This window comes from Tabrizicola sp. (genome assembly GCF_016793705.1).
Lineage (GTDB): Bacteria > Pseudomonadota > Alphaproteobacteria > Rhodobacterales > Rhodobacteraceae > Tabrizicola.
In genome coordinates this window covers 55,224-110,113 of sequence record NZ_JAEULO010000066.1, presented here as the reverse complement: position 1 = coordinate 110,113, position 54,890 = coordinate 55,224, and the positions used below count along the sequence as shown (strand labels likewise).

Here is a 54,890-nt window from a genome sequence, read left to right as displayed (position 1 = left end):
GCGGCGATGGAGGCGTTCCGGGGCCTCGCCAATGTGGATGTGTTCATCCTCTTCCCGCATGGCCGGGTCAGCGAGGTTCAGCGGCGGCAGATGACGACGCCGTCGGAAGCGAACGTGCATGCGCTGGCGATGGAAGGGGACTTCGACGACTGTCAGGCGCAGGTCAAGGCGATGTTCAACGACTTCGTCTTCCGCGACGGGGTGCGGCTGGCGGGGGTGAACAGCATCAACTGGGCGCGGGTGCTGGCGCAGGTGGTCTATTACTTCTACGCGGCGACTGCACTGGGGGCGCCACACCGGGCGGTCAGCTTCACTGTGCCGACGGGCAATTTCGGCGACATCTTCGCGGGCTATGTCGCGCGGAAGATGGGCCTTCCCATCGACCAGCTGGTGATCGCGACCAACCAGAACGATATCCTCGACCGGGCCTTGCGCTCGGGTGACTACCGGACGAACGGGGTCAAGCCCTCGATGAGCCCATCGATGGACATTCAGGTGTCCTCGAACTTCGAGCGGGCGCTTTTCGATGCCTATGGCCGCGACGGCGCGGCGGTGGCGGCCCTGATGGATGAGATGAAAACCGGCGGGTTCCGGATCAGCCAGGGGGCGATTGAGAGCCTCCGGGGGAGCTTCGTTTCGGGCCGTTGTTCCGAGGAGGAAACGCTGGAGGTGATTGCGCGGCACTGGAAGACGACGGGAGAGCTTCTGTGCCCGCACAGCGCCGTGGGGGTGAAGGTGGCGGAGGAGCATGTCGGCCTTGCGCCGATGATCACGCTGGCCACCGCGCATCCGGCGAAATTCCCCGATGCGGTGGAGCGCGCGACCGGGGTCCGGCCCGGCCTGCCGCCGCATATGGCGGACCTGTTCCAGCGCAAGGAACGGGTGACGCGGGTGCCGAACGATCTGGCGGCCTTGCAGGCGCTGGTGCGCGAGAGGATCCGTCACTGATGCAGAAGCTTCATACCCTGCCGAACGGCTTCCGCATCGTCACCGAGGCGATGCCGGGGCTGCAATCGGCCAGCGTCGGTCTCTGGGTCGAGGCCGGGGGGCGGCACGAGACGCCCCAGCAGAACGGCATCGCGCATTTTCTGGAGCACATGGCGTTCAAGGGCACGAGGCGGCGGTCGGCGCTGCGCATCGCCGAGGAAATCGAGGATGTGGGCGGCTACATCAACGCCTATACCAGCCGCGAGATGACGGCCTATTACGCACGGGTGCTGTCGGGCGATGTGCTGATGGCGCTGGACGTGATCGCCGACATCGTGCTCAACCCTCTGTTCCGCAAGGCGGATATCGAGACCGAGCGCCATGTCATCCTGCAGGAGATCGGTCAGGCACTGGACACGCCGGACGACATCATCTTCGACTGGCTGCACGAGGTGAGCTACCCGGGCCAGAGCTTCGGGCGCACCATCCTGGGGCCGGAAGAACGGGTCTCGGCCTTCCGCAAGGCGGATTTCGAGGGGTTCACCGCGAGTCACTACGGGCCGGATCAGATGATCCTGTCGGCGGCGGGCGGAGTGGACCATGCGGCGGTGGTCGCGGCGGCGGAGCGCATCTTCGGCGAGTTGAAGCCGGTGGGGGCCTCGAAGGTGGAGCCCGCGCGCTTCGTCGGCGGCGAGCGGCGCGAGGTCAAGGACCTGGAGCAGGTGCATTTCGCGCTGTCGTTCGAGGCGCCGGGCTATCGCGACGACAAGGTCTATACTGCGCAGGTCTATGCCACCGCGATGGGCGGCGGCATGTCGAGCCGCCTTTTCCAGCGCATCCGCGAGGATCGGGGCCTCTGCTATTCGATCCATGCGCAGTCGGCGGCCTATGAGGATACCGGGCAGGTGACGATCTATGCCGGAACCTCGGAGGCGGAGATCGGGGAGTTGACGCAGCTGACAGTGGACGAGCTGAAGCGGGCCGCCGAGGACATGAGCGAGGCCGAGGTCGCACGGGCGCGGGCGCAGCTGCGAGCGGGGCTGCTGATGGGGCTGGAAAGCCCGTCCTCGCGCGCCGAACGCAATGCGCGGCTGCTGTCGATCTGGGGCCGGGTGCCGGATGTGGCCGAGGCGGTCGCGAAGATCGACGCGGTGGATACCGCTGCGGTGCGCGGCTATGCGGCGGAGCTGACGGCGGCGAAGGCGGCGCTGGCGGTCTACGGGCCGGTCGCGGCAGCGCCCGGCATCGACGAGGTCCGGCGGGGGCTCACTCCCTGATGCTGGGCCTGAAGCGCCGCATCCGGGTCGAGACCGAGCGGATGACGCTGCGGCTGCCGGAACATGGCGACTGGCGGCAATGGTCCGAGGTGCGCGAGGCCTCGGCCGACTTCCTGGTGAAATGGGAGCCGGTCTGGTCGACCGACCACCTGAGCCGCCGTGCCTTCACCAACCGGGTCTACTGGGCGCAAAGGGCCGAGGCGCAGGGCCAGGCGCTGCCGATGCTCTTGATCCGGAGGGCGGACCAGCAGCTCCTGGGCGCGCTGACACTGGACAACATCCGTCGGGGGCCCGCGCAGACCGGGACCTTCGGCTACTGGATCGGCGAACCCTTCGCGCGGCAGGGCTACATGCGCGAGGCGATCCTGGCGCTGACCCACCACGCCTTCACCCGGATGGACCTGTCGCGGCTGGAAGCGGCCTGCCTGCCCGAGAACCTGCCCTCGCGCGGGGTGCTGGAGAAATGCGGCTTCAAGTATGAAGGCGTGGCGCAGAGCTATCTTCAGATCAACGGACGCTGGCGCAACCATGTGCTTTACGCCAACCTGCGGGGCGACCGGCGCGGCCGGACGGACGTGGGATAAGCGGCGCCTGTTGAATTGAGCGCTGGCGCGCGAGCCTTTTGTCTCGCGGCTTTGCGTGAAGGACGCAAAGCCGCTCGGATATGCCTCCGGCGGGGATATTTGGGGCAAATGTGAAAGAGCAAAGGAGGGGAAGAAATGGCCATTCGGATCGCCCTTCTGCGCGGGGTGAATGTCGCGGGGGCGGGCAAGCTGCCGATGGCGGAGTTCCGCGACATGCTGGCGGGGATGGGGCTGTCCGGTGTGCAGACCTATATCCAGTCGGGGAATGCCGTGTTCGACAGTGATCTGGCCGCGCCTGGACTGGAAGCGACGATCGCGGATGCGGTCGAGGCGCGGTTCGGCTTCAGGCGGGACGTCTTCGTGCTGTCGGCACGGGAGCTTGCGGAAGCGCTGACCGATCATCCCTTCGCCGGGGCCGCGCCGAAATTTGTCCATGTCTTCTTCCTTCGCGAGACGCCCGAGCCGGACGAGGCCACCTTGCGCGATCTGGCGCTGCCGGGGGATGCCTGGCACATCGGCCCCCGGCGGTTCACGCTGCACACGCCGGGGGGTGTCGGCACCTCGAAACTGGCCGAGAGGCTGCCGCGGCTGCTGCCCGCCCCGATGACGGCCCGGAACCTGAACACGCTTGCCGCGCTGCACGGGATGGCCCTCGCGCAGCCGTGATCGTCGGGCCGCGTGACGGAGGGGCAATCCGGGTTACTCTTGCAGCCAGCCCCGGAGGTGTCCCATGCGCCTGCTTGCCGCCCTTGCCCTGATCGCGACGCCTGCCCTGGGGCAGGAGCGGATCCCTTCGCATTGCATCGCGGTCGCCGCAGCGGAGCCGTCGGTAGTCCCGGCGGCCCTGCAGGACGGGCTGGAGCCGGACTCCGTCCTGATCCGCTACCTGGACCATGCAAGCTTTGCCATCGTCACGGCGGATGGCACGGTGGCGGTGACGGACTACACCGGCTACCTCGGCACGCAGGACCTCGTGCCGGATGTGGTCACGATGAACAGCGCACACAGCTCGCACTGGACCGCCGCGCCCGACCCGCGCATCCCGCATGTGCTGAAGGGCTGGCCCGACGGCGGCAGGCCCGCCGAACACCGGCTGGAGCTGGGCGCGATGCTGGTCAGGAATGTGACGACCGACACGAGGGGGCCGTTCGGGGAAGGCGCGCGGAAGGACGGCAACTCGATCTTCATCTTCGAGGCGGGCGGTCTTTGCATCGGCCATCTCGGCCACCTGCACCAGATCCCGAGCGAAGAGCAATATGCCGCCATCGGGCGGCTGGACGTGGTGATGGTGCCGGTGGATGGCGGCTACACGATGCGGCTTCAGGATATGACGGGGGTGGTGCGGCGGCTCAAGTCGTCCGTCGTCATCCCGATGCACTGGTTCAGCGGGGAAAGCTTGCGTGCCTTCCTGGCCGACATGGCGCCGGAGTTCACCGTTGTCGAGACCGGCGGGGCGCAGATCGCGCTCTCCTTGCACGACCTGCCTTCCGAGCCGACGATCATGGTGCTGGAACCGGCCTGGCTGGACTAGCCTCTCCCGCCCGCCTTGCTATGAAGGGCGGGAAGGAGACGCCGATGCTGAACCCCTGCGATCCTGCTTTCGTCTCGCGCCTTGCCGGGCAGGTGCCCGAGGGGGTGCTCTCGGCCCCCGAGCCCCGGCATCTGGAGGAACCTCGCGGCCGCTGGATCGGTCAGGCGGGGGTGCTGGCCCGGCCCCGGACCACGGCGGAGGTGGCGGCACTGGTCCGCGCCTGCGCCGAAGCGCGGGTGGGGGTGGTGCCGGTCAGCGGCGGGACGGGGCTGGTCGGCGGGCAGACCCTGACCTTTGGCCCCGCGCCGCTCTTGTTGTCGCTGGAGCGGATGGCGGCCCTGCGCGGACTCTGGCCCGAGGAGAATGCGATGGTGGTCGAGGCGGGCATGGTGCTGGCCGAGGTGCAGGCCCGTGCGGCAGAGGTCGGGCGGCTGTTCCCGCTGTCGCTCGCGTCGGAGGGGAGTTGCCGGATCGGCGGCAACCTCGCGTCCAATGCCGGGGGGACGGCGGTCCTGCGCTATGGCAATGCGCGCGACCTCTGCCTGGGGTTGGAGGCGGTCTTGCCCGATGGGACGGTGTTCAACGGCTTGACCCGGCTGCGGAAGGACAATGCGGGCTACGACCTGCGCCACCTGCTGATCGGCTCGGAAGGCACGCTGGGCGTGATCACGGCGGCGAGCCTGAAGCTGTTTCCGCTGCCTGCGGCGCGGGTGGTGGCGCTTCTGGCGGTGCCGTCTCCGGGGGCGGCGCTGGACCTGCTGGCGCTCTGCGGCGAGCGGGCGGCGGGGCTCGTCTCGGGCTTCGAGCTGATCAGTCGGATGGGCTTCGACTTCCTGGCCGAGACCGGCTTCGATCTGCGCGCGCCCTTCGATCCGGTGCCGGACTGGCTGGTGCTCGTGGAGCTGGAACTGCCCGCGGGACTGGAGCCGGAAGCGGTGATGGCGGGGCTATACGAGGCGGGGGCCGAGGCCGGGTTGGTGGCGGACGGGGTGATTGCCACCTCGGAGGCGCAGGCGGCGCAGCTCTGGGCGCTGCGCGAGACGATCCCGCTGGCGAACCGCAAGGTGGGGGCGGTGTCGAGCCATGACATCTCGCTGCCCTTGTCGGCCATCCCCGGCTTCATCGCCGAGGCGCCAGGGGCGATCGTGGGGCTGGGGGAGTTCCGGGTGAACTGCTTCGGGCATCTCGGCGACGGCAACCTGCACTGGAATGTCTTCCCGGCGCGGGGTCATGCGAAGGGCGAGCATGAGGGCGTGCGCGATGCCGTGAAGACGGCGGTGCATGATCTGGTGCATGCCCTTGGCGGGTCTGTCGCGGCAGAGCATGGGGTGGGGCGGCTGAAGGTTGGCGACCTTGCGCGCTACGGTGATCCGGGGAAACTGGCGGCGATGCGGGCGATCAAGACGGCGCTGGATCCGGCGGGGATCATGAATCCGGGGACGGTACTGGGGTGAGGGCGTGGCCTGAGTGAAACAGCCCCGCCGCAGGAAACCTGCGACGGGGTGCTTTGGGGGTGTGTGGGTCACGCTGTGGGTAGCAGCGCGGTCAGGGTGGGTAGCCCTGACAAGGACCGGTGTAGAGTGATTCTCTTACAGGACGGTTAACGGAAGCCGCCCGATGCGCGCGCGGTGCCGATTTCTTCTAAGAAATCGGTCCGGAGTTTTCGAAAACTCCGTGGGTCCAACGGGTTCAGCCTCACAGCCCCTCGAACGCGCAAAGCGCATGGACGTCCATGCCCAGTCTCTCCAGCTTCTTCCGACCGCCAAGGTCCGGCAGGTCGACCACGAAGGCGCAGCCCACCACCTCGGCGCCGAGGCGTTCGATCAACCGGATGCCCGCTTCCGCCGTGCCGCCGGTGGCGAGGAGGTCGTCGACCAGAAGCACCTTCTCGCCCGGCTGCATCGCATCGTCATGCACCTCGACCACCGCCTCGCCGTATTCCAGCTGGTAGGCCTGGGCGATGGTCTGGCCGGGCAGCTTGCCCTTCTTGCGGATCGGCACGAAGCCGGTCGACAACTGGTGCGCCACCGCCCCGCCCAGTATGAAGCCCCGCGCCTCCAGCCCCGCGACCTTGTCGATCCGCATGCCCGCATAGGGGGCGAGCAACTGGTCCACGCACATCCGGAACCCGCGCGGATCGGCGAAAAGCGTGGTCACGTCGCGGAACAGGATCCCCTCGTGCGGGAAGTCGACGATGGTGCGGATATAGTCCTTGACGGTCTTGGCCATGGGGTCCTCAGAAAAGCGCGACGGGTTTCGATACCATCAGCCAGAGGATCGCGACAAGCGCGCCGAAGCCGGGCCAGCCGAGGAGGAACCAGAGTCGGTAAAGCCTGCGGGCTTCGGCCGGCACCGGGCCGGGCGGGGCGGCGCGGCAAAGATCGCGGATGCGGTATTGCAGGGCGACGACGGGCAGCCAGGCGGCAAGGGCGATCAGGTAGAGCGCATAGGTGAGGAGGAGCCAGGGCTCGGTCAGGCTCCACCCCGTCAGGTGGGCAAGCCAGAGGCCGGTCGCAGGCTGTGCGAGCCCGGCGGGGAGGGTGAAGAGCCAGTCGGCGGCGACCACGCCCGAGCCGACGCCCGCGACCACCTCGGCCCGGTCGCCGCGCATGGCCCAGACCATCTGGAAGGCGGTGCCGATGCCGGTGCCGAAAAGGACGGTGGCGGACAGGATGTGCAGCCACTTGGCGATCAGGAAGGGATCCATCAGCGCTCCTCCACCAAGGCGAGATGGGTGAAGAGCAGCGCGAGGATCGGCAGGTTCTTCAGGAGCCCGCCGTAGGGGTCGAGCCAGAGCGCCGGGGCGAGAAGGGTGAGGCCTGCCGTGTAGGCCAGGACGAGGGCGATCTGGGCGAGCGCGATGTGCCGGGGCCGCCAGTTGCGCAGGAGGGCGAAAGCCAGGGCCAGGTCGAGCGCGCCGAACCCGCGGGCGAGGGCGATGGCGAGGGGGTCGGGCAGGGCCAGGCCGGGGGCGAAGGTAGTTGCCGGAGAGGTCAGGCCGAGGAGGCCGGAGGCGAGCCAGAGGGTGGCGAGGGTCAGGCGGATGAGGGGTTTCAGGAGGTAGAGGCGGGCCTGCCAGAGGTCTTGCGTTCCGGCGGGGCGGGCGTTGAGGAAGGCGGAGACTGGGCGCGGGCGGGTCTTCAGCCGGGCGAGGAGCGGCGCGGGGTCGGCGAGGACTCCGGCCTGAAGCTGGGCGACGGCGGTGGCCGAGACCGGGCCGATCCGCAGGGTGTCGCCCAGATGCCCAAGCGTCATGGCCGTCGGCGTGGAAAGGTGCAGGGGCGGTACCGGCGCCAGGCCCAGCCAGCTGCGGTATCGGGCCGCAAGGTCGGCTTGGGTGATGACCTCCGGCCCGCCGACATCCCAGGTGCTCCGCAAGCGGATGTCCAGGCATTCGGCCACCACCTCGGCCAGATCGGCGGCGTGGATCGGGTTGAAGGGCTGCGCTCCGTCGCCCACCACCGGAAGCCGGAAGGGCATCGCCGCGAGTGCGCGGAGGAGGGAGGAGCCGCCGTAGGAGGTCTCGCCCAGGACCAGCCCCGGGCGCAGGATGCAGTGGTCGGCGAAGAGCGCTTCGGTTTCGCGGCGCCAGCGGGCGAAGGGGGTCTCGGCCCCGGTGCCGACGGCAGAGATCAGGAGGGCGGTACCGCGCAGCGCCTGCAAGGCGGCGCGGGGCGCGTCGTGGTGGACGGCCCGGAAGGCGGGTTCGGTTCCGGCGAGGAGACCTGCGGCGTCGACGAGAGCCGTCCCCTGGGGCAGGTGCGGGGACCAGAAGGCGGGGGAATGCGTCGCCGGGTCGGTCAGGTCGGCGCGGAGGGTTTGGAAGCCCATCGCCTGCAGTCGTTTGGGATTGCGGGCCTGGGCCGTCACCGACCAGCCTTTCGCCCGCAGCCCGAAGGCGAGATGGCGTCCGATGAAGCCGTCGGCCCCGAGGATCAGGACCCGCCGCACGGGCCTACAGGACCCGGCCCGCCACGGCGTCGAGTTTGGCGAGGAGGTCCGGGTCGCGCTTGTCGGGGGCGGTCATGATCGCATGGGAGAGGGCGCGGTCGCAGCCGTGCGGGCATGGTTCGCGGTCGGGAGACAGGAGCGCGGGCAGGCGGGCGACGAGGCCGCGCGCGGCGGCGGCATTGGCGTGGACGACGGCGATGACCTGCGCCACGTCCACCGCGCCGTGGCTGTCGTGCCAGCAGTCGTAGTCCGTCACCATGGCGAGGGAGGCGTAGCACAGCTCGGCTTCGCGGGCGAGGCGGGCCTCGGAAATCCCGGTCATGCCGATCACGTCGGCGCCCCAGGCGCGGTACATCCGGCTTTCGGCGCGGGTGGAGAACTGGGGACCCTCCATCGAGAGGTAGGTGGCTCCGGTATGAACGGTCAGGCCCTCGGCACGGGCGGCCTGGGCGGCCAGCGCACCGAGGCGGGGGCAGGTCGGGTCGGCGAGGCTGACATGGGCGACGCAGCCGGGGCCGAAGAAGGAAGGCGGCCTCTGGGTGGTGCGGTCGATGTACTGGTCGACGACGACGAAATCGCCGGGGGCGAAGTCTTCGCGGAGGCTGCCGACGGCCGAGACGGCGAGAATGTCGGTGCAGCCGAGCCGCTTCAGGGCGTCGATGTTGGCCCGGTAGGGGACGCTGGCGGGGTCGTGGACATGGCCGCGTCCGTGGCGGGGGAGGAAGGCCATGGGGAGGCCGTTCAGGCGGCCCACCAGCACTTCGTCCGAGGGCTTGCCCCAGGGGGTCTTCACCCGGACCCAGCTTGCGCCTTCGAGGCCGTCGATCTGGTAGACCCCCGATCCTCCGATCACGCCGAGCATGGTCTGCATGGGGTCCCCCTGGTTGGCCGGGGAGAGGATAGCGGGGGCGTCGGACCGTGTCCACGGTGGACAAGCGCGACGATGGCAGGGATATCAAAGGCTTGCGTGCGGGCGTTAGGGAAATGTTCATCTTTGACCACAACCGGGACAGGATGGATCGTTGCGGTCGCCGGCCCTTCCGTGCTTGGATCGGCCCCGGTTTGTCCCGGAGCCTGCCCAATGCTGACCCCCTTCCATCTGGCCTATCATGTCACCAGCCTTGACAAGGCCCGCGCCTTCTATGGCGGAGTGCTGGGCTGCCGCGAGGGGCGGAGCACGGAGACTTGGGTGGATTTCGATTTCTTCGGGCACCAGATCAGCCTGCATCTCGGCGAGCCGTTCAGGACCACGAATACCGGCAAGGTGGGCGATCACATGGTGCCGATGCCGCATCTGGGGCTGGTCCTGCTGCTGCCCGACTGGCAGGCATTGGCCGACCGGCTGACGGCGGCGGGGGTGGTCTTCGTCCTGCCGCCGCAGGTGCGCTTCCAGGGCCAGCCGGGGGAGCAGTGGACGATGTTCTTCCGCGATCCGAGCGGCAACCCGATCGAGGTGAAGGGGTTCGCGGCGATGGAGAATGTGTTCGAGGGGTGAGGGATATGACTGACGCCGTGACGTACGAGCGCATTTGTGGAACCGTGGCCTCCCTTCTGTTTCTGTTTGCAAGGATTGAGAACGAAGCGCGCGAGATCATCGGTAGGGTCGGAGGCCCGGAGAGTCTGAGTAAGGTCATTGGGGCACGAGGGACGCTGCAGGTTTGGAAGAAATTGCTTCTGCAGGATCGTGAGGTGCGGCCCGAAGAAGCCTTGTTGGCAGAACGGCTTTGGACACAGATGCAGGAATCACTCGATGTCAGAAATGGCATCTGTCACGGCTTGATCGGCGCATCGGCCGAAACGGGAGGCGCTCCGGCGACGCTGAGTTGGCGCGTCGAGGACAGCATCATGAGCAGGACCTATGACGAGTTGCAGGAGATGTTTGCCTGGCTTTCAAGGATACCGCAGGCGATGGCCATGATTTCGCATGCTGTGTGTGCAGCGGACCCATCAAAACTTAGACCGCTTCCGAAGCGTGACTTCTGGGAAAGCGAGTTCGGTATTGAATTCGACAAGGAGAGCTAGCGCGATTCAAGGTCCGTTGTCGCGCACCTACATGGTTTTCCAGTTGCGCTTGCCGTCTGACCTGCCAACTCTGGCCCTCTGGCGAAGGAGTGCTGCATGGCAACGGAATCCGCGGGCGTCGATCTGGTTTCGGTGGTGACGCTTCTGGGCGCGGCAGTGGTGGCGGTGCCGGTCTTCAAGCGGATCGGGCTGGGATCGGTGCTGGGCTATCTGGCGGCTGGGCTCGTGATCGGGCCGTTCGGGTTGGGACTTTTCTCGGACCCGATGGCGATCCTGCATGTCGCCGAGCTGGGCGTCGTCATGTTCCTCTTCATCATCGGGCTGGAGATGGAGCCGTCGAAGCTTTGGGCGATGCGACGTGACATCTTCGGGTTGGGGCTGTTGCAGGTGCTGCTTTGTGTGGCGCTTCTGGGGCTGGTCGGCGTGGCGCTGGGCTATCCCTATGCGGTCTCGCTGATTGCCGGGGCCGGGTTCACCCTGACCTCGACTGCCATTGTCATGCAGATGTTGCAGGAACGGAATGACATTTCCGCCCCGAAAGGGCAACGGATCGTGTCGATCCTGCTTATGGAGGACCTGGCCATCGTGCCCCTGCTGGCGCTGGTCGCTTTCCTCGCGCCGGGGGGGGAGGACCTGACGCTGCTGGATCGGCTGCAGGGGGTGGCCATCGGTCTTGCGGCGATCGCGGCGCTGGTCGTGGCGGGGCGCTACTTGTTGAACCCGATGTTCCGGGTTCTGGCCGCCTCCCGCGCGAGGGAGGTGATGACGGCGGCGGCGCTGCTGGTGGTTCTTGGAGCCGCGCTCTGGATGCAGGTGGGCGGGCTGTCGGCGGCGATGGGGGCGTTCCTGGCGGGGGTACTCTTGTCGGAATCGAGCTTCCGCCACCAGCTTGAGGCCGATGTGGAGCCGTTCCGGGGCATCTTGCTTGGCCTCTTCTTCCTTGCGGTCGGAATGGCGCTGGACCTGTCGATCATCGCTGCGAACTGGCGGCTGATCGCGGTGAGCGTGCTGGCCCTGATGGGGCTGAAGGCCGCGATCATCTATCTGGTCGCGCGGCTGACCAAGGCGGGGCATCGCGAGGCGCTGGAGCGCACGGTGCTGATGGCGCAGGGTGGCGAGTTCGCCTTTGTCCTCTATTCCTCTGCCGTCGCCTTTGGCCTGCTGGATCTTGATGCCAACGCGATCCTGAATGCGATCGTCATCATCTCGATGGCGCTGACACCGCTGCTGGTTGTCCTGCTTGACCGCTTTCAGCCGGCGGCGGTGGTTTCGACCGAAGGGATCGAGGCACCGGACGGGTTGTCGGGACAGGTCCTGATCATCGGCTTCGGTCGTTTTGGCCAGATCGCCTGCCAGCCGCTTCTGGCGCGGAAATGCGAGATCAACATCATCGACGACGACCCCGAGATGATCCGCGCGGCGGAAACCTTCGGCTTCAAGGTCTGGTTCGGCGACGGCACCCGGCTGGACATCCTGAAGGCTGCCGGTGCGGCAACGGCGCGGGCGGTGGTGATCGCGACGGACAAGCAGGAGATCACCACGCGGATCGTGAAGCTGGTGCGCGATGAGTTCCCGAATGCGGTCATCCTGGCGCGGGCCTTCGACCGCCAGCATGTGCTGGAGCTGATCAAGGAGGGCGTCGACCACCACATGCGCGAGGTCTTCCATTCGGCGCTGGCGCTGGGCGGCGAGGCGCTGGAGGTGCTGGGGGTCGAGCCTGAGGAGATCGAGGAGATCGCCGAGGGCATCCGCAAGCGCGATGCCGAGCGGCTGGCCTTGCAGATGACGGGCGACATCTATTCGGGCCGCGGGCTGATCATCGGCAACGCGGAGCACACGGTGCGGACCTAGAGGCGCGCGTGCAGCCGGCTGGGCGCGGTGCCGAAGCGGGCGGTGAAGGCCTTGGAGAAATGCGAGCGCGTGGCGAAGCCGCAGGCGGCGGAGATTTCCGAGAGGCTGAGGTCGGTGCCCGACAAGAGGTTCCGGGCGTGGTCGAGTCGCATGTCGAGGTAGAATCGCGCAGGGGGCTGGCCGAGCGCCTTGCGGAAGATGCGTTCGACGTTGCGGCGGGAATAGCCGATGCGGGCGGAAAGGTCCTCCATCGACAGGGGCTCTTCGATGTGGCGCTTCATCAGCTCGACCATGGCCGAGAGGCCGGGATTGCGCAGCTGGGCGACGGCGGAGAGTGAGGAGCGCTGGCCGGGGTCGCGGCCGATGGCGACGCGGCGCAGGCACATGTCGAGGACCATGGTGGCGAAAGCCTCGCCCTGGTCGCGGGCGATGATGTCGATCATCAGGTCGGTCGCCGCTGCACCGCCGCCGCAGGTGAGAATGCGATCGTCGATCTCGAACTTGGTCTCGGCGGGGGTAAGGGTGGGAAACATCTCGCGGAAGGCGGGCTGGTTTTCCCAGTGCAGCGTGAAGCGGCGGTTGGTCAGGAGGCCCGCTTTCGCAAGGGCGAAGGGGCCGGTGCAGAGGCCCGCGACCGGGCCGCCATGGCGGTGGTGGCGCTGGACGGCCGCGACGAGGGGGGCGGTGATCGCCTTTTCGGGCTGGTTGCCGGCGCAGACGACGAGGGTCGCGTCGCGGGCGGGGGTGGCGAGGGGGCCGTCGACCTGGACGGTAAGGCCGCAGGACGAGGTGACGGGCTGGCCATCGGCAGTGGCGGTGCGCCAGGCGTAGAGCGGGCGTTGCGAGAGCTGGTTGGCGATGCGCAGCGGCTCGACCGCCGAGGCGAAGGCGAGGAGGGTGAAGGAGGGGCAGATCAGGAAGTCGAAGGCGCGGGTCGGCGCATCGGCGCGGGCGGGGCGGAAATAGGCGGCGCCCGCCGGGATCAGGGGGGCGCTGTCGGTCATGGCTGCGGGGCGCCGACGGCCCGGCGGTCGGGCTCGGGCGGGGCCATCAGGCTTTCGAGCTTGGCCTTCACCGCCTCGGGCCAGGGCATCGAGGTGTGCTTGTCGAGCCAGCTTGCCGCCAGCACCTGTTCGACCGACCAGCGGTGTTCTTCGCCGCAGTGGATGGTGTGGCGCAGGCGGACCGAGGATTTGCCAACCTTCAGGATCGACAGGCGGAAGGTCAGGGTGTCGCCGAAGAAGGAGGGCTTGGAGAAATCGCAGGAGAGGTGGACCGTGGGCGTGCCCCAGCGTTCGTTCCAGATGATCTCGTGCCAGGGCCAGCCGATATGGGCCCAGAATTCCTCGACCACGCCGTTCAGGATGTTCAGGTAGGCCGGGTAATAGGCGGTGCCCGAGATGTCGCAATCGCCGAAATGCAGCATCCGGTCGGTGGTGAAGCAGACGGTCATCCAATGTCCCCTTTTGCGACAGGCATGACGCGTATTGGCACCGAACGTCAAGAGTTCCGCCGCGCCGCCGATGTTGACAGCGCGAGGTGCGCCTGTTTCGTTCATCCGGGACGTGAAGATATGCGAGGAGGGCCAGAGGTGACGCTGAACTCCGATATGCTTCATCAGGCGCCGGACCTGGTCTGGGGAGCGCAGATCGGGACCTATGAATTGCGGCCTTCGGGGGAATTGATCTGGTCTCCGGGCCTCCTTCGGCTTTACGGCCTTGCCGAGGCGCCGCAGACCGGCGAGGCGTTTCAGAATCTTGTTCATCCCGAGGATCGCCAGCGGATCAGGGACGAAACACTTGAGTATCTCGCGTCGGGCAAGGCTCACTACAGCCACACCTTCCGCATCCTGCGTCGTGACGGTTCGGTTCGCGTGATCCTAGACCGCGGCGCGATCGAACGCGACGCGGCCGGCAAGGTGCTGGTGATCCGCGGCTTAAACGTCGATGTCACAGACGAGGCGCATCTGAACTATGTCTCGGAACGGCGCTGGCGCGAAAGCGAGGAGCGCTACCGCAAGCTGTTCGACGCGATCGACCAGGGGTTCTGCATCGTCGAATTCGATCTTCAGGCGGCTGAGGGGCGCGGCGACTATCGGGTGATCGAGGCGAATCCTGGCTTCTTCACCAAGACGGGGTTCCCGGAGTCCATCATGGGCCATTGGCTGCGCACGGCGGCGCCCGAGCTGGAAGAAAGCTGGTACGAAATCTATGGCGGCGTCGCACGGACGGGCGAGCCGATCCGCTTCGAGAACCATTCCGAGCTTCTGGGCCGCTGGTTCGAGGTCTATGCCTTCCGGCTGGAGTCGACCGAGCCCAAGCAGGTGGCGATCCTGTTCGAGGACGTGTCCGCGCGCAAGCAGCAGCAGGAACAGACCACGCTTCTCATCAACGAGATCAACCATCGGTCGAAGAACATGCTGGGCGTGATCCAGGCCATCGCGCGCAACACGGCGGCCAAGGATGCGACGGATTTCATTGCCCGGTTCGGCGAGCGGGTGCGCGGGCTGGCGGCGTCGAACGACCTGCTGGTGCGCAACGGCTGGCGTCCGGTCGAGCTGGAGGCCCTGATCCGGTCGCAGCTGCAGCCCTTCTGCGAGGGCGAGGACCGGCTGGCGCTCTCCGGCCCGCCGGTCGCGCTGTCGCCGGTCGCCACGCGGGCGCTGGGAATGGCGCTGCACGAGCTGGCGACGAATGCCGCGAAGTATGGCGCCCTGTCCACTCCGACCGGGCGCATCAGGCTGGATTGGTCGCTGGAGCCCGGAGAAGAGGGGGCGGAGGACCGCTTCCGCCTGTCCTGGATCGAGGAACGCGGCCCGCGGGTTTCCGAGCCGCTGCGGCGGGGCTTCGGCTGGAAGGTCATGACGATGATGGTGGAATCGACGACCTCCGGACGCGTGACCACGGAATTCGCGCCGGAGGGGCTGCGCTGGCGGCTGGATTGCCCGCAGAGCGGCGTTCTGGCCTGAGGGAGCCGGGTCAGGCGCGGTCGTCCTTGGGGCTGCCCATGACGACGAAGGTGGTGATGGCGCGGACCTGCGGCAGGGTGCCCAGCACCTCGGTATGCCAGTGCTTGAAGGCAGCGAGATCGGCGCATTCGACGCGCAACAGGTATTCCACCGTGCCGGTGATGTTGTGGCATTCCCGGACCTCGGGCGCCCGGGCGGCGGCACGCTCGAAAGCCTCTTGCGCGGCCTTGGTGTGGGCGCCGAGGCCGACGGTGACATAGGCCACGAAGCCGAGGCCGAGCTTTGCCGGGTCGAGGACCGCGCGGTAGGACTTGATGACGCCCGTGCGCTCCAACGCCTGCACCCGGCGCAGGCAGGCCGAAGGCGAGAGGCCCACCCGGTCGGCGAGAGCAAGGTTGGGCTGGCGGGCGTCGCGGGTCAGCTCGCGCAATATCCGGTGGTCGATGTCGTCCAACTTGCTCATTAACTGCGAAAATAGCGGCAACTGCGACGTATTTGCAACCCTTCTTGCCCAAGTGCGATGCAGAATTGCGTGCATGACTTACGAGCTTTTCCTCGCCCTCCTGGGCTTCGCCTTCGTCACCTCGGTCACGCCGGGGCCGAACAACATGATGCTCCTGGCCAGCGGGGTGAACTTCGGTTTCCGCCGCACCGTGCCGCACATGCTGGGGATCTCCGTCGGCCATGCGCTGATGGTCTTCCTGGTGGGGCTGGGGCTGGCAGGCGTATTCCGGGCCTGGCCGCCGGCGCTTCTGGCGCTGAAGATCGCCTCGGTCGCCTACATGCTGTGGCTGGCCTGGAAGATCGCCCATTCCGCCGCTCCGGGCGAGGGGCGGGCCAAGGCGCGGCCGATGACCTTCCTGCAAGCGGCGGCGTTCCAGTGGGTGAATCCGAAGGCCTGGGCCATGGCACTGGGCGCGGTCTCGGCCTATGTGGCCGAGCCCTCGGTCTGGGCCTATGCCGCTGTGGCGGGGGCGTTCTCGCTGGTCAACCTGCCCTCGGTCTCGGTCTGGGCCGGGGCGGGCCAGGCGGTGCGACGCTGTCTGGAGCGCCCGGGGCGGCTGCGCGCGTTCAACTGGGGGATGGCGGGGTTGCTGGTCCTGTCGCTCTGGCCGGTGGTGGTGATGGATATCTAGCTGATCGTCCCCGTCATGCTACTGGCGCTTATTGCGCGGGGCGCCCGTGGCAGTGCAACTGCACGTCCTTGGCACAGGGGCGGCGCGATGCGGGCAGGCAGGATCATGCGAGGGCTTGGGGTCGGCCTTGCCGCGGCTGTGGCGGCACTGGCGGGCTACCTGGCGTGCCTGCATCTCGGCGGCAACTTCCATGAAGTGCTGGCGGGCGAGCTTTACCGCTCGGCGCAGGTTTCTGGCGCGGATATCGGGGTCGTCCGGGAAAGCCGGGGCGTCCGGAGCATCCTGAACCTGCGCGGGGCGGCCCCCGGAGAAGGGTGGTATGACGAGGAGATCGCGCGCAGCGCCGATCACGGGATCATCCATGCGGATTTCGCGATGTCCTCCTCGCGCGCCATCGGGCCCGAGGAGGCGGCGCAACTGATCGCGCTGATGCGGGACATGCCGAAGCCGCTGCTGATCCATTGCCGCCGCGGGTCGGATCGCACCGGACTGGCGGTCGCGCTGTATCTGGCCGCGATCAGCGGGGCAGATGAGGAACAGGCCGAGCGGCAACTGTCGCTGCGATACGGGCATTTTGCCTTGCCCTGGCTGTCGGATGCATGGCCGATGGATGAAAGCTGGGAGCGGCTGGAACCGGTTCTCGGCTTTGCCGACAGCTGAGGTCAGCGGACCCAGAGCCCTTCGCGTTTGAGCGTGTTGCGGATCACCTGCTCGCGGCGGGGAAGGTTCGCGCGGTCGAAAAGCGCGCGGGCTTTCGCGCCCTCGCCCTGGATCACCATCCGCTTGAAGGCGCCCCAGTGCCGCAAGGCCGGTCGGAGGGCGGGGTCGGCGGCGATGCTCTCCAGCAGCGCGACGGCGCGGTCGCTCTCGCGGGCGTAGAGGAGGGGGAGCGTGCGATAGTGGCAGGTGGCAGAGCCGTCGAGAGGGGCGAGGCCGGGGCCGGGTCGGCCGCCGCCGAAGGAGTGGATGACGAGCGGCAGGGCGATCTGGTCGAGCCAGGGGTAAAGTTCCTGGCAGACCAGTTCGGCGGGCGGGTTGTCGCGGATGTCTTTCGCCCAGGCGAGGAAGCGATTGCCAAAGGCGCGGGGGCTTTGGTGGAAGAACCAGCCCGCGTTGAAGTAGAGGTAGCGCTGCCAGTAGTCCTCGGGGTGGGCGGGGTCGAGCGAGCTGTCGAAGTCGAGCCCGAAGCGGTCGTAGAGCGATTTCCAGGTCTGGGTCAGGGTGGGGCCGTAAAGCTCGACCTTGGGCCAGGTGTTCTCGCGCCGCATCGAGGCGGAGGGCTTGCTGAAGTCGAAGGGGATTTCGCTCAAGCGTCCGGTGATCAGCGTGTCGGTGTCGAGGAAGAGGAAGGGTTGGTCGGGCAGCGCCGCCAGCGCCTCGATCTTGTTGCCATGCGGGTAGTCCGAGCCGAAGGCGCGGGTCTCGAAGGGCAGGACCGTGGCGCCCAGGTCGGCGAGCACCTTGCGGCTGCGCTGCGACATGCGGGGGTCGTCCCGCCACTTCGGGCCCGGCTGCGGCTCGGCGATGAAGAGCATGCCGGGCAAGCCGGGGTCCGACAGGCGCAGCGAGGCGGCCAAGAGGATCGCCTCGTGCTCCAGCCGCCCCGACTGGGCAATGGCGAGGAGGTTGAAGCTCATCCGGGCGTGAAGCGCAGCGAGAGGCAGGACATCCCGCCGTCGATCTTCGCGCATTCGGTATTGCCGATCTCGCGGACCGTGAAGCCCGTTGCCGCGATGGCGTCGCGGGTCTTCGGGAAGCCCTCGGGCATCAGGACGAGGTCGTTGAAGCGGATGGTGTTGGCGGCGGCTTCCTCACCCTCGGCCACGTCGACGACCTTGTAGCCCGAAAAGCAGCCGGAGGCGGAGAGGCGTTTCGTCGACAGGATGGTATCGGCGTCGAGCAGCGAGCAGTCGGTCTTGAAATGGAGGACGCCGGGGGGTGTGATCACCTCGCGGACCCGGTGGCCCCAAGGGGCGACGAGGCGGGTGAGTTCGGCGATACCCGCGGCATTGGTGCGGGCGGAGCGGCCGACGAGGATTTCCCGCTCGGTGACGAGGATGTCGCCGCCCTCGATGAAGCTGTCCGCGCCGGTGATCTCGACCACCTGGCCGTAAAGCGCGCGCAGGTGCGGAGCCATTTCGGCGGCCTCACCCAGGCGAGAGGGCGCGCCGGGCCGCATGACGACGGCGCCCTGCGGCAGGCAAAGGGCAGTGTCCTCGACGAAGACGCTGTCTGGATAGGCGTCGAGCGGCGGCAGTTCGATGACGGTCGCGCCGGCTTCCTTCAGCGTGGCGACATAGGCCACGTGGTGGTCCAGCATCCGCGCGAGGTCTGGGGTGCCTGTGTCCACCGCGCGCAGGCCCCGGATGATGGAGACCGAGGGACGGCGGGTGATGGCATGGCTGAACTGAGTGGAAAAGGACATGGCAGGCCCTCTGGACGCGCGGTTGCAGCGGTGTCGCATTCCGACGGCGTGTTCGCAAGGGGCAAGGGTCTCGAATGACGAGCTGCCGACGCAGATCGCAGGCACGCATTGTGACCCACCCGCGGGACTTGCAGCCTAAGTCATTGATCACCATTGAAATGGTGGGCGACCCTGGAATCGAACCAGGCGTGGGTCGCCCCGGGGGAGTTACAGTCCCCTGCCGCACCTTGCAGCTCGTCGCCCGCCGGGGGTGGGTCTACTCAAGGGGGCCGGGGGCGTCAAGGGTGGATCAGGGGGTGGATCGGGGAAGTTTTCGGCTTGCATCCGGGCCCGGGGCTGCGCAAAGGTCCGGGCTGGTTTTCAAAGAGGTCAGGGCAGATGGCGGCGGGTGGCAAGAAACCGGCCTGGGTGGTGGAGAAGGAGCGGGGCGAGAGGCGCGAGGCGCGGGAGACCGTCTGGCTTTTCGGGCTCCATGCGGTGCGCGACGCGCTGGCGAACCCCCGGCGCGAGAAGCTGCGGCTGGTCGTGACGAAGAACGCGCTCGACAAGCTGGAGGCGGCGGTGGCGGCCTCGGGGATGACCCCGGAGGTGGTGGAGCCGCGCCGCTTCGACGTGCCGATCGACGAAGGCTCGGTCCATCAGGGTGCGGCGGTCGAGGTGAAGCCACTGAACTGGGGCCGGTTCGCCGATATCTGCGCCGCCGGAGAGGGCCTGCCCCTGGTGGTCCTGCTCGACCGGGTGACGGACCCGCACAACGTGGGGGCCATCCTGCGCTCGGCCGAAGTGTTCGGGGCGCGGGCGGTCGTCGCACCGAAGCACCATTCGGCGCCGGAAACCGGGGCCCTTGCCAAGACCGCCAGCGGCGCGCTGGAGCGGCAGCCCTATCTGCGCGTGACGAACCTGGCCGAGGCGATGGAGACGCTGAAGGACATGGGCTTCACCCTGGTTGGCCTGGACGGCGAGGCGCCGGTCACATTGTCCGAAGCGGTGATGGGCGCGAAGGGGCGGCCCATCGGGCTGGTGCTGGGGGCCGAGGGGCCGGGCCTGCGCGAGAAGACGCGGGAAACCTGCGATATCCTCGCGCGTATCCCCTTCGCCGGGGCCTTCGGCAGCCTCAACGTCTCAAACGCCGCTGCCGTGTCGCTTTACGCGGCCACGGCCGGGCTGCGTTCGTGATCACAACTCTGCGACAGCTCTTTAACCGGAGCCCCGGCTTTCTAAATGATGATGAGGAGGCACGGGACCGGAACCCCGTACTCTCTTCACTGTCCCTCGTTCCGCGACTGGGCGTTCGGGCTTGACCCGGGCGCCCTTTTTCTTTCGGGAGTGACCATGACCACCGATGCCGAGATCCGTGACATCCTGACCCGCGTGAAGACCATCGCCGTCGTCGGCTGGTCGCCGAAGCCCGACCGCCCGAGCCACGGGGTCGCGGCCTTCCTGAAGCGGCGGGGCTACCGGGTGATCCCGGTCAATCCGGGCCAGGCGGGGCAGGCGGCGCTGGGGGAGAGAGTGGTGGCGACGCTGGCCGAAGCGGGGCCGGTGGACATGGTCGACATCTTCCGCCGGAGCGAAGAGGCGGGCGCGGTGGCCGACGAAGCGGTGCGGCTGGGCGCGAAGGTGGTGTGGATGCAGCTGGGCGTCATGGACGAGGCGGCGGCGGCCCGGGCGCGGGCGGCGGGAGTGCAGGTGGTGATGAACCGCTGCCCGGCGATCGAGATCCCGCGGCTGGGGCTTTGAGAATGAGATCCTTAAGCAAGGATTTTGACAAATTTCTTGAGTAAGAAATTTGGTCAGCGCTTGGCTTTTTCCTCGATCCCGGACGTGCCTTCGCGGCGGTCCAGTTCTGCGACCACATCCGCCAGCGTCACGTCCCGTGCGGCGAGCATGACGAGGAGGTGGTAGAGCACGTCCGCCGCCTCTGACGTCAGCCGGGCGCGGTCGCCCTTGACCGCCTCGATGATCGCCTCGATGGCCTCTTCCCCGAATTTCTCGGCGCATTTCTCTGGGCCTTTGGCAAGGAGCTTGGCGGTCCAGGAGGTTTCCGGGTCGGCCCCCTTGCGGGCGGCGATGGTGGCGGCAAGGGTTTCCAGGCTCATGACAACCTCACGGGGATGCCGGCGGCGGCCATATGGGCCTTTGCCTGACCTATGGTGAAGGTTCCGAAATGGAAGATCGAGGCGGCGAGGACGGCGCTGGCATGGCCCTCGGTGATGCCCTCGACCAGGTGATCGAGCGTGCCGACCCCGCCGCTGGCAATGACCGGGATGCTGACTGCATCGGCGATGGCGCGGGTGAGGGGGATGTTGAACCCCTGTTTCGTGCCGTCGCGGTCCATGCTGGTCAGCAGGATCTCTCCGGCCCCCTTGGCGGCCACCGTCCGGGCGAAGTCGACGGCATCGATCCCGGTGGCGCGGCGGCCGCCGTGGGTGAAGATTTCCCATTTTCCGGGGGAAACGGTCTTCGCGTCGACGGCGACGACGATGCACTGGCTGCCGAAGCGGTCGGCGGCCCGGGCCACGACGTCGGGGTCGGCCACGGCGGCGGAGTTGAAGCTGACCTTGTCGGCGCCCGCGAGGAGGAGTTTCCGCACGTCCTCGGGCGACCGCACGCCGCCGCCGACGGTGAGGGGCATGAAGCACTGCTCGGCGGTGCGGGTCACGAGGTCGTACATCGTGGCGCGGTTGTCCTCGGTCGCCATGATGTCGAGGAAGCAGAGTTCGTCAGCGCCTGCGGCATCGTAGGCCTTGGCAGCCTCCACCGGGTCGCCTGCGTCGACCAGGTCGACGAAGTTGACGCCCTTCACCACGCGGCCGTCGGCCACGTCAAGGCAGGGGATGATGCGGGTCTTCAGCATGGGGCAGGAATGCCGTGCGGGGGCGGGAAAGGCAAGCGGGTTCGAGGGTCGGGGTGTCCATCGTGGTCGTTAACGGATTGGAAATGCGATGGTTAACCGCTTGTGTCCATCCGCGCCACGGCCCCGCGCGAAATCAGGATGTGAAACGGCATGACACAGGCCAGATAGGCGCGGCCCCAGAGATTGTGCGGGCGAACCCAGGTCGACAGGTAGATGCGCCCCTCCTGACGGAAGACGCCGATCCGGAAATCGAGATGGCGGTCATCGGTGCCGAGGACAAGCTCGTCCGCGCTTTCGTGGCAAGTCGGAAAGAGCGGCTGGCCGGGCTCGCCGGTCTTGAGGCCGAAGGGGTGGACGATGGCATTCCGGAGCGCCAGGAGACCGCGCGCCCAAGGGGGAAGGGTGAGGCCGCGCGTGGCGGCCTCGCGGGGGGAAAGGATGGAGGCGACCGAGTAGCAGTCGAGGAAGTCTCCGGGCTGGTGCAGGGACCAGAGGGAGGAGGCGGAGGGCAGGGTGTCGGTAAGGATCATGGGGGGGAGGGTGAATCGAAGCTTCGGGGTCGGCAAGGAGGCGTTCGGTCGCGGGGGGGCAGAAAGGGATATCCATCCTTGAGGAGGACGTCGCCGTGTCGTGACGGGGCTGCCCCCACCCCCCACCCCTCCCAGGCGTGGGTCACAGGCGGGGCGCTGTGGCGGTTGCGGGGGTTGCACCCGCATGGTTTCCTGGCGGCATGACCAAGCTGGTTCTTCTGCACCGGGCGGATTCGGTCTACGAGGATGTGCCCGACGAGCGATACGACTTTCCCCGCGCCTATCTGAAGGCGGTGGAGGAGGGTGTGGGGGATTGGGTGGTCTATTACGAGCCGGTCAAGGCCGGGCCGCGTGGATACTTTGCTGTGGCGAAGATCGCGCAGGTGATACCGAAGCCAGGCGTCGATGGCAGGTATCTCGCCTTGATCGAGCCGGAAAGCTACCTGGAGTTTACCGAGGAGGTGCCCCGGTTGGTTGCGGGGCAGCCCTGGGAGGTTGCGCTGACCGCAGCAGATGGTGGGGCAAAGGCGGGCGGGGCGCAGCAATCGGCAGTGCGCCGTTTGCCCGAGGGGGAGTTCGCGGCCATCGTCCGGCGGGGCTTGCCTGTCGATCTGGAGCAGATCGAAGCGACACGTTACGACAGGGTGCCATTTGAGGCCGACGAGGCCACTGCGCCTTTCGAGCGCCCGGTGATCGAGCGGTTGATGAGCCGCCCCTATCGCGACGTGGCCTTCCGGCGAAAGGTTCGGACGGCCTATGACTATCGCTGCGCCATGTCCGGCCTGCGGTTGCGCAACGGGGGCGGACGACCCGAGGTCAACGCGGCGCATATCCGGCCGGTAGAGCGGCAGGGGAGCGATGCCGTACGCAACGGGCTGGCCCTGTCGGGAACGCTGCACTGGATGTTCGACCGGGGGCTTCTTTCGGTGGCTGACGACTGGACGATCCTGGTGTCGCGCAACAAGGTGCCGCGCGAGGTCTCGGATCGTCTGATCGTGGCGTCCGGAAAGCTGTGTCTGCCCGCAGACCCGCGCGACCGGCGGCATCCGGAGAACCTTCGCTGGCATCGGGAGAATGTCTTCGGGCAGGTTCCGCTGGAGGGGCCGCAGCCTTGGGAGTGAAGATCGCCGCGTCTGCTCGTCGATGACGCACGTCTCCTCGCGACGAGGAGGCGAAGCCGAACGAGGAGCGTCCGGGTCAGGACCTGAGGGCTTTCAGCGCCTCGGTCAGGTCGATCGCGCCGTCATAGAGCGCGCGGCCGGAGATCGCCCCGGCGATGACGCGGGTGTCGCGCAGCGCGATCAGGTCCTCCATGCGCGAGACCCCGCCCGAGGCGATGACCGGGATCGACACCGCGCGGGCGAGGGCTTCGGTCGCCTCAATGTTCGGGCCCTGCATGGCGCCGTCGCGGTCGATGTCGGTGTAGATGATCGCGGCGACGCCGTCATCCTGGAAGCTGCGGGCGAGGTCGGTGGCCATCACGTCGGTTTCGGTCGCCCAGCCCTTGGTGGCCACGCGGCCCTTGCGGGCGTCGATGCCGACGGCGACCTTTCCGGGGAAGGCCTTCGCGGCCTCGCGCACGAGGGCGGGGTTTTCGACGGCCACGGTGCCGAGGATGACGCGGGCGAGGCCCTTTTCCAGCCACATCGCGATGGTCGCCATGTCTCGGATACCGCCGCCGAGCTGAGTCGGCACCTTCACGGCTTTCAGGATGGCTTCCACGGCGGCGGCATTCACCGGTTGCCCGGCGAAGGCGCCGTTCAGGTCGACGAGGTGCAGCCAGTCGCAGCCCGCCGCCTGGAACTTCAGCGCCTGGGCGGCGGGGTCGTCGCCGAAGACGGTGGCCGCCGCCATCTCGCCGCGCAGGAGGCGGACGCATTGGCCGTCCTTCAGGTCGATGGCGGGGTAGAGGATCATTGGAAGGCTCCGTGGGTCGCGCGGTCTTTGGCATGGGGGGCGCGGAATGGAAAGAGGGCGAAGCGACCCGACGTCACGCTTGATCGGATTCGCGGCTGGGGCAAAGTCGGGCCGAGGAGATTGCGAGGAGGACGCAAGGATGAAGGTTTTCGCTTTTGCCGCCGGGCTGGCGATGTTGGCGGGGGCGGCCTGGGCCGATCCGGTCGAGGGGGTCTGGCAGACCAAGAAGGACGACAACGGCAACTTCGGCCATGTGCAGATCAAGCCCTGCGGGCCTGCGTTCTGCGGCGTGCTGATCAGGGCCTTCGACAGCGCGGGCAAGGAGCGCGAGAGCGACAATATCGGCCGCAAGATCGTCTGGGACATGGTGGCCTATCCCGACGGGCTTTATGACGACGGGCAGATCTATTCGCCGGACCGCGACAAGACCTACAACGGCGACATGACGCTGTCGGGCGACAGCCTGAAGGTCAGGGGCTGCGTGCTGGGCATCTGCCGCGACGGGGGCACCTGGAAGCGGGTGAAGTAGCGCAACTATCGGGTCGTCTTTCGCTGCGCGCCGGGGCAGGGTCGCGCGGGCAGGAGGGTGGCGATGCGCGGCAGTGACTGGCTTTTGCTCTGGACCCTGTCCCTTCTGTGGGGCGGGTCGTTTCTGTTCAACGAGCTGGCACTGGCCGGGCTGCCCGCGCTGACCGTGGTCTGGGGTCGGGTGGGGCTGGCGGCGCTGATCCTGTGGGGCGTGGTGCGGGCGACGGGGGCAGCGCTGCCGCCGAGGGAGATGTGGCCTGCGCTCTTGGTGATGGGACTTTTGAACAACGCGGTGCCCTTCACGCTGTTCGTGCTGGCGCAGGGGCAGATCACCGGGGCGCTGGCGAGTGTGCTGAATGCGATGACGCCGGTCTTCACGGTGCTGGTGGCGCATTGGGCGACGGCGGACGAGAAGCTGGCCCCGGCGCGGGGCTTGGGCGTGGTGCTGGGCTTCGCGGGCGTTCTGGCAATGTTGGCGGATGGTGGCATGGCGGGCACGCGCTGGGCGCTGGTCGCCTGCCTGGGGGCGGCCTTCAGCTATGCAGTGGCGAGCGTCTGGGGGCGGCGGTTCCGCGCGGCGGGGCTTTCGCCGTTGGCCACGGCCTTCGGGCAGGTGACGGCAAGCTCGGCGCTGATGCTGCCGGTCTGGCTGCTGGCGGACCGGCCCTGGGCGCTGGGCTGGCCGGGCTGGGAGCCGGTCATGGCGGTGGTGGGGCTGGCGAGCCTGTCCTCGGCGCTGGCTTACCTGATCTTCTTCCGCATCCTGGCTGAGGCGGGGGCGACGGCGGTGTCGCTGGTGACCTTCCTGATCCCGATCTCGGCGGCGGGCCTAGGCTGGCTGGTCCTGGGCGAGCGGCTGGAGGCGCGGCAGCTGGCAGGGCTGGGGCTGATCCTGGCGGGGCTGGCGGTGATTGACGGGCGGCTCTTCCGGCGGCGTTGACCGGGAGGGGGTGCAGGCGCAGGATGGCGGTATGCGACCCGGTGCGATCCTTGAGACGGCGATCTATGCGACCGATCTGGCGGCGGCGAAGGCGTTTTATGGCGGGCTGCTGGACCTGCCGGTGATTGCCGAGGTGCCGGGGCGGCATGTGTTCTTTCGCGTAGGGGCGGGGGTGCTGCTGGTCTTCGACCCAGAGGCGACCGAGGTGTCTTCGGCCAATCCCGCGCTGCCGGTGCCGGTGCATGGTGCGCGGGGGGCGGGGCATGTGTGCTTTGCGGCCTCACGCGCGGAGATCGCGGACTGGCGTGAGCGGCTGGTGGTGGCCGGGGTGGCGGCGGAGGCCGAGTTCGACTGGCCGAACGGGGCGCGGTCGCTGTATGTCCGCGATCCGGCGGGCAATTCGGTGGAATTCGCCGAGCCGCGGCTCTGGGACTAGGGTTTCCAGCGCAGGAAATTGGCGATCAGGCGGAGGCCGGGGGCCTGGCTTTTCTCGGGGTGGAACTGGGTGCCGAGGATGTTGTCCCGGCCGACGATGGCGGTGATCGGGCCGCCGTAGTCGCAGAAGGCGAGGCGGTGCGCAGGGTCGGCAGGCCGAAAGTGCCAGGAGTGGACGAAATAGGCGTGGTCGCCGGTGGCGATGCCGTCCAGCACCGGGTGGGCCTGTTCCACGATCAGGTCGTTCCAGCCCATGTGCGGGACTTTCAGGCCGGGGTCTTCGGGTTCGATCTTCACTACCTCACCGGGGATCCAGCCGAAGCCTTCGGTCGGGCGGTATTCGTGGCCGCGGGTGGCGAGCATCTGCATGCCCACGCAGATGCCCAGGAAGGGTCGGGCTTTCCGGATGACGGCCTCTTCGATGGCCTCGAAGAGGCCGCCGTAGGACCCGAGTGCAGCGCGGCAGGCGGGGAAGGCGCCGTCGCCGGGGAGCACGATGCGGTCGGCGCGGGCGATGTCGTCGGGCTTGGAGGTGACGAGGATGTCACCGCCGCCGACCTCTGTCGTCATGCGCTGGAAGGCTTTCTCGGCGGAGTGGAGGTTGCCGGAATCGTAGTCGACGAGGGCGGTGAGCATGGCTTTGTCCGGTGCGCGGGCGGAGAGGGCGGGAGCCTCCGGCGGGGATATTTGGGCCAGTATGAAAGGCTAGAGCGCGCCTTTGGTGGAGGGGAGCGCGTCGCCGAGGCGGGGGTCGGGCTCCACCGCCTGCCGCAAGGCGCGCGCGACGGATTTGAACGCGGCCTCGGCGATGTGGTGGCTGTTTAGGCCGTGGAGCCTGTCGACGTGAAGCGTGATGCCGCCGTGGGTGGAAAGCGCCTGGAAGAATTCGCGGACGAGTTCGGTGTCGAAGCTGCCGATCTTGGGTGTCGGGAAATCGACCGTCCAGATCAGGTAGGGCCGCGCGGAGAGGTCCAGCGCGGTGGCGATCTGGGCGTCGTCCATGGCGAGGCGGAAATGGCCGTAGCGGCGGATGCCGCGCTTGTCGCCGAGGGCCTGTGTCAAGGCCTGGCCGATCGCGATGCCGGTGTCCTCGACCGTATGGTGGTCGTCGATGTGGAGGTCACCCTTGGCGCGGACTGTGAGGTCGATCAGGCTGTGGCGGGCCAGCTGGTCCAGCATGTGATCGAAGAAACCGACGCCGGTCTGGCAGTCGTGGCGGCCGGTGCCATCGAGGTTGACAGTGACCGAGATCGCGGTCTCGGCGGTGGTGCGGGTGACGGTGGCCTGGCGCATGGGCGTTTCCCTGATGACGCGGGCGTTATAGGACGTGGGGGGCGGAAGGGAAAGGCGGTTCGGGGTGCAACTGTCGGCAGAAGCGGGGGTGCGCGGGGCAGCCGGATGTCGCAATAGGGCGGGGCGCGGGAATCCCCCCGTTGCAATCGCGGGACAAAGGCTTATCCCCTTTGGTCAGATTCTGGTCTTGATATGGCCCAGACTTACCGCAAGACATTCTGAACGGCCCGGGATGGCGTTGCCGGGCGAAAATTGGAGTTCTTTCAGGTCATGCCCGAGATCTTTCCGGTTCTTCTCTGTGGCGGGTCGGGCACGCGGCTTTGGCCGGTGTCGCGCAAGAGCTTTCCGAAGCAGTTCGTGCCGCTGGCCGGGCAGGGCACGCTGTTCCAGGCGGCGGCCAGCCGGATGCTGGGCGCGTCGGGGGTGGCCAGCCCGCTGGTGATCACCAATTCCGACTTCCGCTTCATCGTGGCCGAGCAACTGGCGGCGGAAGGTATTGCGCCCGCCGCAATCATGATCGAACCGGCGGCACGCAACACCGGGCCGGCGATCCTCGCGGCGGCGCTGCACCTGGCGGAACGCGATCCGGATGCCCTGCTGCTGGTCATGCCGACCGACCATGCGATCCCGGATATCGACGCTTTCCGTGCGGCGGTGGCGGCGGGGATGCCGCGCGCGGTGGCGGGGCAGATCGTGACCTTCGGCGTCCGCCCCGACCGTCCGGAAACCGGCTATGGCTGGATCGAGCTGGGATCGGCGCCGGTCGATGGCGCGGCGCAGAAGGTGCAGCGCTTCGTGGAAAAGCCGCCATTCGACAAGGCCGAGGCGATGCTGGCCGAGGGGCGCTACCTGTGGAATGCCGGGATCTTCCTCGTCTCGGCCCGCACGCTGCTGGCGGCGTTCGCCGAGCACGCGGCTGACCTGATCGACCCGGTCAGCGAGGCGGTATCCGGGGCGCGGGCCGATCTGGACTTCCTGCGGCTGGCCGAGGGGCCCTGGTCCGGGGTCCGCGACATCTCCATCGACTTTGCGGTGATGGAAAAGGCGGCGAACATCGAGGTCGTTCCGCTGGGCACGGCCTGGTCCGACCTGGGCGACTGGAACGCGGTCTGGCGCGAGAACGGCGGCGGGACGGTGGCGCAGGGCGCGGTGACGGCCGTCGACTGCGAGGGCAGCCTGATCAGGTCGGAGGTCGAGGGCCAGCATGTCGTGGGAATCGGCTTGCAGGACCTTGTGGTGGTGGCGATGCCCGATGCGGTTCTGGTCGCGGACCGGTCGCGCGCGCAGGATGTGAAGACGGCGGTGGCGCAGCTCAAGGCCCGCTCGATCCGGCAGGCGGAGGTATTCCCGCGGGATCACCGGCCTTGGGGCTGGTTCGAGACGCTGGCCCTGGCCGACCGCTTCCAGGTGAAGCGGATCGTGGTCAAGCCGGGTGGGGCGCTGAGCCTGCAAAGCCACATCCACCGGGCGGAACACTGGATCGTCGTGTCTGGAACGGCGCAAGTGACTGTGGGCGACGAGGTGAAGCTGCTGAGCGAGAACCAGTCGGTCTATGTGCCGTTGGGTGCGGTGCATCGGCTGGCCAATCCGGGCAAGGTGCCGGTGGTCTTGATCGAGGTACAGACCGGCGCCTATCTGGGCGAGGACGACATCATCCGCTACGAAGACATCTATGCCCGCGGCGACGAGACGGGCGGCGCGCGCTGAGGCGGCTGTGTGGGTCGGGAGGCCCGGATGATCACCACGCTGAAATGCGCCTTCAGCCAGTGGAGCCCGGGCCTGGGCGACAACAGCGCGATGGGCTGGGTCACGGTGCTGGTCTATCTGGCTGCGGCGATCCTTGCCGCGCGGGCGACGAAGGCGATGGACGGGCCGGAGCCGGACGCGCGGCGCGAGCGGACCTTCTGGCGCATCCTGTCGCTGCTGCTGTTCTTCCTTGCGATCAACAAGCAACTGGACCTGCAAACGCTGTTCACCACGATCGGCCGCTGCAACGCGCGGCTGATGGGCTGGTACGACATGCGCGAGGCGGTGCAGCGCGGCTTCATCCTGGCGGTCGCCGTCGCGGCGGTGCTGGCGATCGGCCTGCTGGCGCTGCTCTTGCGCGGAATCCTGGGCCGGGTCTGGCCGGCGCTTCTGGGGATCGGCTTCGTCAGCGGCTTCGTGCTGATCCGCGCGGCGAGCTTCCATGACGTCGACGGGCTGATCGGCACCTGGGCGATGGGAATCAGGGTCAACTGGCTGCTGGAACTGCCCGGTCCGACGCTGGTCGCCATCGTCGCCGCGCATCGGCGACGGGCTGTCCTGGCGGGCTGAGGAAGCGGGAGCGAATCGACTCCGCTCCGACTTCCGGCCCCGGGACCGACCGGGTTGGGCGCCAGGAGCCGGGAGAATGTGGTGCACGGTTCCCTTTAACGGAAAATTCACCGTTTCGAGATTCCGCATAATTTCGTGTCAGGAATGAGTGGCCGCGTTCCGGGTTCTTGGCCTTGCGGACAGTCCCGGAGCGGGCGGCTGGGAAAGCATTTCTGAAGAACTGGGTAAAAAACGAAGAAAATCATGGCAATGATATGGCAGCCTTTTCGCGGCAAGCGCGAGCGGTGCCGGGCGTCGGAAAAACCGCGCGCAATCCTCTGTTCATGGATGCTCTCCGAGATACAACCATAGCGTGTAACCCAATGAGAAGTAACCACTTTCTGCGGGTTTTGTTACCTAGCGGCACATTGCGGCAGGGTCCGGCGGATGGTAGAGAGACAGTGTGAAGTGTAGTGTGGCGAGTGCGATGTTTTGAAACGGCTCGGCGGATTGAGGCCGGGTCGGGAAGATTTCGCTTAGCGATTGGCACCCCTGCGGAGGCGTTGCAGATGGACGTTCGTTCTGGAATAGACGAGCACGATTTCGAGCGGCCGTCTGTGACCGTCAGCAAGGGCTGGGTCCGCACGCGGAAGGAACCGCTTTACCGCAGAACGCTGAAGCGTTGGATGGATGTCGGCTTCGTGCTGATGGCGCTGCCTTTCGTTGTGCCGGTGGTGCTTGTGCTGGTCCTGGTGCTGAAGGTGACCGGCCATTCTCCGTTTTTCACGCAGGATCGGGTGGGGCTTGGTGGCCGCACGTTCCGGCTTTGGAAGCTGCGCACCATGGTCCCCGATGCCGAGGCCCGGCTCCAGGACTATCTGCGGCGGGACGATGCCGCACGGCGGGAATGGGACGCCTACCAGAAACTGTCGCGCGATCCGCGGATCACCGAGTTCGGCCAGTTCCTGCGCAAAAGTTCGTTGGACGAGTTGCCGCAGCTCTGGAACGTGCTGGTCGGCGACATGAGCCTGGTCGGCCCGCGCCCGATGCTCGTCGACCAGCAGGAGCTTTATCCCGGCAATGCCTATTATGCGCTGCGCCCCGGCCTGACCGGAACCTGGCAGATTTCGGATCGCAACGGGTCGACCTTCGCGCAGCGCGCCGAATTCGACGCGGATTACGAGCGCAACCTGTCGTTCTTCAGGGATTTGAAGATCCTGCTGGCGACTGTGAATGTGGTGCTGCGGGCGACCGGGAAGTAAGCAGCCCATCCGGCCCCGCGGCAGGCGGATGCTGCCTGATCCAGCCGAACAGTGCCACGCCGGGAAGCAGGATGACGCTGCCGGTCAGCGGATAGGCCAGCACAACGATCCAGAGCGGGTAGCCGTAGACAAAAAGCGTTGCGGTGACGCCGGTGGCGCCAAGCATCGCGATCAGTACCAGCCCCAATGCCATCCCCGTCTCCCCGGTCGGAGCCATCCATTCTGGAAATCCCGACCCCGCAAGGCCGATAGCTTAGGTCGCGTGGGGCAGTGCGTCGAGATGGAACAGTGAGCGCAAGTCCGGTGGTGTGTCTTTCCGATCAGTTCCGGCGAAACTTGGCCGATGGACCGACGTCAATCCAGCAAGGCCCCGCCCGGAAAGCCGATTGCGGCCAGCGGTCAGGCCTGCGGGTGCAGCATCTGCACCGCCTGCGCAGGCTGGGTTGCACGGAGGCCGGAGACCGTTGCCGCGAGAAGGAGCGTCAGGCTGCACACGACCGGATAGCCGAGCAGAGCGACCCAGACCGGGACCGAGAGGAGGAAGGCTGCGGCCATTGCCACCATCCCGACCGCCGCGGAAACAAGAACCAGACCTGCGACCATGTGCTTCAACCCCCACGCGAAGAACATGATCAGGCTGCTCGCATAGCGTGGCAAGATTGTGGCCGCGTTTTGGTGAATCTGCGTTTCATGAAGTGGCGTGCGAGAGCGCGGACAGATCATGGGAACGGTATCGCAGATTGCAACCTTGAAGAGATATGACGTGGATTCCGCGCACTTCGGGGTGGTTGCGGCGCCGGCCCGGGAGCGAATTCGGCATAACCCGTTGAAATGGGGTTCAGTTCATGGCAATCGCGCCTCGGCTTCAGGCGCTGGATCGGGTCCGAGGTCATGGCGGGCCGTGACCCTGTTGAGCGACTGTCGGACGGGCAGGGAGTGGTCTGCCAGTCCGGTTGCAGCGTTGGAATGCCTTTCTTTTGTCATGCCGCAGCAGCAAGGTGCGGCGGTCGCAGAGTGTGAGGACGGCAAGTGATCACGACCTACCGAAAGCTGTTCGCATTGCTCGATGCCCGTGAGCGGCGGAATTTCTGGTGGCTGGCTGTCATCATGCTCTTGGTCGCCGCCGCCGAGATCACTGGCTTTTCGGCGGTCCTGATGCTGCTGAACGTCATTTCGGCACCCGAAAAGATCCAGACGGTGTCTGCGCTGTCCTTCGTCTACAACCGGCTTGGTTTCACCAGCACCTTCGGGTTCCAGGTTGCGCTTGCGCTGGGTGTGCTGGGCGTCGTCATCATCGGCCTTGCCATCAAGGCGGCGGGCACCAATGCGATCACCCGCTACTCGATGATGCGGGGTTATACCATTTCGACCCGCCTGCTGGCGGCGTATCTGAGGCACCCCTATCCCTGGTTCCTGAAGCACAACAGCGCCGAACTGGAAAAGAACGTGCTGAGCGAAGTCGACGGGCTGGTCGTGCGCGTGATCACCCCCAGCCTGCGCCTGGTGTCGAACAGCATCCTGGCCATCTCGATCCTGGGCTTCCTCTTGATGGTCGACCCGCTGGTGACGCTGTTTTGCGGCGGCGTGCTTGGGCTGGTCTATGCGCTGATCTACCTTCGTGTCCGTGGCCAGATGGTGCGTGTCGGCAATGACATGAAAGAGGCGCTGGAGGCCCGCTATCTGGTCACCAAGGAGGCGACCGGAGGGATCAAGGATGTGAAGGTCATGGGCCTGGAGGAGGTCTATGTCCAAAGCTATTCTGTCGAGGCCTACAGGTCCGCGAGGGCGATGACGCGGATGGGGCTGGTCGCCGAAATGCCGCGCTTCGTGCTGGAAGCGATCACCTTCGGCACGCTGGTTTCGCTGATCCTGCTGCTATTGTTCCGCAACGGCGGCAACATGACCGAGATCGTCCCGACGCTGGGGGTGATCGCGCTCGCCACGATGCGGCTCTTGCCATCGTTGCAGCAGATATATTTCGGGCTGGTCACCATTCGCAGCGCCGGGCCGGTGCTGGATGCCATCGTCGCCGATTTCGCCGCAAGCCCGCGACCGCTGCCGGCCCCGGTGCCGCAATCGCCTCCGATGCGGCTGGAGCGCGAGCTTGCGCTTGAAGCGGTGAGTTTCGCCTATGACAGTGCGGACCGGCCGACGCTGCATGACGTCGATCTCGCCATCCCGGCGCGGACCACGGTCGGCATCGTCGGGGGCACCGGCGCGGGCAAGACGACGCTGGTCGACCTGATCCTGGGCCTCCTTGCGCCGGATGCGGGCGCGATCAGGGTGGATGGTACGGCGTTGACGGCGGAAAACATGCGGTCGTGGCAGGCGTCGATTGCCTATGTGCCGCAGACCATCTTCCTGACCGACGACACCATCGCCGCCAACATCGCCTTTGGCGTGCCCAGGGCCGAGATCGACAGGATGGCTGTCGAACGGGCGGCAAGAGTGGCGGCGCTGCATGATTTCATCCTGTCGGACCTGCCGGCGGGCTATGACACCCGGGTGGGCGAGCGCGGCGTGCGGCTTTCGGGCGGGCAGCGCCAGCGCATCGGCATCGCCCGCGCCATGTATCGCGATCCGACGCTGCTGATCATGGACGAGGCGACCTCGGCGCTGGACAATGTCACCGAGCGCGAGGTGATGGAGGCGGTGCAGCGCATCCGGGCAGACAAGACGATCATCCTGATCGCCCACCGGCTGTCCACGGTGCAGAGCTGCGACACGATCTTCCTGATGGAACGCGGCCAGTTGCAGGCGCAGGGCAGCTATGACGCGCTTCTGGCCACGAGCGAAGCGTTCCGCCGCATGGTCAGCGGCGGGTCCGATGCCGCGGCGACCGAGGTCGGCTGACGCAGGATCAGCGGCGACGGCTCGTGTCATGCGGGCGGGGGACGCGCCTGCCCGTCGGTCCGGTGTCAGGCATCAGCCAGGCGGGGCGGGGCGGGGCGGCAAAGGGCTGCGTCGCGACCTGCCCGGCAGGGTCGCCCTGGGCCGCCGCTTCCGTGTCAGGGTCCCGCCACCACAGAGCATGGCCTGCCACGGCACCGGCCATGAGCCAGACATAGTTGACCAGCCCCGAATTCGGCAGGAGGTCGATCAAGGTGGCGCCGAGCGTGATGATCAGCCCGATGGGAAGGAAGGAATCGCCCACCGACCGGCGTCTGAGGGCGAAGAGCAGGATCGGCGCGGTCAAGAGTCCGAAGCGGCCGATGTAGCCGATCCAGCCAAAGCTGCCAATCACGCGCACCCAGATGCCGTCGACGATGCTGAGCAACCTGCCGGTGCCGGGATCGTAGATGAGTTCGCGCCCCCAGCTTCCCCAGCCGAGCAGCGGCTTTTCGCTGGCGCGGGCCAGCACGGCGTCTTCGTTGTCCAGCCGGTACTTCAGCGAGTCGGCGCGGTCGGGATTGATCGACTGGACGTATTCGTAAACGGCATCGACCGGAATCCAGCCCGCTCCGCGCAGGATCGGGTAGAATATGACCACGGTCGCGATCGCCAGCCCGATGATAAGTTGCGGTCGGCGTCCGAGCAGGAGGACCGCCGCCGTCAGCACCAGGGCGATGGTCATCGCGCCGAAGTTCTTCGACACGGACAGCACCCCCAGAAGCCAGACCGTCGACAGGAACCACCAGACTGCCGGGCGCCCCTCTCGCCGGGCCTCGCGGAAGAGCGTGGCGGCGGCGAGAGACGCGATGCAGAGATAGATGCCGACCAGCAGCCCGTGCGACAGGAAGACCACCGGTCGGAAGCCGTCCTCGCGGATGTGTTGCAGGAAGCTGTGCGGAAAGAAGCCATAGATCCAGGTGTGCAGCTGTGGGCTGAAGCGCACCTCGAAAAGGACCGGGATGGTGTAGGCCAGGCCGCCGATCGCCAGCACCTGAAGGATGGTGCGCAGCCCGTCGCGCGAGTTCAGGTAGCGCAGACCAAGCCAGAGCGGGATGAGCGACACCAGAAGCTCCGAGATCAGGCTCATCGCGTCGTACAGGCGCAGGCCGGGGATGAAGACGCGGCCATTGATCACCGGCTCGGTGTTTTGCAGCACGGTCAGCACCGGCGAGGTGATCACGACCAGGAACAGCAGCAAGAAGACATGCCGCCCGGTTCGCGCCAGGGGTGCCGGGTTCGGCAGCTGTCGCGGCGCCATCAGCAGGCAAAGGATCAGCGCCGGAACGCTTGTCACCGTGGTCTTGTCGATGGGCGGCACCATCGGGAACTTGATGTAGGTGGCGGTAGGCAACAGCAGGTAGCCGCCGATGATCGTCCAGACCAGGGCCTTCTGGAGCGGCAGGAGTCGGAACAGCAGGATGGCGACGATGGGCCAGATGAAAAGCGCCAGATAGGCAATGATGTTCGGCATACCGACGGCCTTGCGGAAAGGGGCTGATCCGGTTGTAGCGGGTTCGGCGGTCGAGGAAAATGCATTCCCCGTGCACGATCCGTCCGGATTGTGCCAAGGTCCGGTCCCGCTTTCCCTTGGAGGCCGGCGGAATCTGTGCTTTTTTGCAAGGGCATGGATCGGAAATTTGGAAGCGCGGATTGACACAGCAGGATTTGGCGGCGGGCAGCCTTGGCGCGGTGGTCATCGGCCGCAACGAAGGTGCAAGGCTGGTGGCCTGCCTCGAGTCGCTTGCCCTGGGCGCGCGCCCCCTGGTCTATGTCGATTCCGGTTCGACTGACGGCAGCGTGGCCGCGGCGACTGCGGCCGGGGCGGTGGTGGTTCAGCTGGACGGGACGGTGCCCTTCACTGCGGCGCGGGCGCGCAATGCGGGCTTTGCGCGGCTGATGGAGGCAGGCGCGCCCGAGTACGTGCAGTTCGTCGACGGCGATTGCCGGGTGCAGCCGGGCTGGCTGCCGGTGGCGCGGGCCTATCTGGTCGCGCATCCCAAGGTCGCCGTCGTCTGCGGCAGGCGGCGTGAGATGCATCCCGAGGCCTCGGTCTGGAACCGGCTTTGCGATGCCGAATGGGATACGCCTCCGGGCGAGGCAAAGGCCTGCGGCGGCGATGCGCTGATGCGCAGTGCGGCGGTGCGGCAGGTCGGCGGCTACGACCCGGCGTTGATCGCGGGTGAGGAGCCGGAGCTTTGCCTGCGCCTGCGCCGGGCCGGATGGCAGGTCTGGCGGCTGGACGCTGAGATGACGCTGCACGACGCGGCGATGCAGCGGATCGGGCAATGGTGGAAGCGCACGCGGCGGGCGGGATTCGCCTTTGCCGAAGGGGCGGCGATGCATGGCACGGCGCCGGAGTTCCACTGGGTTGCCGAAACCCGGCGGGCGCTGCTCTGGGGGCTTGGCCTGCCGCTGGCGGGCCTTCTGGGCATGATCTTCACCCCCTGGGCGGCGCTGGTCTTCGCGGCCTATCCGGCGCAGGTGCTGCGGCTTCGGCGGCGGCTTGGTCTGGAGCGCGCCTTCTTCCTGACGCTGGGAAAACTTCCCGAAGCCATGGGTGTCGTGCAATTCTGGCTGAACCGGCTCTTGCACCGTCGTGCGGCGCTGATCGAATACAAGTGACGGAGACCTGAGCACATGGCCCTGACGGGACGGTCGGCCCTGGTATCGGCTGCGCGGCGCACCTTTCCCGGCAACGGGCCTTCTGCGCTTGCCCGGCAGGGCCGGATGGTTTTGGCGGGTCTGCGCGCCTATCCGCTGACGCAAGCCCTGCTGGCGCCGCCGCCGGGCACGGCGCTGGAGCGCATCATGCGCCAGCGGCCCGAACTGATCGGCGCGCTGCTCTGGCCCTACCTCTCGGCCTCGTTCGAGGCGGAGGAGCGCCTGGCCCGTATCATCGCGCATTACACGGTGATCGACACGCTTGGCCCGCCCTTTCCCTTCGACTGCGAGGAGCGGCTGGTGCTGGTCGACCTGGGCGAGGTCGTGCCGGGACTGCGGCTGGTGCTGGATCAACCGATCTGGTTCCTGCGCGAAGGCGGGCTGGTGCTGAACCTGTTCATCGACAGTTTCCGCGCCTTTTCCATCGCCTTCTCGCTGCGGCGCGAGCCCGACGGCCAGCTGACCGCCTGGATCGGCGGCATCCAGGGCCGGAACCGCGACGACATGCTGGAAACCTATCGCACGCTGACCAAGGTCCTGCACGGCTTGCGCCCGCGCGACTTCCTGCTCGAAGCGCTGAAGATGCTGTTGCGCCAGATCGGCGTAGCCCGGCTTTACGGGGTCAGCGACGCGGCGCGGCACCACCGGCACGCCTATTTCGGCGGGGGCAAGAGCAGCACGCAGGATTATGACGGGATCTGGGCCGACCGGGGCGGGGTGGCGATCGGTGCCGATTTCTTCGAGCTGCCGATGTCGCCCGAGCGGCGCGACGAAGCCACGATCAAGCCGAACAAGCGGTCGATGTATCGCAAGCGGTTCGAGTTCCTGGACGGGTTGGAAGCCGCCCTGCTGGCGGCCTTGCCCGAAGTGAAGCCGGTCCGCTTCGCGGACAGCTGACCGGAATCAGAGCCGGAGCCGCCCGCCCGGTCCGCCCTTCGTGAAGATTTCTGCCAGCCGGGCACCCTCGGCCCGGATGTCGAACCCGGCTTCGACCGCCTTGCGCCCGGCCTCGCCCATTGTCCGGGCGGTGGCGGGATCATCCATCAGCCGGATCATCCGGTCGGCCAACGTCGCCACATCGCCGGGCGGCACGGTGTAGCCGGTGACGCCATCCTCGACCAGTTCCTGCACCCCTGCGACGCGGCTGGCGACGACCGGGATGCGGGAGGCCAGCGCCTCCATGTAGACGACGGGCAGGCCTTCGGCGAAGGAGGGGAGCACCAGCATGTCGGAATTCGCCAGAAGGTCGGCGACCTGGCCCTGGGTCATGAAGCCTGCGAAACGGACTGCTCTGTCGATCCTAAGCTCCTTGGCCCTCGCCTCGGCCCCGGTGCGGGCGGGGCCATCGCCGGCAAGGGTGAGCTGTGCATCGGGGTGGGCTTTCAGGACGGTGGCCATCGCCTCGACCAGGAGCAGCGCACCCTTCACCGGGTCGAGCCTGCCGACGAAGGCCACGCGCTTGCCATTGCCGCCGGGGTCACGGCGGTAGGCGGCAGGATCGACGCCGCAATGGACGATGGTGATCTTGCTCCAGTGTTCCGGCCTGGAGAACAGCATCAGTTGCGAGCGGCAGAAATGGGTGATTGCCACCACGAAGGCGGCGCGAGCGATCTTTTCCGGCAGGGCCCAGCGGTCGACCTCGAAGAAGATGGCGGGGCCGTGCTCGGTGAAGCTGAAGGGGATGCCCGCCAGTTCGGCGGCAAGGACGGCGACCGAACAGCTGGAATTGCCGAAATGGTTGTGCAGGTGGCGGGCGTGGTTGCGGCGCAGGTGGTCGGCCAGAACCCCGGCTTCGAGGAAGTAGAAGAGCTGCCAGATCAAAGCCTTGAGGCCGGGTGCGCGCATCCGGACGGCCAGCGCGAGCGTCCTGGCCCAGGTGCCGGGACTGCGCAGGATCGCCCGGCCATGCGCGGCCAGAAGCCGGGCCGGGTTCTTCGCCGCCGTCTTGACGTAGAAGGTCTCGGACCGGGCGCGGAGTTCCTCCTGGCCCTTGAACTCTGCCTCCGGCGGCTGGCGGATCGAGCAGGTGAGGACCCGGACACCGCTGGCGCGGACCGCCTCGACCTCGCGCAGGATGAAGGTGTGCGAGACCTTGGGATAGTCGCCGGTCAGATAGGCGATGGGGCCGTTGTCCATGGTCATTCCTTGCGCCGTCGCCACCAGAGAAGCTTGCCGGCCCCCCCGACTGCGGCCAGCTGGAGGCGGACCGAGCGGGGTTCGGAGAAGGGCCGGGTCACGATCGCCGCCAGGCCGAAGATCACCAGCTGCGCCGCGCCGACCGCCATCCAGAGCGCGACGCGTGCCAGGGCGCGCAGGCCCCCGGCATCGCTTTCCACCAGGCAGCGCAGCTGGCCGTCGCTGAACCGCCGCTGCCGCAGGAAATCCATCGTCGCGCGGCGGGGCGGGACGAGTTCGTGGACCAAGGCCTCGGGGCACCAGATCATCGGGATGCGGTGGGTGTCGTCGAGTTGGCGGAAAAGCCAGACATCCTCGCCGCCCGCATTGAACGATGTGTCGAAGGGCGGGTCGACCAGGGCCAGAGTTGTCCGGGCGAACATCGAATTGCCCGAGCCGAGATAGGCGCGGAGCGATTGCACCTCGGCGCCGATGGCGGCGGGCAGGCGGCGGCTGAAGATGCGGTCGAGGGGTGTGAGGAGGGCGGGGGGAGGCGAGGATTCGAAGCGCGGCTCGACGGCGCCGAATGCGGCGCGGGCACCCCGGTGGGCAACGGCGGCGAAGGCGGCAAGCCAGCCGGGGGCGGGAAGTTCATCATCGTCGAGGAAGATGACATGGCTTCCCCGCGCCTCGGCCACGCCCCGGTTGCGGGCATGGGCCACGCCGGTGCGGGGTTCGTGGAGGTAACGGACGAAACCGGGTGCGGGGACGCCCTTGGCCGAGGCTTCCGGGGAATTGTCGACCAACAGCAGTTCAACGGGATCAGGCAGAGCCGCCACCTGTTCCCCCACAGCGGCGAACAGAGGCGGCAGGTAGGCCTCGCGCCGGAAGGTCGGCACGACGATGGACAGCATCGGTGCACAAACCGGCTGATCCGGCGGATTTCCGAAAGACTTCCGCGCCAATGCCACGAAAAAACCCTGTTGGACCCAGTAAAGACGAGACTATCTGCTTGACGGCGAATGAACAATCGCCTGTCAGTCTGGCCCTGTGCCAGACAGTTGTGACGAGAGAAAGGCGGAGGACATTGATGGTGGGTGACAGTCCCCCGGCTGCGGCGTTCGATGCGCTTTCCGTGGTCAACTTCCCGACCGAAGCCGCGCTTCTGGCCGATGTCGAGGCGTGTCTGCGCGCGGGGAAGGGCTTTGCCATCGCCACGCTGAACCTGGACCATGTGGTGAAGATGCGGCGCGATCCGGCCTTCCTGCGGGCCTACCGGGCGCACAGCCATGTGGTCGCCGACGGCAATCCGATCGTCTGGATGTCGCGGCTGGCCGGACGGCCGGTGAGCCTGGTGCCGGGGTCGGAGCTGATCGCGCCGGTGGCGGCGCTGGCGGCGCGGCTGGGCACGCCAGTGGCCTTTCTTGGCTCGACCGAGCCGGTGCTGGAGCTGGCGGCAGAGCGGTTGAAGGCCGCCAATCCGGGGCTGGAGGTCGCGGCCTGCCTTGCGCCGCCCTATGGCTTCGACCCCGACGGCGCGGCGGCGGATGCGGCTCTGGATCAGGTCGCGGGTTCGGGCGCGCGGATCTGCCTCTTGGCGCTAGGGGCGCCGAAGCAGGAGCGCCTAGCCGCCCGCGGGCTGGCGCGGCACCCGGAACTGGGGTTCCTGTCGATCGGGGCGGGGCTGGATTTCATCGCGGGCCACCAGACCCGCGCGCCGGTCTGGGTGCGGAAGATCGCGATGGAGTGGCTGTGGCGGATGCTGACCAACCCGCGCCGCCTGGCCCGGCGCTATCTGGATTGCGCGCTGGTCATGCCCTCGCTGGCCGGGCAGGCGCTGGCGGCACGGGCGGGGCGGAAATGACCGGCGCGGACCGCAATCCCACCGTGCTGACGGTGATCCTGAACTGGCGCACTGCCGAGATGACGCTGAAGTCGGCCGATGCGGCCGAGCGCGCGATGGAGGGGATCGCGGGCGGGATCGTGGTGGTCGACAACGATTCGGGCGACGGGTCCTTCGAGCGGATGAGCGAGGCCCTGCGGGACCGGCCCCGGTTTCGGGTGGTCCAGTCGGGCCGGAACGGCGGCTTCGGGGCCGGCAACAATATCGGCATCCGGCTAGGCCTGCCGGGGGGCGTGCGACCGGATTACATCTACATTCTGAATTCGGACGCCTTCCCGGCGCCGGATGCGATTCGCCTTCTCATGGAGTATCTGGAGCGGCATCCGAAGGTCGGCCTGGCGGGCAGCTACATCCACGGCCCCGACGGCGATCCGCATTCGACCTGTTTCCGCTTCCCTTCGGCGGCCTCCGAGTTCGAGGCGGCGGCGCTGACCGGGCCGGTCAGCCGGTTGCTGGCGAAGCGGACCGTTCGGATGGCCCTGCCCGAAACCAGCGGGCAGGTCGACTGGCTTGCCGGGGCCAGCCTGATGATCCGCGAGGGGGTGGTGCGCTCGGTCGGAACCTTCGACGAGGCCTTCTTCCTGTATTTCGAGGAAACCGACCTTTGTCGCCGGGCCGCAGAGGCGGGATGGCCGACGCATTATGTGCGCGAAAGCCGGGTGGAGCATATCGGCTCGGTCTCGACGGGAATGAAGGCCTGGACGCGGGTGCCGGGCTACTGGTTCGACAGCAGATGGCTGTACTACCGCAAGGCGGGGGGCACGGGGCGGGCGATCGGCGTCACGCTGGCCTATCTGGCCGGCGCGATGATCCGGCAAGCGCGCCGGGTGGTCCAGCGCGGTGTCACCACCGGCGGACCGCCGCATTTCCTGCGCGACCTGACCGGTCATGCGCTGCGGCAGGTGTTCGGCGGCGGGAAAAAAGCCTGATGGAAAAGGCGACCGGGTTCACCGGCCGCCATTGATATCACCGGATCAGGGCCGGAACTCGAAGTCCCGGCTGAGCGAGACGAACAGTGTCGGGGATTCCGCGTGACCGTCCGCGTCATTGCGCACCCGGTAACCCACGCCCGTGTCCAGATTCCAGTCCGCCGTCAACTCGCGATGGTAGCTTGCACCGAAGGAGACCTGCTCGATCCGCTCGCTCGCGGCGTCGCTTTGTTCGTAGGTCAGGCCGAACGAGATCGAGGACAGCTCGTTCACCGACTTGGTCCAGCTCAGCGCGGCCAGCGAGTTGAGCACCGGCTCGTCGTCGTAACTCGTGCGGCGTTCCAGGACCAGGCCCAGCGTGCCGTCGGGCAGAGTACGGTCGACCCGGAGACGGCCGATCAGGTCGGTTCCGGCCTCGTCGGCATGGGTGACGCCGAGCCGGGCGGAAATCGTCGCGGTGGGGGTTTCCAGGTCGCGCCCGATCTCGAAGGTTTCGCGCTGGCCCTCATCGTCGTCAGTGGTGATGCGAAGCAGGGCGAGAGCACTACCCACCGGCATGTCGTATGTCAGGCCGAGGCTGAGTTCAGGGCCGGTCGTCCGGTCGATCACGCCGAATTCCTCGGTTTCGCTTTCGACATAGCCGATCTCGGCAGACAGATCGAGCCGCTCGCTCAGGGAATAGTCGAGCCCCGCATAAGTGGTCAGCGTATCGGTGCGGGTGTCGGCCGCATCCTCTTCCTCGACCCGGCTGTAGCGCAAGCCGATCCGCCCGGTGGCGATTTCCGAGGCATGAAGGATCACCGCCAGATCGGCACTGGCTTCGGTGCTGTCCTCAAGATCCGGGTCGGTGGTGTCCTGGTAGTCGGTCGCCTGATAGGCCGCGCCCAGGGCGAAACCGATCGACGAGGTGCGGCCGGTTTCCAGCCTGGCTTCCATCCGGGAATCGGTACGGGTGCCGGTTTCATCGAAGCCGGCAAGATCGTCGTCGAACTCGTCGACATCGTCATGGCGGTAGCTTGCGCGCAGGTCGAACACCGCTGCCGGAACCTCGCGGTGGTAGCTGAGCGTGACCTCCTCCTCGCCGAAGGTGAACTCGGTTCCCGGACCGTCGGTTCCGTTCTCGGCGATGAGCGCTCCCGAGGCCGAGAATTCCAGCTGGTCGATCTCGCGGTTGCTGATCAGGCCGAAGGAGAGCCGCGTCGCATTGCTGATGTTGCTGCCGGTCGCCGGAACCGACAGCCGGTCATTGCGCGAGAATTCCAGCCGGTTCTCCAGCCCGAAGATGATCCGCATCCCGCCGTCCTGTGCCAGTGCGGCAGAGGATGACAGGGCGGCGCAGACGGCACAGAAACCGCCCAGGGCGAGGCCAGACTGGCGCATGGCAGATCACTCGAACAGTTTGCGCTGCGGAATGACAATCACGTCGCCGGACATCAGACGGGTCGCGCCGGCACCGGCTTCGCCGCGTTCGATGGCGTCAAGGTCGAACTTGTAGACTTTCTCGACGCCCGACTTGTCGACCCGGCGCAACTGGATGCGCTTCTTCGCCGCGAACGGCGTCACCCCACCGGCCTGGGCCAGCGCCTGAAGCAGCGTGGCGCCCGGCTTGACCTCGACCTTGCCGGGTGTGTTCGCGGCGCCAAGGACGTAGATGTCGGTCAGACGCGGTGCGGCGGGGGCGGCGGGCGTGCGTTCCGCCAGTGCACTGAGCGTCACATAAACGGTCGGCGCGGTGGCGAAGTTCGGCGCCAGGCGGCTGGCGAGGTCGGCCTGGACCTGCGCAAGGCTGCGACCGGCGGCGCGCACCGATCCGGCGAGCGGCAGCGAAATCTGGCCGTCGGGCAGCACGATCGCGGTGCGGTTCAGGGTCGAATCCTCGAGGACCTCGATCTGGAGCACATCGCCCGGACGGACGCGGTAATCCTGGGCCCAGGACGGGGCCGCCAGAAGCGGAAGAAGAAAGAGGATCGCGGCCAGGCGGCGAAGGATGGTCATCGAAAATACTCCCTAGCGTCCGGTCAAAACGGGACACGACTGCATCTTCGCAAGAGTATTTGTCTCGCGCCGGTTCGGAAAGAGGAAATGCACCCCCATGCGGGCCGAATCGGGGTCGGTCGGGCGCCGGTAGCCTGATTGGCGGGCGCGGTGGCCGAATTGCCACATCAGGTGCGGATGCCGGACAGCCCCAGCCTGTCGACGACCCGGGTCGTCATCTCTTGCATGAGCAGCGCGGTATCGGGATCGGGGGGCGTGGCGGGGCTGCCGTCGGCCCGGCTCAGGGCATGGGGCAGGCCGACGGGCGAGGCGTGGTAGAGCACGGCGAAATGCACCAGGGCGACGAGGTAGTTGCCGATATCGTTGAGGTGGATAACGTCCAGCCCGCCATCCTCGGTGCGGGCGAAAAGGTCCGTGCGGTCGCGCACATTGCCGAGGCCGCCCCGGCCCTCGACCTCGCGGACGAAGGTGGCAAGCACCGGACCCGCCGGGATCAGGTGGATCGGCGTGTCCTTCGGCAGCTTGCGCAGGGCCGGTCCCAGCACCTGCCTGAGCCAGTAGCGTTCGTGGTCGAGGTCGATCCGGGTCAGCCAGCCCTCGGGGTCGTCCAGCGGATGCCAGGTCTCATAGAGGTAGAGCCGCACGTCGGGCCGCGCGGCGCGGGCCTTTTCGGCCCAGCGGGCAAGGTATTCCGGGCTGTCGTACCAGCGGATCGAGGCGCGAATCTCGACCATCTCGGTCAGGACGATGGCATCGTAGTCGCCGCTGGCCACCGCCTCGTGCGCGGGGCGGAAGCGGGGGTGGGCGTTCTCCGTCTCGAAGCCGCTGACCGGCGCGTCACCCCAATGCGCCTGGAGCGTGGTGCCCCAGCCGAGCTGGCTGTCGTAGCGGTGCCCGGCGGGGGCGAGTTGGGCCAGCATCGCCGGCATGTCGCGGTTGACGAGGCTGTGGCCGAGGTGGAAGACCGAAAGCGGGCCGGTCGGCGCAGGTTGCGTCGCCGCAAGCCGCGCGCGGACCGAGGCGGCGGAGGGCGAGCGGAGGAGCGCGTAGAGCCCGCCCCCGCCGACCAGCGCCGCAAGTCCTGCAAGAAGGGCCGACCGCCGCGTCACTGTCACACCGCCACCCCTGCCAGTACCAGACCGTGCACCATGGCGATCCGGCCCCGGACGATCTGTCCGGCCCGGAATGCCCCGGCATGGTCAAGGAACTGGGCATCGAACTGGTTCCCGGCAAGGGTGACAGACAGGATTTCATGGCCGAACATGGCGCGACTGCCCGGGGCTTGCGCCTTGAAGACGGCTTCCTTGGCGCAGAAGAGGCGCTTGACCTGATGGCCGGTGCCGCGGGCCAGCCGCTGCAATTCGTCCGGCCCGCAGAGAATGGGCCAGAGGTCGGAGGGGATGGCGGTGTCGTCCTCGATGTCGACACCAAGCGCGGGGCCATGCCGGGCCACCGCGATGGCGAAGCCCGCGGCATGGGCGATGGAGCCGGAGACCCCCGCCGGCCAGATCGCGGCGCGGTCGGGGGCCATCGGCAGGGGCTGGAGGGGCTGGCCAAGCTGGACCAGTGCCCGCCGGGCGGCGGTACGTCCGGCGGCGAACTCGGCCAGACGGGAAGGCACGGCGCCTGCCATCGCCGACTGTTCCTCGGGCCAGAGCTGGGCAGCACTGGCCGGGGCGATGGCTTCGGCGGCTACAGCGACCCCGGCAGGGAAGAGCGCGCGGAGCGCCGTCTCGACCGCCGGGGTCGCGGCAGTCATCCCAGCGCCTTCTCCCGCGCCTCGCGCATCGCCCGGCGCCGGGCCATCGCGTCCATCCGGCTGTCGGCTGCGCTTTCTGCGGCCGGAGTGGGCGCAGCGGCGGGGGCCGACGCGGTGGCAGGCAGCGACTTGCCCAGATGGGCGGCCAGCGCCGAGACGACGGGGAAGCGGAAGATGTCGGTGATCGCCAGCCGGTCGGAGTTCAGCGCCACCTTCATCTCGCGATGCGCCTGCACCGCCAGAAGCGAATGGCCGCCAAGGGTGAAGAAGTTGTCCGACCGCCCGACCTGCGGCACGCCAAGGACGCGAGCCCAGACGGCGGCGATGGTCTCCTCGATCCCGCCTTCCAGAGCGACCGGCTTCGCCGCGACCGGGGTGGCGGCGAAGGGGGCGGGCAGCGCCTTGCGGTCGACCTTGCCGTTCGGCGTCAAGGGCATGGCGTCGAGTCTGACGATATGGGCGGGGACCATGACCTCGGGCAGATGCACCGCGAGGTGGGCCTTGAGCGCCGGTTCGTCGACCGGCCCGTCGGCGGTGACATAGGCCACGAGGCGCACGTCGCCCGGCTGGTCTTCGCGCGCGATGACCACCGCCTGCCGGATGCCGGGGGCGGCTTCCAGTGCCGTCTCGATCTCGCCCAGCTCGATCCGGTGGCCGCGAATCTTGACCTGGAAGTCAGCGCGGCCGAGGTAGTCGAGCTTGCCGTCGGCGCGTTTGCGCACCAGATCGCCGGTTCGGTACATCCGTCCGGCGCCCGCGAACGGGTCGGGGCGGAAGCGGTCGGCGGTCAGGTCGGGGCGCTGGAAATAGCCTTGCGCCACACCCTCGCCGCCGATCCAAAGCTCGCCGGGTTGGCCGTCGGCGACCGGGGCCTGCGCGTCATCCAGCACATAAAGCGACGTGTTGGCAATGGGTTGACCGATGTTGACCACGCCCTCCGCGCCGGTCGTCGTCTCGACCGAGGACCAGATCGTCGTCTCGGTCGGACCATACATATTCAGGATCGGGGTGCCGATGAGGCTGGCGAGATCGCCCGCGAGCCGCCCCGTCAGGGCCTCGCCGCCGACCAGCATCCGCGTCAGGCCGTTGAGGGCAGCGCGGGCGCCGTCGTCCTCGGCCAGCATCCGGGCCATCGAGGGGGTGCATTGCAGATGCGTGACGCCGTGGCGCTGGATCAGGCCTGCCATCGTCTCGTCCGCGCCAGCCCCGGCATTGGTCAGCCGCAGGACCTCGGCCACCGGCTTCAGGCCGTCCAGCACCACGGCGGTCGGGATGCCGTAGTCGATCAGGCAGGCGACCTCGTCGATGTCGATGGCCTTCAACTCCTCGACCCGTTTCACGGCGTCTTCCACGGTGCCGAACAGGCCCGAATCGTCGAAGTAGCGCAGGAAGGCGAAGTCGAGGATCGCCTCCAGCTCATCCGGGGCCAGCGAGCCGAGGTCGATGTCCATCGGGTTCGCCACGCCCTGCGGCTTCTTGAAGGCGGGGAAGGCCCAGGCGTATTGCTTGATCAGGGCCGCCGCCGAGCGGAGGTAGTTCTTCATCGGCTCGCGCGCCACTTCCCGCGCGGTCTCACGCTCCGCCGCCAGATAGGTGTGCAGCATCAGCGTGACCTTGTGGCGCTTGGGGTCATGCCCGGCCTCGGCCAATGCCGCGCGGTAGAGCTTCACCTTGTCGGCCACTTCCGCGATGGACTGGCCGAGGAGGTGGGTCAGCACATTGGCCCCCGCCTTCCCCGCATCGCGCCAGGTTTCCGGGTTTCCGGCGGTCGTCACCCAGGCCTGGACTTCCTTCGAGACCGGGCGGGGCTGGGTCTTCACGGCAAAGGGAGTCCCGTCCTTCCTCGGGAACTCCACCGCCTCGCCGCGCCAGAGGCGGCGGACTTGGTCGAGCGCATCGAACAGCGCCTGCCGGTTGGCGGGGGGCGTGTTCTCGGGGCGGAGGACGAAATCGTCCGGCTGCCAGCCGGAGGCGAAGGCCATCCCGGCGCGCCCGTTGGTCAGGTTGTCGATGATCGCCCATTCCTCGGCGATGCGGGCGGGATGGTGCAGCGGCGCCACGATGCTGCCCGCGCGCACACCGATATTCTTCGTGATCGCCGCCGCCGCTGCGCCGGTGACGGAGGGGTTGGGGTAGGGGCCGCCGAAGGCGTGGAAGTGACGCTCGGGCGTCCAGACGGCGCAGAAGCCGTTCTGGTCGGCGAATTTCGCGCCTTCGAGGAGAAGCTCGTATTTCGCGGGGCCGGGCAGGTCGTCGTTGCCCCAGTAGTAGACCGAGAACTCCATCCCCCGCGTGGAGACGCCGGGATTGCCGCCGCCCGAGGGACGCACCCGCGCGGCATCGTCGGCGAGGACAACGGTGAAGCCGTTGGTGAGGGTCCAGAACAGCTCCAGCACCGAGATGTCGAAGGAAAGCGAGGTGACGGCAAGCCAGGTGCCCGCGTCGGTGCCGAGCACGTCGTCCATGCCCGCGAAGAAATTCAGTGCGTTGCGGTGGGTGACGACGACACCCTTCGGCCTGCCGGTGGAGCCGGAGGTGTAGATCACATAGGCCGGGTCTTCGGCGGTCGGGCCGGTCGGCGGGGTTGTGGCGGCTTCGGCAAGGCGCGGGTCGGTGTCGAGGATGAGGTGCGCGGGGCCTTGCGGCAGGGCCTCGGCCACCGCGCTTTCGGTGAGAATGACGGGGCAGCCGGAATCTTCGGCATAAAGCGCGAGCCGGTCGGCGGGGTAGGCCGGGTCCATCGGGACATAGGCCGCGCCCGCCAGCTGGATGCCAAGCGCGCCCGCGACCATGTCGGTCGAGCGGCGGCAGGCGAGGCCGACGAGAGTTCCCTTGCCGACGTTCATGCTGCGAAGCGTGTTCGCGATCCGGGCGGCGCGGGTGGCGAGGTCGGCGTAGGTGAGCTTCGTCTCGCCCGCGATCACCGCCACGGCATCGGGGGTCCGCCGGGCCTGCGCAAGGATTGCCGCGGGGATGGTCAGGCTGCGGTCGTAGTCCCGTGCGGTGGCATGCAAGGCGCCCGCGTAGACCTGTGTTTCGGCCTGGGACAGCGGGCTGAGGTCCGCGAGGTCGGCCTCGGGATGCGCGGCCATCTCGGAGAGGAGGCGGGTGATCCGGGCAGCGAGGGTGGCGGCTTCGCTGGTGGAAATCGTGGTCGCGTCGTGCCAGAGCGCGTTGCCTGCCAGCGTCACAGCGGTCCCGGCGAGCGGCCCGGACCCCTCGCTGACGGCAAGGCCCGAGGGGGTGAGTGCGGTGAGTGCGGGCTCGCGGAGCGCGAGATCGGCAGCGAGGCCGGTCGCGGTTTTCGCAGCGTCGAAGACCTTGGCTACCCGCGCCTCGGCGGCGAGGACGGGTCCGGTGGTGTCGAGCCGCACGGGAGCCCAGGGGAGCACATGGCCCGGTGCGGGGTCTTGTCCCGAGGCGAAGGCGATGTCGCCGCCGCTGCGGCCGAGGGCACGGAGCGCGGCGAGGGCCAGCCAGCTGGCTCCGGCGGCGGGGAGGGGGATTTGCCGCCAGTCCGGGGCGGTGCCGGCTGCGGCAGTGACCGCCGGATCGGGTTTCAGGAGGAGGCCGCGCAGGCGGGGCTCGGCTTCCGCGACCGGGGCGAGGGCTGCGTCCAGCGCCGCGGCTTCGGCCTCGGTCGGCGAGGCGAGCGCGGCCCCGGCACGGGCGGTGTCGATGGGCAGCCCCTTGAGGCAGGTCAGCCCGGAAAGCCGCACCGCGCCAGTGGCGCAGGCGATGTCGAGGTGATCGGCACTGCGGCCCAGAACCGTGCCGGGAGCGCCGTCACCGAGGATGATTTCGGCGGCGCCCACGGCCCAGATCTGGCCCGCAGCGTCGACCTTGGCGGCGGCAAGGGGGTTGCGATAGCCGCCGTGGTCCAGCGCCCGGACGGTCCGGGCGACGGTCTCGGCGGGTTGGGTGAAATCGAGCAGACCGCCCGCGCGGGGACGGTCGGCCCGGCGCCAGACATGCCGCGTGCCGGAAACCTGCGGCTGGCGCGGGTGGCCCCCGGCCTCCATCGTGGTGATCACCTCGGGGAAGCTGTCCACGGCGGCGGCGAAGCAGCGGGCGTTCAGGGTGAAGGCGGTGTCGTCGGCCTCGATGGGGAAGCTGCGGGTGGCCAGCACCTCGCCCTCGTCGATGCCCTGGGTCATCAGGTGCCAGGTGATCGCATGGGTCGCCTCGCCATTAAGCAACGCCCAGACCGGGGCGTTCAGGCCTGCATAGCCGGGAAGGGGACCGTCGTGGAAGTTCACCCCGCCTTGCCGCGCCAGCGCCATGACCGCGTCCGGCACCAGCGACAGGTTGGCGACCGAAAGCACCCAGTCGACCGCCAGTCCCGCCGTCCTCGCCTCAAGCCCCGCGCCGGGAGCGATGACCCGGAGGCCAGCTGCGCTTGCCCAGCCCGCCACCTTCGGCTCGCGCGTCACCACGGCGGCGAGGGCGTGGCCCCGTTCCAGCCAGCGCTTGCCGCAGTCCACCGTCAGGCTTTCGTTGCCGATCAGAAGGGCGGTCAGGGTCATGGGGAATCTCCGGTCACTCGGCAGCAAGTCTATGATCGGACAGGCGAAGATCGCCAGCCTCGGCCGCCTGAATCGCGGCCTTCATCCGTGCGGCCAATACGCGCACGTTCGGTTCCAGCACCATCGAGTCGTGGTCGCCGGGGACTTCCACCACCTCCAGCCGGGACGCGAAGGGCGTCCAGAGGTTGTCGGGGTAGACATATTCCCGAGCGGAAGAGACCCAGTTGCCGCCGGTCACCTTGAAGCGGCGATCGAGCGGCGGGCGGTAGAGCACGACCTTGCCTTCCTCCCAGCCCTTCAGGTCGTAGATGCCGATGGCATGGCGGAAGGCCGTTTCGATGGCGGCGTTGTTGTAGGAGGGAACCGTCGGATCGGGTTCGTTCGCGGCCTTGGCGCGGCGCGAACGTTCCCACTCCCAGCGGCGTTTGGCCCATTCGGCTAGGAACTGCGGCCCCCCGGCGCGGATTTCGGCCAGCTTGATCATCGCCTTGTCCGGCTTGGTGAGATGCGGCCGGACGGGCAGCGGAGTGTCGAGGAGCACCATCAGCGCCACTTCCTCTCCCTCGGCGCGCAGCTGCCTCCCGATGTCCCAGGCCGTGAGGCCGCCACCGGAAAAGCCGCCGAGGAGATAGGGCCCCTTCGGCTGTACTTGCCGGATCTCGGCGAGGCAGGAGGTTGCCGCCTCCTCGATGGTCATGTGCGGGGCATCTTCGCCGAAAAGCCCCTTTGCCTGAAGACCGTAGAACGGCCGGTCGGTGCCGAGGAGGCTTGAAAGGTGCCGCAGGTTGAGGACGTTGCCAAACATGCCGGCAACGAGGAAGAAGGGGGTCTTCGGCCCGCCCTCGCCCCTGTGCATGGCAACAAGATGGGTGAACTTCGGCCCCGCGGGGTCGGCGAGTTCGGTGGCGGCAGGGGCGCTGTCATCCTGCGGGCCGATGCGGTCGATGATCAGGGCGGCGCAGCGGGCGATGGTCGGGGCCTCGAACAGGACCGAGATCGGGAAATCGACCTTCCACTGCCGCCGGATCATCGCGAACAGGCGGACAGCGATCAGGGAGTGGCCGCCGAGGGTGAAGAAGTCGTCCTCCACCCCCACTTCGGCGACGCCGAGGAGGTCGGACCAGAAGCCCGCGAGGATGCGCTCGACGCTGTTCCGGGGCGCGACATAGGCGGTTTCCAGCTCGGGCCGGGCAAAGCCGGGGCCTTCGGTTTCCGCCGCCACCGGGGCGTTGGCCTGTTTGACCAAAGCGTCGAGGTCGAGGGAGGAGACCAGCACCTGCGCCCCGTCCGCCGCGATGGCTCGGAGGAAGGCCTCGGCACCCTCGGCGGGGCGGATGCCGCCCGCGAGGGCCTGGGCAAGGCGCTGTTCGGCGGGGGAGTTGCCTCGGCTCTCGTCGTCGCGGATCACTTCGCGCGGGTTCGGCGGCGCGGGGCGGGCGAGGGCTTCCTCGAAGGCGACCTTGCGGAAGGTGATGCCTTCGACCTCGACCAGCACTTTCCCGGACGGGTCGGTCAGGGTCACGTCGAAGCTGGCCACGTCCTCGGCGGGATCGCCCGCCAGCCGCACCCAGCTGCGGATTTCGGCCGGGAGCGCGCCGTGGACGCGGATCGCGGTGGTCATCACCGGGGCCCAGACGAAGCCTTCCTCCACCTTCGGCAGAAGCGCGATGCCCCAGCCGGTGCCGATGTCGTAGAGCGCGGGGTGGATGGTGCAGGTCGCGGTGTCCTGGACGGCCTGCGTCGGCAGGGCAAGGGTTGCCAGCCCCTCGCGGTGGCCCAGGGCGGTCGCCCGGATTACCTGCCAGCGGGGACCGAAGGCGATGCGGTCCTCTTGCGCGGAAGGCAGGTTCTCGCCCCCTGCTGCCGTGGCTTTCTCCGGGCAGCGGGCGGCGATTGCAGCCAGGTCGATCGTGCCTGCCGGGGCGGTCAGCGGCGTCACGCCCATCTCGGCGGTCATGGCCCAACCTTGCGGCTCCAGCGCGCGGGCTTGCAGGCGCTGGTTGCCGTCGCGGGTGCGGGTCAGGGTGACGCGCAGGTCGCGGGGGAGGTCGGCCTCCAGCCGCAGGGGGCGGAACACCGTCAGGTCGGTAAGCTGGAGGCCCGGCTTGCCGCCCGCCGCCATCAGCGCCTCATGCGCGATTTCGGGCCAGGCGGCACCGGGCAGGACGGCGGTGCCGTCGAGCAGGCGATGGTCGTCCATCACCCAGTGCTCCTTGGTCAGGGTCGCGTGAAAACGGGTTTCATCCTCGCCCTTCTGCATCCGCTCCAGCACCAGTTGGCCGGGCAGCGGGGCGCCCGCGTCCTTGCCCTGACGGCGGGCGTCGGCATCTGCGGCCATGCCGATCCCCGACCAGATGCCCCAGTTGACCGCCGTCACCCTGGTCATCCCGCCCGAGCGCGACCGGGCGAAGGCGTTGAGGTATTCGTTCGCGGCAACGTAGTCCGCCTGACCTGCCGGGGTGATCACCGTGGAGGTCGAGCTGAACAGCACGATCCGGTCGACGCTGCCGTCGGGAAGAAGGCTGTCGAGAAGCTTGGTGCCATGCACCTTGGGTGACAGGACCGCATCGGCGCTGCCGGGGTCCTTGCCGAGGAGGGGGGCGTCATCGACCGTCCCGGCGGCATGGACGACGCCGTAGATCGGGCCGAACTCGGCCTTCACCCGGTCGAAGGCGGCGCGCATGTCCTCGGGGTTGCAGACATCGGCGGCGACGGCCATGACCCGGCCCAGCCGTTCCAGCCGCGAGAGCACCCCGGCGCGGACGCTGCCCGGTTCCGGCACACGCCGTCCGAGCAGGGCGATCTTCGCATGGCGGTCGCGCATCAGGCGTTCGGCGACGGTCACGCCGATCCCGCCGAAGCCGCCGGTGATGACCCAGACCGAGCCTTCGGGGACCTCGGCCGGTTCGGGCAGCCTGGCCGGGACGAGGCGGGTTTCCAGTCTCCGGCTGCCCCGGATGGCGGCGACGGTGTTCGCCGGTGTTGCGAGCATTTCTTCGAGGACGGCGGAGACGGCTTCCGCCGGGATCGTCTTGCGGTCGAGAGTCAGGTCCAGAAGGCTTGCCGTCAGCCCCGGCAGTTCGCGCGGCATCACGCGGACGGGGCCTGCGACCGTGGCCTTCTCCGGGTAGGGCAGGGCTTCGGTGCGGACCTGGGCGGCGCCAGAGGTGACGACGGTGAGATGGGGCAGGGGCTTCAGCCCGATTTCACCCATCGCCTGGCCGAGGAAGAAGAGGCTCCAGAAGCCTTGCTCCAGGTTGCGCTGGAAGAAGCTGGAACCGGGGCGGAAGGTCTCGCCTTCCGTAACCAGCCAGAAGTGGGCGATGCGCGCGGGCGACAGGTTGCGCTGGGCGAGGTCGGCGAGGAGGGCGTCATACCCCTCGCGCCCGTGTTCGGGGGCGAGGGTGTAGGTGTCGTCCGAGGTGCGGGCGAAGGCATCGCCTGCGTGCACGGTGATGACGCGGTGGCTGGCCGCGCGCAGGCGCTGGACGGCGGCGCGGGCGAGACCCGCCTCGTCAGCGAAGACAAGCCAGGTGAGGGGTGCGCCCAGTTCGGTTTCAACGTCGACCGGGCAGTCGGCGGGCATCACGCGCCAGCCGATCTTGTAGCCGAAGTCGGTCACGCTGTCGTGGCGGGTGGGGGTCAGGTCGGCCTCGGTCACCACGGCGGGCTGGCCGCGTTCGACGAAGTAGCGGCTGCGCTGGAAGGGGTAGGTCGGCAGGGGGACGCGGCGGCGTTTGGCCTCGCCCCAGAGCTGGGTCAGGTCGGGCTCTGCCCCGCAGGCCCAGAGGCGGCCGAGGGTGGCGATGAAATGGCGGTCGTCGGAGACGGTGTCGTCGGGGTGGCGGAGGCTGGCGGGCACCGGCTGGCCGCCCATCGCGCCGTTCGCCTGCGCAAGGGAGGCCATCGCGCGGCCGGGTCCAACCTCCAGATAGACCCGGTCGGCCTTCTGGCGAAGGGTCGCCATGCCATCGGCGAAACGCACGGTGTTGCGCAGATGGGCGACCCAGTAGTCGGGGCTGGTGGCCTCGGCATCCGTCAGCACCTGGCCGGAGCGGTTGGAGATGATCGGGATTTGCGGCGGCGACATCTGCATCCCGGCCAGATGGGCGCGGAAGGCAGCGAGGATGCCTTCCAGCATCTTCGAATGTGCCGCGATGTCGATGGCGATGCGGGTGGTGTCGATGTCGTCGGCCTTGAGGCGTTCGGCAAGGTCCTTGAGACCGGCGTCGGAGCCGGAGACCACAGTCAGTTCCGGCGCGTTGATCGAGGCGATGTCGAGATCGCCAAGGTAGGGTTTCAGCGCCGCCTCTGACAGCGGGACCGACAGCATGCCCCCGGCGGGCACCGTGTCGAAAAGCTGCCCGCGCAGGCGGACGAGGCCCACAGCGGCTTCCAGCGTCATGACGCCCGCCACGCAGGCGGCGGCGTTCTCGCCCATCGAGTGCCCGATCAGCATGGCGGGCCTGATGCCCCAGCTTTCCCAGAGCCTGGCCAGCGCCACCTCGACGATCAGGATCAGCGGCAACTGCTTGGACGGCTGGCGGAGTGCCTCGGCGGCGGCGGCTTCCTGCCCCTCCGCCGGGAGCCAGAGGGCGCGAGTCTCGGCCTCGGCCGGCCCAAGGGCGGCAAGGCCCCGGTCCATCCATTCGGCGAAGACGGGTTCCGTCTCGTACAGGTCGCGCGCCATGTTCGGGTATTGCGCGCCACCGCCGGGGAACATGAAGACGACGTCGGGGGCATCGCCAAGGCGGCGCTGGGTGAAGACGCGGCGGGGATCGCCCGCCTCCAACAGCTTCGCGGCCTCCTCATGGCTGGCGGCCACCAGCACGCGGCGGTGCTCGAAGGCGCGGCGACCATGCTTCAGCGTCCAGGCCACGTCGGCGAGGTCCTGCTCCGGATGCGCCTTGAGATGCGCGGCCAGGCGAGAGGACGCCTCGCCCAAGGCCGACTGGCTGCGGGCGGAAAGCGTGATCAACTGGAACGGCCAGTCCGAGGCCTCAGGGGCCGCCACGGCGGGAGGCTCCTGCACGACGACGAACGCATTGGTCCCGCCGACGCCAAGGCTGTTCACCCCGGCCCGGCGCGGGCCCATGCGGCGGGGCCAGTCGGTCAGGCGGTCGTTCACGCGGAAGGGGCTGTTGTCGAAGTCGATTGCCGGGTTCGCCGCCTCGAAGTTCAGGGACGGCGGCATCTGCGCGTTGTGCAAGGCGAGCGTGGTCTTGATCAGGCTGGCGACGCCCGCTGCCGTATCCAGGTGGCCGATGTTGGTCTTGACGCTGCCGATGCGGGCAAAGCCCTTGGCGTCGGTGGTGCGCCGGAAGGCTTCGGTCAGCGCGGCCACCTCGATCGGGTCGCCGAGATAGGTGCCGGTGCCATGG

52 protein-coding genes and 1 tRNA gene (2 of these 53 cut by a window edge) are annotated in these 54,890 nt (G+C 68.1%); 26 read left to right on the top strand and 27 right to left on the bottom strand.

Annotation, left to right across the window (positions count from 1 at the left end; translation table 11 throughout):
* The 6 genes from thrC to JNJ68_RS16985 form a co-directional block, all read left to right on the top strand.
* Positions 1–948 carry the 3' portion of a threonine synthase gene (gene thrC, locus JNJ68_RS17010; protein ID WP_294984186.1) on the top strand. 438 nt of this gene lie to the left of the window's left edge, so 948 of the gene's 1,386 nt are visible here — the last part of the coding sequence; its start codon lies off the left edge, out of view; it ends in the stop codon at positions 946–948.
* Positions 948–2,204: a pitrilysin family protein gene (locus JNJ68_RS17005; RefSeq protein WP_294984183.1), complete on the top strand. Its 1,257-nt coding sequence runs from the start codon at positions 948–950 to the stop codon at positions 2,202–2,204. The genes thrC and JNJ68_RS17005 overlap by 1 nt, the downstream gene beginning before the upstream one ends.
* Positions 2,204–2,788: a GNAT family protein gene (locus JNJ68_RS17000; RefSeq protein ID WP_294984181.1), complete on the top strand. Its 585-nt coding sequence runs from the start codon at positions 2,204–2,206 to the stop codon at positions 2,786–2,788. The genes JNJ68_RS17005 and JNJ68_RS17000 overlap by 1 nt, the downstream gene beginning before the upstream one ends.
* 135 nt (positions 2,789–2,923) lie before the next feature.
* The gene (locus JNJ68_RS16995; protein WP_294984178.1) at positions 2,924–3,454 is read left to right on the top strand and encodes a DUF1697 domain-containing protein; all 531 of its coding nucleotides are present in this window, start codon (positions 2,924–2,926) and stop codon (positions 3,452–3,454) included.
* Positions 3,455–3,518: 64 nt separating this feature from the next.
* Positions 3,519–4,319, top strand: a complete 801-nt coding sequence (locus JNJ68_RS16990; RefSeq protein WP_294984176.1) for an MBL fold metallo-hydrolase — start codon at positions 3,519–3,521, stop codon at positions 4,317–4,319.
* A 44-nt stretch (positions 4,320–4,363) separates the two neighbouring features.
* Complete coding sequence (locus JNJ68_RS16985) at positions 4,364–5,773, top strand: FAD-binding oxidoreductase (protein WP_294984174.1); 1,410 nt, start codon at positions 4,364–4,366, stop codon at positions 5,771–5,773.
* Positions 5,774–6,014: 241 nt separating this feature from the next.
* Here the strand turns inward: JNJ68_RS16985 and JNJ68_RS16980 are convergent, their stop codons facing one another.
* Genes JNJ68_RS16980 through JNJ68_RS16965 form a run of 4 tightly spaced genes read right to left on the bottom strand, consistent with a single transcriptional unit; the run spans position 6,015 to position 9,141 of the window.
* Complete coding sequence (locus tag JNJ68_RS16980; RefSeq protein WP_294984171.1) at positions 6,015–6,548, bottom strand: adenine phosphoribosyltransferase; 534 nt, start codon at positions 6,546–6,548, stop codon at positions 6,015–6,017.
* A 7-nt stretch (positions 6,549–6,555) separates the two neighbouring features.
* Positions 6,556–7,026 carry a DUF2269 domain-containing protein gene (locus JNJ68_RS16975; protein ID WP_294984169.1) on the bottom strand — a complete coding sequence of 157 codons (471 nt, stop codon included), beginning with the start codon at positions 7,024–7,026 and terminating at the stop codon, positions 6,556–6,558.
* On the bottom strand, positions 7,026–8,270 hold the full coding sequence (locus tag JNJ68_RS16970) for an SDR family oxidoreductase (RefSeq protein ID WP_294984166.1): 1,245 nt from the start codon (positions 8,268–8,270) through the stop codon (positions 7,026–7,028). The genes JNJ68_RS16975 and JNJ68_RS16970 overlap by 1 nt, the downstream gene beginning before the upstream one ends.
* A gap of 4 nt (positions 8,271–8,274) precedes the next feature.
* Complete coding sequence (locus JNJ68_RS16965) at positions 8,275–9,141, bottom strand: S-methyl-5'-thioadenosine phosphorylase (protein WP_294984163.1); 867 nt, start codon at positions 9,139–9,141, stop codon at positions 8,275–8,277.
* 210 nt (positions 9,142–9,351) lie between these two features.
* On the opposite strand from JNJ68_RS16965, the gene JNJ68_RS16960 reads away from it, so the two are divergent.
* The 3 genes from JNJ68_RS16960 (at position 9,352) to JNJ68_RS16950 (ending at position 12,143) form a co-directional block, all read left to right on the top strand.
* On the top strand, positions 9,352–9,765 hold the full coding sequence (locus JNJ68_RS16960) for a VOC family protein (RefSeq protein ID WP_294984160.1): 414 nt from the start codon (positions 9,352–9,354) through the stop codon (positions 9,763–9,765).
* Positions 9,766–9,770: 5 nt separating this feature from the next.
* Positions 9,771–10,292, top strand: coding sequence for a hypothetical protein (locus JNJ68_RS16955; RefSeq protein WP_294984157.1), 522 nt, complete (start codon positions 9,771–9,773; stop codon positions 10,290–10,292).
* Between the two features lie 96 nt (positions 10,293–10,388).
* Positions 10,389–12,143 (top strand): monovalent cation:proton antiporter-2 (CPA2) family protein, encoded by a 1,755-nt coding sequence (locus JNJ68_RS16950; protein WP_294984154.1) that lies wholly within the window; start codon positions 10,389–10,391, stop codon positions 12,141–12,143.
* Here JNJ68_RS16950 and JNJ68_RS16945 read toward each other — a convergent pair.
* Complete coding sequence (locus JNJ68_RS16945; RefSeq protein WP_294984151.1) at positions 12,140–13,147, bottom strand: GlxA family transcriptional regulator; 1,008 nt, start codon at positions 13,145–13,147, stop codon at positions 12,140–12,142. The two genes, JNJ68_RS16950 and JNJ68_RS16945, sit on opposite strands and share 4 nt — an antisense overlap.
* Positions 13,144–13,596, bottom strand: a complete 453-nt coding sequence (locus JNJ68_RS16940; RefSeq protein WP_294984148.1) for a thioesterase family protein — start codon at positions 13,594–13,596, stop codon at positions 13,144–13,146. The genes JNJ68_RS16945 and JNJ68_RS16940 overlap by 4 nt, the downstream gene beginning before the upstream one ends.
* Positions 13,597–13,734: 138 nt before the next feature.
* Here JNJ68_RS16940 and JNJ68_RS16935 point away from each other — a divergent pair, with 138 nt between their 5' ends.
* Complete coding sequence (locus JNJ68_RS16935; RefSeq protein ID WP_294984145.1) at positions 13,735–15,111, top strand: HWE histidine kinase domain-containing protein; 1,377 nt, start codon at positions 13,735–13,737, stop codon at positions 15,109–15,111.
* 10 nt (positions 15,112–15,121) lie between these two features.
* On the opposite strand, the gene JNJ68_RS16930 is transcribed toward JNJ68_RS16935, so the two are convergent.
* Complete coding sequence (locus JNJ68_RS16930; protein WP_294984142.1) at positions 15,122–15,574, bottom strand: Lrp/AsnC family transcriptional regulator; 453 nt, start codon at positions 15,572–15,574, stop codon at positions 15,122–15,124.
* A 73-nt stretch (positions 15,575–15,647) separates the two neighbouring features.
* On the opposite strand from JNJ68_RS16930, the gene JNJ68_RS16925 reads away from it, so the two are divergent.
* Positions 15,648–16,247 carry a LysE family translocator gene (locus JNJ68_RS16925; RefSeq protein ID WP_294984139.1) on the top strand — a complete coding sequence of 200 codons (600 nt, stop codon included), beginning with the start codon at positions 15,648–15,650 and terminating at the stop codon, positions 16,245–16,247.
* Between the two features lie 105 nt (positions 16,248–16,352).
* Positions 16,353–16,907, top strand: a complete 555-nt coding sequence (locus JNJ68_RS16920) for a tyrosine-protein phosphatase (protein WP_294984136.1) — start codon at positions 16,353–16,355, stop codon at positions 16,905–16,907.
* A 2-nt stretch (positions 16,908–16,909) separates the two neighbouring features.
* Here JNJ68_RS16920 and JNJ68_RS16915 read toward each other — a convergent pair whose 3' ends face one another.
* From JNJ68_RS16915 to JNJ68_RS16905, 3 genes are all read right to left on the bottom strand, one after another.
* Complete coding sequence (locus tag JNJ68_RS16915) at positions 16,910–17,938, bottom strand: hypothetical protein (RefSeq protein ID WP_294984133.1); 1,029 nt, start codon at positions 17,936–17,938, stop codon at positions 16,910–16,912.
* Entirely contained in the window at positions 17,881–18,672 is a 792-nt protein-coding gene (locus JNJ68_RS16910) for an arginine deiminase family protein (RefSeq protein ID WP_294984130.1), read from the bottom strand. Before JNJ68_RS16910 ends, JNJ68_RS16915 begins: the two co-directional genes overlap by 58 nt.
* 159 nt (positions 18,673–18,831) lie before the next feature.
* Positions 18,832–18,915: transfer RNA gene (locus JNJ68_RS16905), tRNA-Tyr, on the bottom strand.
* 135 nt (positions 18,916–19,050) lie between these two features.
* On the opposite strand from JNJ68_RS16905, the gene rlmB reads away from it, so the two are divergent.
* A complete protein-coding gene (gene rlmB / locus JNJ68_RS16900) occupies positions 19,051–19,848 on the top strand; it encodes a 23S rRNA (guanosine(2251)-2'-O)-methyltransferase RlmB (RefSeq protein ID WP_294984127.1) in 798 nt (265 codons plus the stop codon).
* A gap of 156 nt (positions 19,849–20,004) precedes the next feature.
* Positions 20,005–20,412 carry a CoA-binding protein gene (locus JNJ68_RS16895; RefSeq protein WP_294984124.1) on the top strand — a complete coding sequence of 136 codons (408 nt, stop codon included), beginning with the start codon at positions 20,005–20,007 and terminating at the stop codon, positions 20,410–20,412.
* Positions 20,413–20,465: 53 nt separating this feature from the next.
* Here JNJ68_RS16895 and JNJ68_RS16890 read toward each other — a convergent pair whose 3' ends face one another.
* The 3 genes from JNJ68_RS16890 to JNJ68_RS16880 all read right to left on the bottom strand — a co-directional run bounded on the left by JNJ68_RS16890 (position 20,466) and on the right by JNJ68_RS16880 (position 22,059).
* Positions 20,466–20,771, bottom strand: a complete 306-nt coding sequence (locus tag JNJ68_RS16890; protein WP_294984121.1) for a phosphoribosyl-ATP diphosphatase — start codon at positions 20,769–20,771, stop codon at positions 20,466–20,468.
* Positions 20,768–21,529 carry an imidazole glycerol phosphate synthase subunit HisF gene (gene hisF / locus JNJ68_RS16885; protein ID WP_294984118.1) on the bottom strand — a complete coding sequence of 254 codons (762 nt, stop codon included), beginning with the start codon at positions 21,527–21,529 and terminating at the stop codon, positions 20,768–20,770. The genes JNJ68_RS16890 and hisF overlap by 4 nt, the downstream gene beginning before the upstream one ends.
* 92 nt (positions 21,530–21,621) lie before the next feature.
* Positions 21,622–22,059 carry a DUF2867 domain-containing protein gene (locus JNJ68_RS16880; protein ID WP_294984115.1) on the bottom strand — a complete coding sequence of 146 codons (438 nt, stop codon included), beginning with the start codon at positions 22,057–22,059 and terminating at the stop codon, positions 21,622–21,624.
* A gap of 200 nt (positions 22,060–22,259) precedes the next feature.
* Between JNJ68_RS16880 and JNJ68_RS16875 the strand changes: the two genes are divergently transcribed.
* A complete protein-coding gene (locus JNJ68_RS16875; protein ID WP_294984112.1) occupies positions 22,260–23,180 on the top strand; it encodes an HNH endonuclease in 921 nt (306 codons plus the stop codon).
* A gap of 76 nt (positions 23,181–23,256) precedes the next feature.
* On the opposite strand, the gene hisA is transcribed toward JNJ68_RS16875, so the two are convergent.
* On the bottom strand, positions 23,257–23,976 hold the full coding sequence (gene hisA / locus JNJ68_RS16870; RefSeq protein WP_294984110.1) for a 1-(5-phosphoribosyl)-5-[(5-phosphoribosylamino)methylideneamino]imidazole-4-carboxamide isomerase: 720 nt from the start codon (positions 23,974–23,976) through the stop codon (positions 23,257–23,259).
* A 139-nt stretch (positions 23,977–24,115) separates the two neighbouring features.
* Between hisA and JNJ68_RS16865 the strand changes: the two genes are divergently transcribed.
* From JNJ68_RS16865 to JNJ68_RS16855, 3 genes are all read left to right on the top strand, one after another.
* Complete coding sequence (locus JNJ68_RS16865) at positions 24,116–24,505, top strand: DUF2147 domain-containing protein (RefSeq protein ID WP_294984108.1); 390 nt, start codon at positions 24,116–24,118, stop codon at positions 24,503–24,505.
* A 63-nt stretch (positions 24,506–24,568) separates the two neighbouring features.
* The gene (locus JNJ68_RS16860; protein WP_294984105.1) at positions 24,569–25,444 is read left to right on the top strand and encodes a DMT family transporter; all 876 of its coding nucleotides are present in this window, start codon (positions 24,569–24,571) and stop codon (positions 25,442–25,444) included.
* A gap of 31 nt (positions 25,445–25,475) precedes the next feature.
* The gene (locus JNJ68_RS16855) at positions 25,476–25,880 is read left to right on the top strand and encodes a VOC family protein (RefSeq protein WP_294984102.1); all 405 of its coding nucleotides are present in this window, start codon (positions 25,476–25,478) and stop codon (positions 25,878–25,880) included.
* Here JNJ68_RS16855 and hisH read toward each other — a convergent pair.
* Together hisH and hisB are read right to left on the bottom strand one after the other, a co-directional pair.
* Positions 25,877–26,515, bottom strand: coding sequence for an imidazole glycerol phosphate synthase subunit HisH (hisH, locus tag JNJ68_RS16850; RefSeq protein ID WP_294984099.1), 639 nt, complete (start codon positions 26,513–26,515; stop codon positions 25,877–25,879). The two genes, JNJ68_RS16855 and hisH, sit on opposite strands and share 4 nt — an antisense overlap.
* A gap of 69 nt (positions 26,516–26,584) precedes the next feature.
* Positions 26,585–27,172: an imidazoleglycerol-phosphate dehydratase HisB gene (hisB, locus tag JNJ68_RS16845; protein ID WP_294984096.1), complete on the bottom strand. Its 588-nt coding sequence runs from the start codon at positions 27,170–27,172 to the stop codon at positions 26,585–26,587.
* Between the two features lie 270 nt (positions 27,173–27,442).
* On the opposite strand from hisB, the gene JNJ68_RS16840 reads away from it, so the two are divergent.
* The 3 genes from JNJ68_RS16840 (at position 27,443) to JNJ68_RS16830 (ending at position 30,729) form a co-directional block, all read left to right on the top strand.
* On the top strand, positions 27,443–28,879 hold the full coding sequence (locus tag JNJ68_RS16840; RefSeq protein WP_294984093.1) for a mannose-1-phosphate guanylyltransferase/mannose-6-phosphate isomerase: 1,437 nt from the start codon (positions 27,443–27,445) through the stop codon (positions 28,877–28,879).
* A gap of 27 nt (positions 28,880–28,906) precedes the next feature.
* Positions 28,907–29,488 (top strand): isopropylmalate isomerase, encoded by a 582-nt coding sequence (locus JNJ68_RS16835; RefSeq protein ID WP_294984090.1) that lies wholly within the window; start codon positions 28,907–28,909, stop codon positions 29,486–29,488.
* A 548-nt stretch (positions 29,489–30,036) separates the two neighbouring features.
* Complete coding sequence (locus JNJ68_RS16830; protein ID WP_294984087.1) at positions 30,037–30,729, top strand: sugar transferase; 693 nt, start codon at positions 30,037–30,039, stop codon at positions 30,727–30,729.
* Here JNJ68_RS16830 and JNJ68_RS16825 read toward each other — a convergent pair.
* Complete coding sequence (locus JNJ68_RS16825; RefSeq protein ID WP_294984085.1) at positions 30,668–30,922, bottom strand: hypothetical protein; 255 nt, start codon at positions 30,920–30,922, stop codon at positions 30,668–30,670. The two genes, JNJ68_RS16830 and JNJ68_RS16825, sit on opposite strands and share 62 nt — an antisense overlap.
* Positions 30,923–31,128: 206 nt before the next feature.
* Entirely contained in the window at positions 31,129–31,386 is a 258-nt protein-coding gene (locus JNJ68_RS16820) for a hypothetical protein (protein WP_294984083.1), read from the bottom strand.
* A gap of 372 nt (positions 31,387–31,758) precedes the next feature.
* Between JNJ68_RS16820 and JNJ68_RS16815 the strand changes: the two genes are divergently transcribed.
* Positions 31,759–33,582 carry an ABC transporter ATP-binding protein gene (locus tag JNJ68_RS16815; RefSeq protein ID WP_294984080.1) on the top strand — a complete coding sequence of 608 codons (1,824 nt, stop codon included), beginning with the start codon at positions 31,759–31,761 and terminating at the stop codon, positions 33,580–33,582.
* 7 nt (positions 33,583–33,589) lie between these two features.
* Here JNJ68_RS16815 and JNJ68_RS16810 read toward each other — a convergent pair whose 3' ends face one another.
* Positions 33,590–35,092 carry a hypothetical protein gene (locus tag JNJ68_RS16810; RefSeq protein WP_294984077.1) on the bottom strand — a complete coding sequence of 501 codons (1,503 nt, stop codon included), beginning with the start codon at positions 35,090–35,092 and terminating at the stop codon, positions 33,590–33,592.
* A 179-nt stretch (positions 35,093–35,271) separates the two neighbouring features.
* Here JNJ68_RS16810 and JNJ68_RS16805 point away from each other — a divergent pair, with 179 nt between their 5' ends.
* Positions 35,272–36,243, top strand: a complete 972-nt coding sequence (locus JNJ68_RS16805) for a glycosyltransferase (RefSeq protein WP_294984074.1) — start codon at positions 35,272–35,274, stop codon at positions 36,241–36,243.
* 15 nt (positions 36,244–36,258) lie between these two features.
* Positions 36,259–37,179, top strand: a complete 921-nt coding sequence (locus JNJ68_RS16800; protein ID WP_294984071.1) for a DUF535 family protein — start codon at positions 36,259–36,261, stop codon at positions 37,177–37,179.
* Between the two features lie 6 nt (positions 37,180–37,185).
* Here JNJ68_RS16800 and JNJ68_RS16795 read toward each other — a convergent pair whose 3' ends face one another.
* Both JNJ68_RS16795 and JNJ68_RS16790 read right to left on the bottom strand, forming a co-directional pair.
* A complete protein-coding gene (locus JNJ68_RS16795; protein ID WP_294984069.1) occupies positions 37,186–38,418 on the bottom strand; it encodes a glycosyltransferase in 1,233 nt (410 codons plus the stop codon).
* Positions 38,419–38,420: 2 nt separating this feature from the next.
* Positions 38,421–39,311, bottom strand: coding sequence for a glycosyltransferase family 2 protein (locus JNJ68_RS16790; RefSeq protein WP_294984066.1), 891 nt, complete (start codon positions 39,309–39,311; stop codon positions 38,421–38,423).
* A 176-nt stretch (positions 39,312–39,487) separates the two neighbouring features.
* Here JNJ68_RS16790 and JNJ68_RS16785 point away from each other — a divergent pair, with 176 nt between their 5' ends.
* Positions 39,488–40,261, top strand: coding sequence for a WecB/TagA/CpsF family glycosyltransferase (locus JNJ68_RS16785; RefSeq protein ID WP_294984065.1), 774 nt, complete (start codon positions 39,488–39,490; stop codon positions 40,259–40,261).
* Complete coding sequence (locus JNJ68_RS16780) at positions 40,258–41,229, top strand: glycosyltransferase family 2 protein (protein WP_294984061.1); 972 nt, start codon at positions 40,258–40,260, stop codon at positions 41,227–41,229. The genes JNJ68_RS16785 and JNJ68_RS16780 overlap by 4 nt, the downstream gene beginning before the upstream one ends.
* A gap of 45 nt (positions 41,230–41,274) precedes the next feature.
* Here JNJ68_RS16780 and JNJ68_RS16775 read toward each other — a convergent pair whose 3' ends face one another.
* From JNJ68_RS16775 to JNJ68_RS16750, 6 genes are all read right to left on the bottom strand, one after another.
* Entirely contained in the window at positions 41,275–42,609 is a 1,335-nt protein-coding gene (locus JNJ68_RS16775) for a porin (protein WP_294984059.1), read from the bottom strand.
* 6 nt (positions 42,610–42,615) lie between these two features.
* Positions 42,616–43,224: a polysaccharide biosynthesis/export family protein gene (locus tag JNJ68_RS16770; protein ID WP_294984056.1), complete on the bottom strand. Its 609-nt coding sequence runs from the start codon at positions 43,222–43,224 to the stop codon at positions 42,616–42,618.
* A gap of 167 nt (positions 43,225–43,391) precedes the next feature.
* A complete protein-coding gene (locus JNJ68_RS16765; protein ID WP_294984055.1) occupies positions 43,392–44,339 on the bottom strand; it encodes a hypothetical protein in 948 nt (315 codons plus the stop codon).
* Complete coding sequence (locus tag JNJ68_RS16760; RefSeq protein ID WP_294984053.1) at positions 44,336–44,983, bottom strand: 4'-phosphopantetheinyl transferase superfamily protein; 648 nt, start codon at positions 44,981–44,983, stop codon at positions 44,336–44,338. The genes JNJ68_RS16765 and JNJ68_RS16760 overlap by 4 nt, the downstream gene beginning before the upstream one ends.
* Positions 44,980–49,509, bottom strand: coding sequence for a MupA/Atu3671 family FMN-dependent luciferase-like monooxygenase (locus tag JNJ68_RS16755; protein ID WP_294984050.1), 4,530 nt, complete (start codon positions 49,507–49,509; stop codon positions 44,980–44,982). The genes JNJ68_RS16760 and JNJ68_RS16755 overlap by 4 nt, the downstream gene beginning before the upstream one ends.
* Positions 49,510–49,522: 13 nt before the next feature.
* A protein-coding gene (locus JNJ68_RS16750; RefSeq protein WP_294984047.1) for a type I polyketide synthase crosses the window boundary here: on the bottom strand, positions 49,523–54,890 show its 3' portion. Its footprint extends 959 nt past the window's final position; only the last 5,368 of its 6,327 coding nucleotides appear in the window; its start codon lies beyond the right edge, outside the window; its stop codon occupies positions 49,523–49,525.

Excerpts from the sequence above, each read along its gene's own strand:
- JNJ68_RS17005 (WP_294984183.1), top strand. The coding sequence starts at position 948 with ATGCAGAAGCTTCATACCCTGCCGAACGGCTTCCGCATCGTCACCGAG.
- JNJ68_RS17000 (WP_294984181.1), top strand. The coding sequence starts at position 2,204 with ATGCTGGGCCTGAAGCGCCGCATCCGGGTCGAGACCGAGCGGATGACG.
- JNJ68_RS16995 (WP_294984178.1), top strand. The coding sequence starts at position 2,924 with ATGGCCATTCGGATCGCCCTTCTGCGCGGGGTGAATGTCGCGGGGGCG.
- JNJ68_RS16990 (WP_294984176.1), top strand. The coding sequence starts at position 3,519 with ATGCGCCTGCTTGCCGCCCTTGCCCTGATCGCGACGCCTGCCCTGGGG.
- JNJ68_RS16985 (WP_294984174.1), top strand. The coding sequence starts at position 4,364 with ATGCTGAACCCCTGCGATCCTGCTTTCGTCTCGCGCCTTGCCGGGCAG.
- JNJ68_RS16980 (WP_294984171.1), bottom strand. The coding sequence starts at position 6,548 with ATGGCCAAGACCGTCAAGGACTATATCCGCACCATCGTCGACTTCCCG.
- JNJ68_RS16975 (WP_294984169.1), bottom strand. The coding sequence starts at position 7,026 with ATGGATCCCTTCCTGATCGCCAAGTGGCTGCACATCCTGTCCGCCACC.
- JNJ68_RS16965 (WP_294984163.1), bottom strand. The coding sequence starts at position 9,141 with ATGCAGACCATGCTCGGCGTGATCGGAGGATCGGGGGTCTACCAGATC.
- JNJ68_RS16960 (WP_294984160.1), top strand. The coding sequence starts at position 9,352 with ATGCTGACCCCCTTCCATCTGGCCTATCATGTCACCAGCCTTGACAAG.
- JNJ68_RS16955 (WP_294984157.1), top strand. The coding sequence starts at position 9,771 with ATGACTGACGCCGTGACGTACGAGCGCATTTGTGGAACCGTGGCCTCC.
- JNJ68_RS16950 (WP_294984154.1), top strand. The coding sequence starts at position 10,389 with ATGGCAACGGAATCCGCGGGCGTCGATCTGGTTTCGGTGGTGACGCTT.
- JNJ68_RS16945 (WP_294984151.1), bottom strand. The coding sequence starts at position 13,147 with ATGACCGACAGCGCCCCCCTGATCCCGGCGGGCGCCGCCTATTTCCGC.
- JNJ68_RS16940 (WP_294984148.1), bottom strand. The coding sequence starts at position 13,596 with ATGACCGTCTGCTTCACCACCGACCGGATGCTGCATTTCGGCGATTGC.
- JNJ68_RS16930 (WP_294984142.1), bottom strand. The coding sequence starts at position 15,574 with ATGAGCAAGTTGGACGACATCGACCACCGGATATTGCGCGAGCTGACC.
- JNJ68_RS16925 (WP_294984139.1), top strand. The coding sequence starts at position 15,648 with ATGACTTACGAGCTTTTCCTCGCCCTCCTGGGCTTCGCCTTCGTCACC.
- JNJ68_RS16920 (WP_294984136.1), top strand. The coding sequence starts at position 16,353 with ATGCGAGGGCTTGGGGTCGGCCTTGCCGCGGCTGTGGCGGCACTGGCG.
- JNJ68_RS16915 (WP_294984133.1), bottom strand. The coding sequence starts at position 17,938 with ATGCGCGAAGATCGACGGCGGGATGTCCTGCCTCTCGCTGCGCTTCAC.
- JNJ68_RS16910 (WP_294984130.1), bottom strand. The coding sequence starts at position 18,672 with ATGTCCTTTTCCACTCAGTTCAGCCATGCCATCACCCGCCGTCCCTCG.
- rlmB (WP_294984127.1), top strand. The coding sequence starts at position 19,051 with ATGGCGGCGGGTGGCAAGAAACCGGCCTGGGTGGTGGAGAAGGAGCGG.
- JNJ68_RS16895 (WP_294984124.1), top strand. The coding sequence starts at position 20,005 with ATGACCACCGATGCCGAGATCCGTGACATCCTGACCCGCGTGAAGACC.
- JNJ68_RS16890 (WP_294984121.1), bottom strand. The coding sequence starts at position 20,771 with ATGAGCCTGGAAACCCTTGCCGCCACCATCGCCGCCCGCAAGGGGGCC.
- hisF (WP_294984118.1), bottom strand. The coding sequence starts at position 21,529 with ATGCTGAAGACCCGCATCATCCCCTGCCTTGACGTGGCCGACGGCCGC.
- JNJ68_RS16880 (WP_294984115.1), bottom strand. The coding sequence starts at position 22,059 with ATGATCCTTACCGACACCCTGCCCTCCGCCTCCTCCCTCTGGTCCCTG.
- JNJ68_RS16875 (WP_294984112.1), top strand. The coding sequence starts at position 22,260 with ATGACCAAGCTGGTTCTTCTGCACCGGGCGGATTCGGTCTACGAGGAT.
- hisA (WP_294984110.1), bottom strand. The coding sequence starts at position 23,976 with ATGATCCTCTACCCCGCCATCGACCTGAAGGACGGCCAATGCGTCCGC.
- JNJ68_RS16865 (WP_294984108.1), top strand. The coding sequence starts at position 24,116 with ATGAAGGTTTTCGCTTTTGCCGCCGGGCTGGCGATGTTGGCGGGGGCG.
- JNJ68_RS16860 (WP_294984105.1), top strand. The coding sequence starts at position 24,569 with ATGCGCGGCAGTGACTGGCTTTTGCTCTGGACCCTGTCCCTTCTGTGG.
- JNJ68_RS16855 (WP_294984102.1), top strand. The coding sequence starts at position 25,476 with ATGCGACCCGGTGCGATCCTTGAGACGGCGATCTATGCGACCGATCTG.
- hisH (WP_294984099.1), bottom strand. The coding sequence starts at position 26,515 with ATGCTCACCGCCCTCGTCGACTACGATTCCGGCAACCTCCACTCCGCC.
- hisB (WP_294984096.1), bottom strand. The coding sequence starts at position 27,172 with ATGCGCCAGGCCACCGTCACCCGCACCACCGCCGAGACCGCGATCTCG.
- JNJ68_RS16840 (WP_294984093.1), top strand. The coding sequence starts at position 27,443 with ATGCCCGAGATCTTTCCGGTTCTTCTCTGTGGCGGGTCGGGCACGCGG.
- JNJ68_RS16835 (WP_294984090.1), top strand. The coding sequence starts at position 28,907 with ATGATCACCACGCTGAAATGCGCCTTCAGCCAGTGGAGCCCGGGCCTG.
- JNJ68_RS16830 (WP_294984087.1), top strand. The coding sequence starts at position 30,037 with ATGGACGTTCGTTCTGGAATAGACGAGCACGATTTCGAGCGGCCGTCT.
- JNJ68_RS16825 (WP_294984085.1), bottom strand. The coding sequence starts at position 30,922 with ATGGCATTGGGGCTGGTACTGATCGCGATGCTTGGCGCCACCGGCGTC.
- JNJ68_RS16810 (WP_294984077.1), bottom strand. The coding sequence starts at position 35,092 with ATGCCGAACATCATTGCCTATCTGGCGCTTTTCATCTGGCCCATCGTC.
- JNJ68_RS16800 (WP_294984071.1), top strand. The coding sequence starts at position 36,259 with ATGGCCCTGACGGGACGGTCGGCCCTGGTATCGGCTGCGCGGCGCACC.
- JNJ68_RS16795 (WP_294984069.1), bottom strand. The coding sequence starts at position 38,418 with ATGGACAACGGCCCCATCGCCTATCTGACCGGCGACTATCCCAAGGTC.
- JNJ68_RS16790 (WP_294984066.1), bottom strand. The coding sequence starts at position 39,311 with ATGCTGTCCATCGTCGTGCCGACCTTCCGGCGCGAGGCCTACCTGCCG.
- JNJ68_RS16785 (WP_294984065.1), top strand. The coding sequence starts at position 39,488 with ATGGTGGGTGACAGTCCCCCGGCTGCGGCGTTCGATGCGCTTTCCGTG.
- JNJ68_RS16780 (WP_294984061.1), top strand. The coding sequence starts at position 40,258 with ATGACCGGCGCGGACCGCAATCCCACCGTGCTGACGGTGATCCTGAAC.
- JNJ68_RS16775 (WP_294984059.1), bottom strand. The coding sequence starts at position 42,609 with ATGCGCCAGTCTGGCCTCGCCCTGGGCGGTTTCTGTGCCGTCTGCGCC.
- JNJ68_RS16770 (WP_294984056.1), bottom strand. The coding sequence starts at position 43,224 with ATGACCATCCTTCGCCGCCTGGCCGCGATCCTCTTTCTTCTTCCGCTT.
- JNJ68_RS16760 (WP_294984053.1), bottom strand. The coding sequence starts at position 44,983 with ATGACTGCCGCGACCCCGGCGGTCGAGACGGCGCTCCGCGCGCTCTTC.
- JNJ68_RS16755 (WP_294984050.1), bottom strand. The coding sequence starts at position 49,509 with ATGACCCTGACCGCCCTTCTGATCGGCAACGAAAGCCTGACGGTGGAC.